Here is a 57,671-nt window from a genome sequence, read left to right as displayed (position 1 = left end):
GGTCCCGGAGAAGGTGGTTTGAGTGGAATTGCCATAGTCATTTTCACCACCATAGTCGTTGCCTCTCTGATACATATTTCCGATGAAAACAACATTCGCGCCCAGCATCGACGCTTCGGCCTTCAGCTTGTCCATCGCCCGGTTCTTGACGTTGTTGATCGACGAGAGAGTCGTCACGCCGGTCGCTTTGCTGAATAGTTCGCCCTTCGGATTCAGTCCGGCGATGTCTTCAGAGTTATAGCTGATATACACCAGTTCGGCATCATCGAGTCCGTTTACGTGTTTGAACGGGCTTTCGAAGGTCTCTTCTCTTCCGCTGCCGTACTCGATTTTAGTCACCTGGTGTTTGCTGACGCTATAGACCGTGGTTTCATTGGGATAGCTGTATTTGATGGTATTAAATCCGACTTCCGTCACCTTGACTTCTTTCGGGCCGTCCAGCAGATAGAGGACATCATTTTTGCTTTGCGCAAAGGACAACATTGATAATGCAAGCGATGCAAGCAGGAGTGACAGTGGCTTATACATTGGGTAGGAATGTGGATTTAGTTTTAGAGACGGAAGTTTAGGGATAAAGTTTTTACTCAAAAAAAAAATCTTGATGTACGGCAAAAAAAAATCCCCCACTCTTTCGAATGGGGGATTTTGCAAAACTATTTCGGATTGGCGAAAGATTTCGTTTAAGCGTCTTTCTTAGCCATTCTTGTTCTTTCGTTCTCATCCAAATATATTTTTCTCATTCGGATGGACTTTGGAGTGATTTCCAGGTATTCATCCTTTTGGATATATTCCATGGATTCTTCCAAAGAGAATTTTTTGGCAGGGATAATTCTCACGTTGTCATCAGAACCAGAAGCTCTCATGTTGGTGAGTTTTTTGCCTTTTTGGATGTTGACTACGATGTCATTGTCACGAGAGTGCTCTCCAACAACCTGACCTGCGTACAAGTCGTCTCCCGGATCTACGAAGAATACACCTCTATCCTGAAGTTTGTCGATTGCATAAGCAGTACAAGGTCCGCCCTCCATCGCAATCATTGATCCGTTGATTCTGCCTGGGATGTTGCCCTTGAAGGGCTCGTAGTCAGAGAATCTATGGTTCATGATTGCCTCACCTTGAGTTGCAGTCAAGACGTTGTTTCTCAACCCGATTAGACCTCTTGAAGGAATTCTGAACTCCAAATGCTGAAGATCGCCTTTTGGCTCCATGATCGTCAATTCGCCTTTCCGCTGGGTGGCAAGTTCGATTACTTTACCCGCGGTCTCCTGTGGCACATCTACTACGAGCAATTCGATTGGTTCGCATTTTACGCCATCGATCTCTTTGAAAATCACCTGTGGCTGACCTACCTGAAGTTCGTAGCCTTCTCTTCTCATCGTCTCGATCAGGATAGACAAGTGAAGAATGCCACGGCCATAGACCAGGAATTTGTCTTCGCTGTCAGTTGATTCAACTCGAAGGGCTAGGTTTTTCTCAGTTTCTTTGAAAAGTCGGTCTCTCAGGTGACGGGAAGTCACGAATTTGCCTTCTTTCCCGAAGAAAGGAGAGTTGTTGATCGTGAAGAGCATATTCATGGTAGGCTCATCGATCGATATTCTTGGAAGCGCCTCCGGAGTGTCCGGATTTGCAATGGTATCTCCGATTTCAAAATCTTCAACGCCCATTACCGCACAGATATCACCGGCTGTAACTTCGGATACTTTCACTCTACCCAAGCCTTCGAAAACCTGCAATTCTTTCACTCGCATTTTTTTGATCACGCCATCAGCTTTGCAAAGAGCGATCTGCTGGTTTTCCGTGATTTTACCTCTTTTTACACGTCCGATAGCGATACGGCCGACGAAGTTGGAGTAATCCAAAGAGGTGATCTGCATCTGAAGCGTACCTTCTTCGATTTTTGGTGCTGGGATGTATTCCAAGATAGCATCCAAAAGCGGGAAGATAGAATCGGTTGGGTTTTTCCAATCCGGACCCATCCAGTTTTGCTTGGCAGAACCGTAAAGGGTGTGGAAATTCAACTGCTCTTCTGTCGCGTCCAGGTTGAACATCAAGTCAAATACTGACTCATGAACTTCGTCCGGGCGACAGTTTTCTTTATCTACTTTATTTACGACTACAATAGGAGTAAGGCCCAAAGCCAATGCTTTGCCCAGTACAAATCGCGTCTGAGGCATCGGTCCTTCAAACGCATCCACTAGGAGAATAACACCATCCGCCATCTTCAATACACGCTCTACTTCACCACCGAAATCGGCGTGACCAGGAGTGTCAATGATGTTGATTTTTGCGTCTTTATAACGAACAGATACGTTTTTTGAAAGGATGGTAATACCTCTTTCACGCTCGAGATCATTGCTGTCTAGGATCAGGTCCTGGAATTGTTGATTCTCTCTGAAGATTTGAGAGGCGTGGATGATCTTGTCCACGAGGGTGGTTTTGCCGTGGTCAACGTGTGCGATGATCGCGATATTCCGAATATTCTGCATGGTTTGCCTTATTGAGGGCGCAAAACTACGAAGAAAATTTCGGAGTAAGGTTATTCCTGTGTGAAGTTTCCGGCTTGAATAGCCGTCCTAAGGCCGTAATACTCACCACAGAGTGTTTGTCGGGCGATGATGGGCAGATGCAAAAAGCGATTATTAATTTCGTCTAATTTTAAATTTTGGCCGGTGGTCACATATTCATTACCTTAAATGAGTTTTTGCGGAATTTAAGACTGGCAGTGTGGCAAATAGTCCAAATAAAATACTTTTAGCTAATTCAAATGATTCCTCGTTGTCGGAAGACCGGGTGCTTTGGGAAAGTGTAAAAAAAGGCAATGAACTGGCATTTTCCTCTCTTTTTAAAAAATTCATAAATCCCCTGTATAACTATGGAATGCACTTTTATGCGGACCGGGACCTGGTCAAAGACTGCATTCAGGAACTGTTTACCTCAATTTGGCTTAAAAAAGAATCCCTTTCGGATGTAACTCAGGTCAAATTTTATCTTTTCAAATCCTTTCGCAATCTGCTTTTTGCGAAGATTTCTGCCAGTAAACAACTGATCCATCCTGATGTATGGGAAGACGACTGCGGAGATGTGGACGACACCCGAGAATCAGCTTGGATCCATGAGGAAGAGACCGTCGAAAATTCCAAACTTTTACAACTAGCCATTCAGGGACTGACCCGGAGACAGCGGGAGGCGGTGATCCTGCGATTTTACAACAATCTGGAAAGCAAGCAAATCGCGGAAGTCATGGGAGTTTCAGTGGAGGCAGTACACAATCTCGTCTCTAAAGCCATTCAACTTCTCAGGGTTAAGTTGAGGCGTTAGCCTCGCTGCAGCTGCTTCTGTCATATTTTTTAAGGATTCGGTTTTTTTTAAAAAAAACTTTCTGAAAAATGATGAGAAGTGAAAGAATGTTCGCTCTTGTGTGTATAACGCAGAATTATAGTGAGCAAATATTCAGATTCAAGTAGCTCTTACTCGATCGAGCAATTTTTGGATGATCCCAATTTCCAGAATTGGGTGTTACGAACAGACCAGTCTCAGGAGGATTTTTGGAGGGACTGGATTTCCCAAAATCCAAATGCGCTCCCCCAAATCAAAGAAGCCCGGAGGATTTTGATTGAGATCAACACCCCGGCCTACCGACTGAAGGATTCGGATATCCAGGGGATCTGGAAAAACATCCAACAGGACATTCAACCCAGGTCGCTTTCGGTCGTGAAAGACTCACTTTTTCATCGGCTTAGGTACACTTGGATGGCAGCTTGCTTTGTGTTGGCCTCGGGTCTGGCTCTGTATTTTTTCTTGGCAAAAGATTCCCAACAGACCATCTACCGAACCGGCTATGGCGAGACGCTGAACATTGTACTTCCGGATAGTTCGACGGTGATGTTGAATTCCAACTCAACGCTGAGCTTCAGTCAGGAATGGGATTCCAATTCCATCCGGGAGGTTTGGATCGATGGTGAGGCATTTTTTGATGTGCAGCATATCGAGACTGATCAGCCTTTCAAAGTCTACCCGGCATCGGGAATAGAGGTGGAAGTTTTGGGTACCCAGTTCAATGTCTATCAAAGGAAGAATCAGACGAAAGTGTTGCTCAGTGAGGGGAATGTGACCATGAGCTTCACCGATCGTCCGAAGAACTCTAAAATCCTAATGAAACCTGGAGATCTGGTGGAGTACGACCAGGAAAAGATTCAGAAGAAACGTGTAGACCCGGTTTCCTATGTCTCTTGGACGAAAAAAGTGCTGCAGTTGGAAAGTACCACCCTCGACGAAATGGTCAGAATGGCCGAGGAAAACTATGGACTGAAAGTCCAGGTGGGTCCTCAGGTGAAGCTGAGCCAAAGTGCTTCCGGGTCTATGCCGCTATCGGATGGAGCATCATTCATGAGGCTCACCGCCAGGATCTTCAATATCCAAATTGAATACCGTGATTCTATTTACTATATGGAATAAAGAGTGCCAATCAATAAAGAGTGCCAATCAAACTACTAGTTAAACCCATCTTAATCTATGAAAAAGCTTTTACTAATGCTCTGTTTGTACGGAGCTGGCATCCAATGGGTGCAGGCCCAGTACAAGGAGGTACTGGCTTCCTCCGGCAAATTCCAGTCCGGGACGAACGCCGTATCCAGTTTTACGCTCAAGGAGGGACTGACCTCCTTGGAAGCTCAATTTGATGTCTCGATTGCCTTCAAGGACGACTTGGTGGCCAAAAAGCAAGTCAGGACCACCAAGAAAAAATTCCAGACGGTGGAGGAAGGCCTCAAGGAAATCTTGAAGGATTCTGGGCTGACGTATGAGAAGGCCGGCAGCGGTTTCTTCGTGATCTATCCAAAAAAGGGTGAGAAGCCGCTGAGCACGGGCCTCGAATCACCGATGACCGCCACCCTGACCAGCCGCTCCAATACAGCCGCGATCAAAGGGCCTGCCGTGTCGAACCGGTCTGACCAATTGCGTCGATACGAAGTCAATGTGACGGGAAAAGTCCTTGACGAAAATGGCAACGGGTTTCCAGGGGTTAACATCCTGGTGAAAGGCACCAGCACGGGCGCGGTGACTAACACCACTGGGGATTTTAGCATCAGCGTCCCAGATGGCAACGCAACCCTCGTCTTTTCTTTCGTAGGCTACATCTCTCAGGAGGAGGCCGTGCAAAGCCGGTCGGTGATCAACGTCACGATGAAGCTGGATCAAAATGATCTGGAAGAGGTCGTGGTCACTGCCTTGGGAATAGAAAAGTCAGGCAAAAGCCTTGGATACGCCACTTCCACGGTCCAGTCGGATGAATTGACGATCAACCGAACTCCCAACGTGATCAATGCCCTGCAGGGCAAAGTCGCCGGTGTGAGTATCTCCGGACTTGGAACCGGCCCAGGCGGGACGTCCAAGATCCGTATTCGCGGTCAGTCTTCCATCTCGGGTCAAAACAGCCCACTCATCGTAGTCAATGGTGTTCCGATTGACAATACAAACTTTGGAACCAATCCTAATAGCAGTGGATCTGAAAGCTCCATCGGGGTGAGAGCTGGGGGAGGAAATACCTCTGATGGTGGCGATGGTCTCTCCAGTATCAATCCGGATGACGTCCAAAGCATGACGATATTAAAAGGCGCTGCCGCTGCGGCACTCTACGGCTCACGTGCCAAAGACGGCGTCATCATGATCACCACCAAGACCAAGAATGACTCCAAAGGAATCGGCGTCACCTACAACCTCAACTACACCAATGAAGCACCGCTCGATTTCACGGACTACCAATATGAATATGGTCAAGGAGAACAGGGAGTAAGGCCGACGACGGCGAACCCTACTTCAGGACAATGGTCTTTTGGAGAGAAATTCCAGCCCGGAATGACGCAGGTACTTTTCAACGGAGTGACAGTCCCCTACGTACCGGTGTATGATCAAATTGGCGACTTCTTCAGGAATGGTCAAAACGTGACCAACTCGGTCACTTTGGCGACTGCGGGCGACAAGGGAGGCATGAGTTTGTCATTTTCTGATCTGAACAGCAAGGGCGTGGTGCCAAACAACACCTTCAATAGAAAAACCATCAATTTGGGTTTTGGCTATGACCTGAGCCCGAAGTTTAGCTTTCGAGGCAACTTTAACTATTCGGTAGAGGAAAACAGCAATCCGCCGAACATCGCCGATCAGGATAACTCTATCCCGACGGCAATGTACGCCATGGCCAATTCGATGCCTTTGAACGTGCTGGATGAAAACAAGTACGATCAGAATGGCAACGAGGCTGTGTATTCAAGATTCCGAAACCGCACCAATCCTTATTTCACCCTCGCTGAACAGTTTCAGAATATCAAGCGAGACCGGATTTTCGGAAACATCGCAGTGAAATACAACATCCTTCCTTGGCTGTTTATCCAAGGCAGAGTTGGTGAAGATTATTGGTCAAGAGATCAGGACTACAACAACTTCCCGACAGGACAAGCCTCACGGGCTCCGGCTCCGGCTGGTTTTGTCAATGGCGTATACACGCAGGAGTCCAGAAGATTCCGTGAGATCAACACGGACTTCTTGCTGAATGCAAATAAGACATTCGGGGATTTTACGGTGAATGCAAACTTTGGTGGCAATCACATGCAGCGACGGTCTGACCGCAACAGTGTGCAGGTGACCGACTTTGTGGTGAGAGATCTTTACACCGTGCAAAATGGCCGCGCCAAAGATCCGATCTACGATATGAGCGAGCGGGCGGTCAATTCCCTGTATGGTTCTGCGGAGGTTTCTTACAAAGACATGCTCTTCCTGACTGGTACCGTAAGAAACGACTGGTTCTCTACCTTGTCCGAAGCCAATAGAAGTATCGTCTATCCGTCTGTCTCGGCGAGCTGGGTATTTACCGAAAACACGGGAAATACCGGTTTGATAAACTTCGGAAAGTTGCGGGTAGCGTATGCGGAAGTAGGAAGTGACGCCGATGTAGGGCCTTATTCCAATGTGCTTTTCTACGGTGTGAATAGCAACTTGCTTGGCGGACAACCGGTCGGTGGGCCAAATGGAACCAATCTTCCCAATCCGGATTTGAGGCCGATGAGAATCGGTGAGACTGAGGTGGGTTTTGAGTTGCGGATGCTCCAAAGCCGAATCACGCTGGACGTAGCGGCCTATCGAAAACTCACAACGGATCAGATTGTCAGTGCGCAGATTTCCGATGCTTCAGGCTTTGTCAATACCTCGATCAACAGCGGACGAAGTGAAAACAAAGGAGTCGAAATGCTCCTGACCCTTGTTCCCTTAGAGACCAAGAATTTCACATGGGAAACCTCCTTCAACGGATCCTACAATATCACAGAAGTGCTGAGCCTCCTCACCGATACTCCGGGAGAGCGGATCACCGTGGGTACGCACGTGTTCAATGGCGAACTCAGACAGATAGTAGGCATGGAGATGGGCCAGGTAGCTGGATTTGGGTTCAGGAGAAATGAGCAAGGTCAAAAGATCTTCGGAGCCAACGGTCTTCCGCTTCGGACGCCGGATTTGGTCAATTTCGGTAGCGCACTGCCCAAGTGGGTCGGAGGTTTTAATAACTCATTCGATTTCAAAGGGGTAAAGCTTTCGTTTTTGATTGACTTCAAGCTGGGCAATATCATGCTCTCCGGCACCAATTTCAATGCGACGAGACACGGTCTGCACAAGATGACCCTCGAAGGACGTGAAGGCGGAGTAGTAGGCGATGGAGTGAACGAAGCAGGGGAGAAAAATACAGCAGTAGCTCCGGTGCAGTCTTATTGGGAAATAGTGAGATCGCAGGCGCTTGTGGAGCCGGTCATCTATGACGGCGGCTATTGGAAACTTAGACAGGTGACGCTGGGCTATGACTTTACCAGATTCCTTCCGGAAAATCAACCCTTCCGCTCAGTCAAACTCAACTTCGTGGCGAATAATGTGCTCATGATCAAGAAGTGGGTAGACAACATCGATCCGGAGTCTTTCGGATATTCTTCCGACAATCTGGTCGGAATGGAATCTGCTGGCTTGCCATCTACACGGGGCTTAGGTTTCAATCTTAATGTTAAATTCTAATCTGAACAGACATGAAAAAGATCATAAACTATCTAATCTTGGTGTCCATTTTGGCCTATTCATCTGCGTGTGACGATGGATTTGACGAACTCAATACCAATAAAGTAAGTGCAACGGCCATTGATCCTGCATTCCAATTGAACAACGCCGCGGTCAACAGCGCCTTCAATACCGGAACCATGATCTATGAGATCGGGGTCGTGCAGCAGGTAATCTCTCCAAACTCCGGCTTGATTGCTGGAGCCAATTACAATCAGGACAATCGCCAAATCACGGATGACAGCTGGCAAGCCTACTATCGGAACGTCATCAAAAACACGAAAGACGTCATCAACCAAGTCAAAGAGGATCCCGCTCGGGCCAATCTCTATCAAATGGCTCGAATCCTTCAGGCAAATGCCTTCATGGTACTTACCGATACCTATGGAACTATCCCATATTTCGAAGGAGGCGAGGGGTATTCTCAGCAGATTTTCTTTCCGGTGTATGATTCTCAGGAGGCAATCTATCAGGATTTGATCAAGGAGCTCACCGAAGCTACCACGGCATTGGATGCGGGGGGTAGGATAGAGGTGGCGGATATTCTTTACGGCGGAAATATTGCGAAGTGGAAGAGCTTTGGCTATTCACTTCTATTGCGTGCGGGCATGAGACTGAGCGAGGTGGATCCTGCCAAAGCTCAGGCAACAGTGCAGGCAGCAGCGCAGGGAGGTGTGATACTTTCCAACGCAGACAACGCCGTAATCCTGCACGATCCGAACTATACCAATCCCATCGGCAACATGCTAAATGCCACCGAGGCATCCAATTTTTACCTGACGGACGTTTTTGTCAAATATCTTCAGGAACACAACGACCCAAGACTCACAGCAATAGCGGTGACGTATGTGGGGGCAAGTTCAGGCCCAGAGCAGGTTCCTGCCAGAGCATCCACTGACCCGGCGATCCAAGTTGGGATGCCTATGGGGAATGACAATGCCGGAGCGGTAAAAGCTGCCGCTGACTTGGGACTTAAGAGTTTTTATGAATTCGCGCAGGTGGATCGACAACGGATGGTGAAAAATACCGCACCGAACTTTCTGGTGACTGCCTCCCAAAATCTCCTACTTCTTGCCGAAGCGAGAATGAGAGGTTGGGTCACTACCCAGACGGTAGAAGGATATTACAATGCCGGGGTACGGGCACATATGGAGCAGCTGTCAGCTTATGGCGCAAGTTCTTCCATCCCTGTCTCGTCCATTGTTGACTACTTGGCAGCCAATCCCCTCGTGGAAGAGAATGCAATGGAGCAGATCGGCGAGCAATACTGGGTGTCTTCCTTCTTAAATGGACCTGAGGCGTTTGCCAACTTCCGAAGAACTGGTTTTCCGGCTTTGACTGCCAATCCCTATACCGGCCGGGAGGTGGACTTTATAAATCGGTTGACCTATCCAAACTCTGAAATATCGGTAAACTCGGAAAATGTAGGGGCAGCAATCTCTGCACAAGGACCCGATAATCTGGCTACGAAAGTCTGGTGGCATAAATAAGGCCGAGCAGCCCGGAAAATCCGGGCTGCTCTTTCCTTTTTTTAAAATTTACGATCTATGAAATCGAGCATGGCGCAAGTGACACCCAGAGCTCTCAACTACGCGAAGATTCTCCCGATCCGCCGCGGCGGACTCGACAGGCTATATGGCCTTTGAAAGACAAATTGTAATCATATGAAAAGAACAATACTAGTCGGCCTATTCTGGCTGACGAGCTGCTTATTTTCCTTTGCGCAGCAAATCTCCAAAGACGAACTGATCTACCTGACCCGAGAATGGACTGGCGAACGATTTGAGGATGGCCGTCCCAAAGTGTCCGACGATTTACTCAGACGGATGCGGCTGGTGACGCATGACGAGGCGTGGGCGGTGATGAAGGGAGCTGGATACTTTTACCAATATGCCGATGGGTGGGAGATCATCAATCCCGACAGCATTCTCATTGGCAGAGCGGTCACGGCGACCTTTATGCCCGGACGGCCCGACATCCATAATGCTATTGATGAACGAGGTAAAAAGGAAGGTAAAAGAGGGCAAAACTCCTGGCCGGTGGATCTCTTAGTCCAAGGCGATGTCTATGTTGCGGATCAGTTTGGGATTCATGTCAATGGACCCACGATCGGTGACAACGTCGGCAATGCCATCTTTGCCAAATCCGGCAACGGAATTGTCTACGACGGCGCCGTCCGCGACATCGCAGGTCTCAAAGAAATCGGCGGATTCACCTCTTACTATACGAGCTATCATCCTTCTCACCACAACCAGCAAGGTAACCTCAACACCATGCTCATCGGCATCAATCAGCCGACTCGGATCCGTCAGGCGACGGTGATGGCCGGAGACGTGGTCTTGGGGAGAGATGGAGGAGTGTCCTTTATTCCGGCCCACTTGGTGGAGAAAGTGGTGATCACCTCAGAGATCGTCCGCCTTCGTGACATGTTTGGTCACGAGCGATTGAGAGAGGGGAAATACACGGCTGGCGAGATTGATACCCGCTGGTCAGAGGAGATCGAGCGGGATTTTTCCCAATGGCTAAATGACCACATCGACGAGCTTCCCGTCTCCCGAGAGCAAATCCAAGACTACTTGAAAAACAGAACCTGGTAACCTAAATCAACGATACCATGAATCCAAAAATAGAAGACAGAAGAGCATTTTTTCAAAAAAGCATAGGACTCACCGGCGCAGCCTTCCTGAGTACTTTCGGAAGTGGCTTGGAAGCCGCAGTGGAGAAAACACCCAAAGCATCCGCACCATCAGATCTCAAGATCACCGACGTGAAGTGTGGCTATGTCCGCGGTGCGGTGTATGTGAAGATTTACACCAATCAGGACGTGTGGGGTTGCGGAGAAGCAGTGGATGCGATCCAAGGAACCTACTACATGGTCAAAAGACTGGGTGATCAGATCAAAGGACAAAGTCCCCTGAATCCCAACCGGCTTGCCGAGCAACTTCGAAAGGGCGCCTTCTTTGGCGGAGCTCAATCCGGCGTTTATGTGGCTGTTTTGACTGCCATTGAGACAGCGCTTTGGGATCTGACCGGAAAGGTATTTGGAGTACCTGTTTACCAGCTTTTGGGAGGGAAATTCCGGGACAAGATCCGCGTCTATTGTGACACGGCCCTCTACACTTCCACCAAACCCACTCCGGATGACTATGCGGCTGCCGCCAAAAATGCAGTAAGTCGAGGCTACAACGCGGTCAAGTTTGACGTGGACGACGCACGTGATCCCAATAAGTATGACCGCTTCAACTGGACTGCAAGTCCTGCTGAGATTGATAGAATGTACAACGCGATCGCGGCGGTGCGAGAAACTGTGGGGCCACATATTGATATCTGTGTGGATATGCACGGGAGATACGATGCGGTCACGGGGATGAAGATGGCGAAAGCTTACGAACCTTTGAACTTGATGTTCTTGGAAGAACCCATCCCTGCGGATAATCCAGAAATGTATAAGTACATCACACAAGAGACGAGCACTCCGATTTGCGCTGGCGAAAATATCTATTTAGCCTATGGATTTACCAAGTTGCTTTCTGATGGAGCACTGAATATTATAATGCCCGATTTGCAAAAAGCCGGTGGACTCGGTGAAGGCCAGCGGATTGCCAATCTCGCCAACTTGTACTACGTGCCATTTTCTCCCCACATGGTCGCTTCGTTCTTAGGCGCTATGGCTTCCTGTCATGTCTGCGCTTCGGTTCCAAATTTCCAGATCATGGAGTGGCAGATCTACATGGACACGGATCCGCTTTGGCAGGATATCGTGACCTACGACGGGCCGAGGACCGAAAACAGTTTTATCACCCTGTCGGAAAAGCCGGGAATTGGCGTCGAAATCAATGAGGAAGGGATGAAGAAACATGCCGTCCCAGGGGTTCCTTTTTTCGAATAAAAGCTTTTGCCAGTCAGCAGTTTTCATTGATCAGTTTGCAGTGTTCTGCAGCGAGTAGTAGGACGTTGTCAGGCTGAGGTAGTCGAAGCCTGAATTGCAAGCAACGTTCAGTTCTAACTTAACCCTTAACCCATTATAGTAAACCAATAACGAATAGTCCAATAACCAATAACCCAAAACTTATGAAACACACCGGATTTTTCCGCTTGCTTACACTTCTCCTGCTCTCTGGCGGGCTGGCAACGCAGGCATTTTCACAAAATGTCGGGGCAAGTCCCGAGTATATCAAAGCGCTGACGGCGGACTGGACGGGGGAGCGATTTCCGGATGGCAGACCCAAAGTCTCAGATGCTATTTTGGAGCGTCTTAAAAACATCTCAATTGAAGAGGCCTGGGGCGTCCTTCGCAACAAGGGCTTCCAAAATCAATACGAAGGAGACTGGCAGATCATGCTGCCGGACGAGGCCATGACAGGCCGCGTGGTCACTGCCCAATACATGCCGCTGAGACCGGATCTGGAGAAGCAGGTGAAAACCCAGGGCGTGGACAAAGAGGGTCGGTCGCCCAAAGGAGGAACCAACTCCTGGCCCATTGATATCCTGACAAATGGCGACGTCTATGTGGCGGACGGCTATGGCAAGATCGCCGACGGGACGCTCATCGGCGACAACCTTGGGAACTCCATCTATGCGAAATCCCAGCGTGGAGTGATCTTCTACGGATCAGTGCGGGATCAGGAAGGGCTGTCTGAGATCGACGGATTCAACGCTTGGATGAAGGGCCAAGATCCATCTTACATTCAGCAGATGATGCTCAGCTCGATCAACACACCGATTCGGGTAGGTCGGGCTACCGTCCTGCCGGGCGATGTGGTTTTGGCGAAAAAATACGGGGTGATTTTTATCCCTGCCTACTTGGTGGAGGAGCTGGTTTTGACTTCTGAAGTGACCGGACTGCGGGATGAGTTTGGACACCTGCGCTTGCGCGAAGGGAAATACCTCGCCGGTGAGATCGACAGTCAGTGGACAGATGCCATCAAAAAGGACTTCCTGGATTGGCTCAACAACTACCCTGGAAAACTTCCCATGAGCAAAGCCGAACTCGACAATTACTTCAAGGAAAGGAATTGGTAGAAGGCTGATCCTTTCTCTTTTTTCAACATAACAAAACCCAAAACAACTATAAAATGAAAAACACATTACAACACCTGATTCAGAAGAATAAGGAGCAGGAGCGAGCTTACGCTGTGCAGCGGCAGGCGGAAATCGATAGCCCATTTACAAAAGATAACAGACGGGATTTTTTGAAGAAAACAGCGCTGGGTGGGCTGAGTCTGACTGCGCTCATGGGCCTCGGGATCGAGGACACGATGGCCGAAACCACCAAGAATGTAAAAAGAGCTTCCGCTCCATCTGATTTGAAGATCACCGATCTGAGATATGCCCACACTGCTGTAATGGGCGGGACGGCGATTCTGAGGATTGATACCAACCAAGGCATTTATGGGTTGGGGGAAGTGCGGGATGGAGCTGATCCCAAGTATGCGCTGATGCTGAAAAGCCGGATTCTAGGCGAAAACCCATGCAACGTGGAGAAGATCTTCAAGATCATCAAGCAGTTTGGAGGTCAGTCCCGCCAAGCCGGAGGAGTCTGCGGAGTGGAAATGGCGCTGTGGGATCTTTGCGGAAAAGCCTACAACGTGCCAGCCTGGCAACTCCTCGGAGGGCGATATCGCGATTCGGTGCGGCTCTATGCCGATACACCCGAGGCCGATTCCCCTGAAGAACAATTGAAGTTGATCAAATTCAGAACAGAAGAGCAGGGATATACCTGGCTGAAGATGGACGTCTCCATTGGAGAAATCATGGATATCCCGGGGTGTATCGTGAATCCTGAGATTTTTAAACTAGGAGGGAGGAGCCAATGGTCTGGTGGGTATAATTCCTATTCAAACACGGCGCATCCATTCACCGGGATTCAGATTACAGAGAAAGGTCTCGACGAACTGGCAAAGATTGTCGATCATGTGCGGGGGATGGTAGGCTATGATATCCCAATATCTACAGATCACTACGGACACTTTGATTTGAACAATTGCATCCGGCTGGGGCAGGCGCTTGATAAATACCGTCTGGCTTGGTTGGAGGATATGGTGCCGTGGCAGATGTGGCAACAGCACAAGACGATCACCGATTCCCTGAACACGCCGACTACGACGGGTGAGGATATTTATCTGCTTCAATACTTCAAAGACCTGATAGACAATCATGCGGTGGATATTATCCATCCGGATTTAGCCTCTTCGGGCGGGCTTTTGGAGACCAAGCGAATTGCGGATTATGCAGAGGAAAAGGGGATCTCGATGGCTATGCACCAAGCAGGAACTCCCGTTTCTTTCATGGCAAATGTTCATTGCGCAGCCGCTTCGCAAAACTTCCTGGCACTCGAGCATCACTCGGTAGATATTCCTTGGTGGGAAGACATGGTCATCATGACCGGTGGAGGCAAGATGATCGACAAAGGCTACGCGCCGGTTCCGCTGGATGCACCGGGCTTAGGCATCGAACTGAATGAGGAGGTGGTCAAAGCTCATCTACACAAATCTGACAACAGCTATTTTGCTCCGACTGATATGTGGAATGAAAAACGTTCTCACGATCGGACTTACAGCTAAGTTCAATCTAATCTCCGTCGGCTGGCGAATGCTTTTCGACGGAGATTTTCTATATTTTACATCACCCAAAATACCTCAGTTTTGAATCCAAAAACCTATTCTTACTTCCTCTACAGTTCTTTTTTTGTTTTGCTTCTCAGTCTCGGAGCGTGGGCAAGTTCCCTTACCGATTGGACAGGCCCGCTTTTGATCTTATTCTTCGTCTTGCTGGGGATCGGAAGTCGGGGCTATGAGTCGCTCAGGGGCTTGACCTATTCGCTGATGATCCTTGCGGCCGTGACCATGGCAATGTTTTACCCTGGGTTTTTCCAAGAGTACAACGGTTACAAATTCACCAATCTGATCACTCCACTGATCCAGGTGATCATGTTCGGGATGGGGACATCGATGAGTATCCGAGACTTCGCCGGGGTTGTGAAGACTCCCCAGGCCGTGCTGATAGGAGTAGGAGCACAGTTTCTGATCATGCCTTTGCTGGGTGTGACCTTGGCTTGGCTCAGTGGCTTGCCGCCTGAGATTGCCGCCGGTCTGATTTTGATCGGAAGCTCTCCGAGCGGCTTGGCCAGTAATGTGATGACCTATCTGGCGAAAGCCAATTTGGCGCTTTCCATCACGCTGACTGCGGTGACCACGATGCTGGCGCCGCTGATGACGCCTTTTTTGATGAAAATGCTGGCAGGACAGTATATCGAGATCGACTTGGTGAAGATGATGTGGGATATCTTCAAGATGATCATCATCCCGATTGGGGCCGGTCTGATCTTCAATAAGATCTTCAGAGGCAAATCTGGCTGGCTGGACAAAGCCATGCCGCTCGTGTCCATGATCGGGATTGGTTTGATTATCGTCGTGATCACAGCAGCTGGGCGGGATGCCTTGTTGGACATTGGATTACTGTTGATTGGCTTGGTTTTGATACACAACTTTTCTGGCTATTCGATCGGGTATTGGTTTGCCAGACTATGTAGAATGAGTGAAAAGGACTGCCGCACCGTAGCCATTGAGGTCGGTATGCAGAACGCCGGATTGGCCTCGGGAATTGCCAAAGAGATGGGCAAGATCGCCACCGTAGGCTTAGCTGCGGCAGTTTTTGGTCCGGTGATGAATATCTCAGGGTCGATCTTGGCTTCTTACTGGCATAAAAGGGAAGTGAAAGAGCGATAATTATTTTTAAAAACGACTACAATAAAAGGAGTATTTAATTAGTTTATAGTGTGACTTTATTTTTATTTTCATGCTATGAATAGATCAACGCTATTTTTCGCTTTCGCATTTTTCGGCTGTGTATCAGGAAGTTTCTCTCAGGAGAAGTTTGCAATCGAGCTATATGGCGGGCCATCCAAGGCACTTTTGAACTATGAAGTTACCCCGAATAACTATAACATATCCCCAAGCAATCAGGTTAGTTGGCATATCGGATCCAGTTTTCTTTGGGGGCTGAAAAACGACTGGCAGTTCAGTGCCCAGCTGGAGTTTTTCAAGCGAGAGCTGGGGACTTATGCCTACTCCAGACAAATAGATACGCTGCAGATTACAGGTTATTCGACCGCGGGGATTCCGCTGATCGCTTTGGGAGTGCGAAAAACCTGGGGAAATCTCTATCTCCAGCCGAGCCTTAGTTTGATGAAAAGTCCTGCGGTTCTGGATATCTATGAAAGTGACAATGAATGGGACGGGATTCCGCTTGGGGTCAGATCCATGTCTGATATTGGAATGGGAATAAGACTGGAAGGCGGCACCAAGATTTATAACCGCAGAGGGAATTATTTTTTCGGAGGTCTGAGATATCAGCAGGGGCTCTGGGTGATGGATCAGATGAATGCGCCCGTCCGATACAATGAACGCATAGAGAATGTACTGTCGGTCAAAAGTAGAGGTTCCTATGTCGGGCTTTTTCTGGGATATGGGATCAATGGCGTGAATATGAAGACTACGATGAGCCGAGCCCCAAAGCGGCTTTACAACGATAATAAATTGCTGAAGCACGAACTTTCCTTGGAAGATGGCTGGTATTTTATGGCGTATGGGGGCCTGAGAAGTAGGGAGAATCCACTTTCTAACGACTATGGGTATTCCAATTCCAGCAGCCAGTTTCAGACTGTTTTGGGTTATTATCGGAATGGGTTTTCTCTGGAATCAGGCTTCGGGAATTTTACCTACAACGCCAACTATCAAATCGACTTCGAGGGAATAGAAGCGGTGATTATGAGCTGGGAGCCTTACAATATGCCTGTGATCCCACTTACTATCAAGTACCAAATCGCGCTTAATGATCGAAACTCGTTAAGAATCGGGCCCAGTCTCAGTACGTATTTTATGCTAAAAGATCAGAGCAATTCCTGGTTTACTTCATCTGGCAAGGGAGGTGCAATTATCTACGGAAAGGAATTTGAATACACCAGCGAAGCATATTCAGATAGAGAACTCACGCATGGCAGGTTTGCTTTCAATGCCGGGGTTCTGGTTGAGATGAGTGTTTTCAACTCCAGTTTGCTGACTTTTAAGCTTTCCAAAAACTTTGCGTCCCCTGATTTGGTGAAGATCCATGCAAACTACGTGGTCAACGGGACGCCGATCTCAGTCGAAAGCACTGGCAGCATCAATGGCTTTGCGATTGATCTGGGGTATAAAATTCCCATCAAAGTACTGAACAGAAAGCTGAAATTGGCGGCAAAGACTGCTGAGTAATTTTGTTGAAAATACGGGTATGATAGGTCTAGCATACTGGATTGCAAATCCCGAACATCCCTATAACCCCGACTTAAAAATCCGATCCATCAGCACCCATTTCTCCCCCGGTTTAGCCCATGGAATCGGCTGCTGAAATCCCAAATCAACTCCTCCCATTTTCAATGACCGGGTTTGCGGAGTCCTGCTCGGCTTTTCTCTCAAAGGTAAATTCGTCGACCGTCTCCAAGATCATAAACATCCGGTTGCCGGTAAGGAAGATTTCTATATTCAGAATCACAAAGTCGATGTCATGCGGGAGACTTTGTGAATGTTAATTTCCAAGTGGAATCATTTTGTCAACTTTGGTCTTTCTCAGTCACCATGATCCAATATTCTTCTACGCTATTGGCTCGCCGAAAAAAAGACTTTAGAATTGCAATTCCGAATATTGTTCCAACGACAAACATTGCCAAGTTCCAATACCAGATAATTGGTTTTTCATTAGGCTCTAGTAGAATAACATTTTTGTCCAGTTTCAATAAATCTGTTTCAATAGCTTTGAAATCATCTTCACTCAAATTTTCTAAGCCTGATTTTACGAGTCCATTCACGGAGGCACTGTCGATTGGAAGACAATCGCCAGAAGTGAGACAATCTCGAGTTTGGTTATTCAGCCTAACCAATACTTTGACCTTTATCGGTTCATCGTTATAATGTTTTTCAGCTTGTTTGCTACTCATCAAAGGATATATAATATCCACAGCCGAGAATTGGTTTTCCTGAAAATAAATGAAATCTTCTTTGTACGGAATGCCATTGATGATGTCAATGTTTCTTTCGTTAACCATACTCAGTTGTTCAAGTTGAGAGATGTCGAAGGTCTTGGTGTCACTGTGAAAAAGGTTGATGATGAGACCGTCAAATCCTTTCCAGGAAAGAAAAATAAATAAACCTCCAAAAACTATTTTGTTGAGTATTGTTTTCATTTTGGGTGAATTAACTTGAAAACGAAATTAACCTTCGATATGGGGAAAGCAAATATTTGAACTAATTAATGTTTTATTTTATTTTAATGCATTTCACCTCTGAGGAATAGATCACAATCCAGACTTAAAAATCCGATCCATCAACACCCATTTCTCCCCCGGTTTGGCCCAGGGAATTGGCTGCTGAAAGCCCCACATCAGCTCCTCCCATTTGGCGATGATGGGGTTGGCTCCGTCCTGCTCCGCTTTTTTCTCGAAGGTAAACTCATCCACTGTCTCCAAGATCATAAACATCCGGTTGCCGGTGCGAAAGATCTCGATGTTCAGAATCCCGCAGTCGATGTCGTGCTGGGTGACCTGTGGCCAAGCCGCGCCGGGAGCGTGGTGTTGCTCATAGATGCGAATGGATTCGGGATCGTCGATCAGGTCAAGGGTGAGGCAGAAGCGTTGCATGGAATTAAGATTTTTGTCAGTTGTAAGGTGGTAAAGTTCAAAAGTTGTAAGGTTGGCCCTCACTTCGGCGTTCGAAATTCAGCACCTGCCCGCCGCAGGCTGGTTCGATGTTCGATATTTTTATAAGTTGAAAATGGTAAGGATGGAAGGTGGTAAAGTCCCCAGAGTCCGGAGCCTCAATTCTATTCAGCCCCTCGTAAATCGTTTCTCGTAAATCAAATTATCTAAAATACTTGCGGAACTCCCTAATCGTCTGCTCCGCCGCAGCTTCCGGATTCGGGTAGGGAAACGCTTCCGCTGAGACATAACCTGAATAGCCGATCTCCTTCAGCGCTTCCGCGATTGGCGTCATGTCAGTATGACCCAAACCCATTGGACGGCGATTAGAATCCGCGAAATGTACGTGCCCAATGTGCTTTCCATAATCCAAAACGGCTTGAGCCAGATTTTCCTCCTCGATATTCATGTGGAAAAGATCTGCCAATACTTTTACGTTTCTGGTCTTCAGGTAGGGCTGAAAGTTGTCAAAGGCGAAAACGTAATTGAATCCTGAAGTTTCATACCGATTCAGTGGCTCGACCAACAGGAACACTCCTTCTTCTTTGGCTTGTTCACCTAAGATATCTAACCCTTCGCAAAAGTGCTGAAATCCATGCTCTAATCTTGGGCCCGTACCCAATCCAAAGCTTCCCTGCATGGAGCCGATGATCGCCGGAGCACCAAACTTTGCACCAAAGGAAATCATGTCTGAGATAAAGGAAATGGCCTTTTTCCGGATTTCCGGATCGGGATCAGTCAGGGTCAAGCCATGGAGCACTTTTCCCGCCCCGGTACCCACGGCTGCGACTAACAGCCCATAGTGATCCAGCCTTTGGCGCAGGTGTTCGATATCCAGGTCATTTCCTGAGCGTGTAAAGAGTTCTACCCCGTCAAAGCCTAGTTCAGCAGCTTTTCGCAGGCTTCCCTCTAAGTCATGCCAGTAGATCCAAGGCCCAGAGCTCATGGTGTCAACCAAATTGATGGTGACGGCAGATCGGATCATAGCTTATCTGTCAAAGTCAATCATAATCTTGATGATGCCCTGGGGATTTTCCGACCAGGATTTTAGAGTTTCGGGCCCTTCGTCGATGGAAATGACCTTTGAAATGACATCCTCAACGGGGAATTTTCCGGCTTCCAGATAGGAGATTACCTCTGGGAAATCCACTTTTCCCACACAGTTTCTTGATCCCAGGATTTCGATTTCCTTTTGGACAAAAAGTGAGGTATTGAACTCCACTGCGGCCTTCGCATAGCCGATACACACCACCCTGCCGAGAAAGGCAACTTCCTCTACCGCACTTCGATAAGTCATCGGGCTGCCCACGGCTTCAATGATCACATCCGGCCCATCGCCATTGGTGAGCGCTTGCAAGGTTTCATGCAGGTCAACCTTGGAAGGATTGATGGTATGGGCGACGCCGATCTTGCGGGCGATTTCCAGCTTGGAGTCATCCAAATCGATCGCGATTACCGTAGCGTTTCGGTTGACCGCAGAGGCGACGGCACCCAGTCCGACGATCCCGCAGCCGATCACGGCGACGCAGTCTTCTGCAGTGACTCTTCCCCGGCTGACGGCATGAAATCCTACCGTCAAGGGTTCTGCCAAGGCCAATTCGCGTAGGTTGAGTTTTTTGGAAATAAAGAGATCTTTCCAAGGCGCGCAAATGTATCTGGTCATGGCGCCGGGACGACGAACTCCCATGGTTTTGTTGGTTTTACAGGCATTGGGACGACCTTTTCGGCAAGCCACGCAGGTACCGCAAGCCAAGTAGGGGTAAAGCGTGACCTTGTCGCCAATTTGGATGGTGCCCGGCACATCGGTGCCATAGCCAAGGACTGTAGCTCCGACCTCATGCCCCAGAATGTTTGGGTATTCCTGAAGTGGAAAGAGGCCTTTGAAGCCATTCATGTCTCCGCCGCAAAACCCCACCATGCCTACTTCCAGGAGGACTTCTCCGGCTTTCGGTGATGGCTTTTCGATTTCGCGGACTTCTGATTTTCCGACTTCGGTAAGAAAAAGTGCTTTCATGAGTTCATAATTTATTTTCAATGGCCACATGGAATCTCGCATGGCTGATAATCATCCCAGTTTGTGACGTTTGATTCATGCTCGATTTCATCTATTTACGAATTACGATTTACGAAATACGAGGGCAAGCGTGGAGTGATCTCTAACCCAAATCTGCCCTATTTCTACTTATTATGTCTTGGTTAGATCCAAGTAGTACCCAATGCATCTTGATACTTGCGTCTTGATACTTGATACTAAAATCTTGCTACTAAATATTGTTCTCCTCTTTTCCTTCAAACCACATCCTGTTTTTGACCGGAGCGACGAGGGATTCGATCTTCTGCAATAATTCCACGGGGATTTCAAAGTCGACGGCGGCAACGTTTTGCTTGACCACATCGAGTTCGCACATGCCCACAAGGGTCGTGGCGATCCTTGGATGATCCATCGCGTAGCGCAAAGCCACATCGCTCAGCCTTACCCCAAAGGTTTTACAAAGCCCTAGCAACACAGGCTGCAAGGCCTTGACTTCGTCTGGAGAGCGATGCCAGGGTGGCAGGTTTCCATCGGAAAGAATCCGCTGCATCAGCGGAGCGGCATTCATCAAGCCAAAGCCCATCTCGGCAGAGAGTGGAACGAGTTCATCATTGATCTCGTCCTCCAGCAAGTTGTAATGTCCCCAGGAAAGGACGGTGTCTGTGTTGGTTTCCCTTGTGATCTGAGCCAGGTATCGAACCGGCAAACCTGTGATCCCCCAAAATCGCGCCTTGCCGGAAGCTACCACCTCCTGAATCGCCGGCACTGCTTCCTCAAGGATGATTTGTTTGTCCACAAACTCGATGTCATGTAACTGAAAAAGATCGAGGTAATCGGTCTTTAGCCGAGCGAGGGATTCGTCGATGCTTTGGAGTATTTTCTTTCTGGAGAAATCGAAGTCCTGCAGGTCGTAGCGTCCGCATTTGCTTGCCAGGATGATGTCTTTTCGCTTGCCTTCCAATGCTTTTCCCAATCGGGATTCTGCCAGTGTCAAGCCGTAAAAAGGGGAGACGTCGAAGAAATTGACACCATGGTCCAAGGCGTAACGGACGGTCGCAATTGCCTCGCTTTCGTCGACAGGGTCAAATACATTTCCCATCGGAGACGCTCCAAAGCCAAGAATTGAGACTTCGAGGCCGGTTTTTCCAAGTGTCCGGTATTGCATAGGTGAGGTAGGTAAATTGGGTCTTTGAGCTTAAGAAGCCAAGATAAAAGAATTTTGAGAAGTCTATGTCCTGATGTAAGCGATTGAAAGGGTGTGAAAAGCTGCGAAAAAAGCCAGTTGGTTTCACTTTACAGATTGTTCCCATTAAGGATCGTTCCGTCTTTCACCGTCTTGAGGTAGGTGATGGTCTTGCCGTCTTCGCCGACTTCGACTACCCGATAGCTTGGAAAAGGATTTCCCCAGCTGCCTCCAAAATGGCCTGACCAGAGAAAGGGCTTTTTCTTATATAGCATGATCCCGTCCACGTCGTGGTCGTGCCCATGAAAAGTGGCCTTTACATTAGGATAGCTGGCGATCAGATCCAAGATCTCCTGACAGGGGATGCCGTGCCGTGTCCAGTCGTTTTGGGAGATGTGGACAAAAAGGAAGACATGGGAGAGGTCTTTGAATTTTTCCAGTTCGGTATTCAGAAATCCTGCATCGACGCATAGGTATTTCCCTTCTTCATTGGAAGAGCTGGCCAATATCACTCCATACTGTTCTTTGCTGACCAAACTAAAATTGTCCGGCCGCCCCCAGATCTGCTCCCAGACTGCATCCGAAACTCGGTCATGATTGCCTCTGGTGGTGTAGTAGGGTACTTTTAGCGCGTCATATACCTTCTTCACCTCGGGCATCCACTTGGGTTCGTCGTGGATCAGATCTCCGTTGAAAACCACAAAATCGACGTTTTCCTCCTTGTTGATGGCTTCGAGCAGCTGTCGATGGGAGCCCTCAAAATCAGTCTCGGGCTGGCCAAAGTGTCCGTCGGAGGCAGTGATGAACTTGAGACGGGTGGCTTTTGGGAAGTCCATTTTCCCGTAGGAAATAAAAGGCAGGATCATGATTGAAGAGCCGAGTAGGCTGATTTTTTGGAGAAAAGGACGTCGGTGCATGGGGTTAAATTAGGGAATAGACATCAAAAAAAGTAAGAGAGATCGGTCAGAATCCAAAGATGGTCCTGTGACTACCAACGTCCAAGGCGTGAAAAGAGAGTTCCAACTCAAATAGGATCACAAATTCTCACTGGGAATTCGTCGTTGAAGCCCTTTTAGTGAGGTTTGTTCCGCTCCGAAAATTCCGGATTCCCAATTCTTTCCAGATTTGCTCCCTATTTTTGAGCTGATGAAAATTCTGCTGATCGAAGATGAGGCCGAACTGGCCGATGCAATCCAAAAGAGTCTTGAAAAGGAACTTTATCTGGTGGAGCATGCCTCAGAATTTGACTCCGCGATGGAGAAGATCTCCCTCTACGAATACGACTGCATCCTGCTGGACGTCATGTTGCCCGGAGGAAGTGGCTTGGAGCTCTTGGAAGTGCTGAAGAAAACCAAAGTCGAGGGCAATGTGATCATCATCTCCGCAAAAGATTCGCTGGATGACAAGCTGATCGGTCTGGGACTGGGTGCGGATGACTACCTGACGAAGCCATTCCACATCGCGGAGCTCAATGCCCGGATCAAGGCTGTTTTTCGCAGAAAAAATCTAAACGGCTCCAATCAGATCCTGACCGGAAATACCGCATTGGATCTCACGGAGCGGGAGTTTAAAGTGGACGGCGAGTTGCTGGACTTGAATCGGAAGGAGTTTGATATTCTCAACTATTTCCTGGTCAACAAGAATCGCCTGATCACCAAAAATGCCCTCGCCGAGCACGTCTGGGGCGATGCGATCGACCAGGCGGACAATTTTGACTTCATCTACTATCAGATCAAAAACCTCCGCAAAAAACTGCAATCGTCAAAAGCCGAGATCGAAATCCAGTCGATCTACGGAGTGGGCTATAAACTGACCGAACTGTGAAGCTCCTCAATCAGTCCATCAAATACCTCTCTGTCTCGATCTTCTTGATTGTGACGGTCTGGTCGGCGATTTTTTACTTCAATATGCTCGACGAGATCCACGACAGCATCGATGACGGCTTGGAAAACTACAAGCAACTGATCATCAAGCGAACGGAAGACGACTCAACGATCTTGCAAAAGACCGACTACGAAGAGGGGAACTATACCCTTCATCAGATTGCACCGGACGAGGCACTTTCCATGCGGGACTACTTCACGGATACGCTGCTCTACATGCAAAACGAAAACGATCTGGAGCCCGTGCGCATGCTGACGACCGCCTTCAGACACGACGGCGACTACTATCAGTTGACCGTGTTCAACTCCACCGTGGAGGAGGATGACCTGATCGAGGACCTGCTGTACTCCATCATTTGGCTGTACTTGATCCTGGTGGTCAGCATCGTGTTGATCAACAATGTGGTGCTTCAGCGACTTTGGAAGCCGTTTTATACCCTGCTGGGAGATTTGAAAACCTTTCGTCTGGACAAGGAGAGTCCGGCACTGGAGGTCAAAAGCCAAACCAAGGAGTTCATGGAGCTGGAAAGCGCGGTCAATTCGCTGATCTCAAATGCCCGTGAGACCTATTCTAATCAGAAAAAGTTTACCGAAAATGCGTCTCATGAGCTCCAGACCCCACTTGCGGTCATCACAGCGAAGCTTGAGCTGCTGTTGGAAAGAGAAAGTCTGCAATCGGAAAGTGCCGAAACGGTAGGGCAGATTTTACAGACCATCCAGCGCCTGACCCGGCTGAACAAGTCGCTTCTGCTGCTGACCAAGATCGAAAACAGACAGTTTTCTGAGAATAAATCGATCACGATCAATCATGTCATCGATCAGGCGATTGCTGATTTGGAGGATTTCGCCAGTTTTCGTGGCGTGGAGATTTCGGTGGAGAAATCTGCCGATCTCAGTTTGCAGATGGATGAGAGTTTGGCTTCCATCCTGGTCAGCAACCTGCTTCGGAACGCTATTTTTCACAACATCCCCGGCGGGAAAGTCTGGGTGGAGGTTGGCAAAAACTCCATTCAGATCCGCAATACCGGCAAGGACAAGGCCCTGGATGCTTCGCGGATTTTTGACCGGTTCCAAAAAGAAACAACCGACAATTCCAGCACAGGCCTCGGGCTGGCGATCGTGCAGGCGATCTGCAAGCTTTACGGGTTTGAGATCCTGTACAGATTTGACGGGCAGCATTGTTTTAAGGTGAATTTTCAGTATTGAGAAATCAAGAACTGGGTTATTGTTTTTTCTCCGAAAGAATAGTCGTCAAATTGCTGATGAGTAGTTTGTGTTGAGCAGATCGCAGCGATCAGCAATTACGATTCGGAAAATTTTTGATTTACAAAGATAAATGACGGCTGCTGACCTCTGAAGCAGGTTCGGGCTGACGTATTTTTGTTGCCTTGAAATCAAATCCCACATTGGTAGATATTTAGAGCCATCCGACGATTGGATGAGTTGAATAACCAATTTTTCTTTTTCCACGGACAGTATGAAAATAAATTTCACGGTCCTGCCGATTCCCAATTGTTTCCAGATTCCCCCTTTTTCTTTGAGACAAATCTTATAAAACCAGATCTCTATGAAAAAGTACATCGCATCTTTCGCAACAACTCTTTTGCTCACGGCAACGGCTGTCTTTGGTCAGGATATTCTTCCGAGCCAAGTGCCTTCGGTGATAGCAAACAGTTTCTCCAAAGAATTCCCAAAAGCCTCCGACATCGAGTGGGAGATCGACGGGCAAAACTATCGGGTAGAATTTGAAATTGGCTGGTCTACCGATCACGAGGTCTGGTACGATGCCGCTGGCAACAAGCTCCGACACGAGGAGGAGATCAGCAAAGGAGACCTTCCCAAAGCTGTGACAGCTAAGATAAGCACAGACTTCCCCGGTCTTAGAATCGACGGGATCGAGAAAATCACCCAGGGAAGCCAAGTCAGCTACGCAGTCGATCTGGAAAACTTCTCGGAAGAATGGAAGGTGATTCTCTCCGACACAGGGGAAGTCCTTCACAAAACCAGAGACTGATTTCTGCCAAGCTCTTTTCTCCATCTTCACCTCGATTCCGATGAATACTCTCAAAAGCCTAAGACTACTCGTATTGCTGCTGTTGTTTTCCGTCTCTTTTACGCAAGCGCAACAGGACCAAAAACCCGAAGAAAAGCCCTCCAAGGGCTGGTTTGACAAGATCCATCTTGGCGGGTACATGCAGGTTCGCTACAACGGTCTCCTTCAGACCAATCCAAATCTAGGATGTGCGCAATGCGATGAGTCTTGGGGAGGTGAGGAGAATTCACTTTCGCTGAGACGGCTTCGCTTCAAGATCTATGGGCAGATTCATCCACGCGTGTTTTTCTATTTCCAGCCGGATTTCTCAAAGTCGGTAGGGGAGTCGCATCACGTGGGCCGCTTGAAGGATGCATACTTTGACCTGGGGTTGGATCGGGACAATGAATTTCGCCTGAGAATCGGACAAAGCAAGGTGCCTTTTGGTTATGAAAATCTGCAGTCCAGCAGCCAGCGTCTACCGCTGGACCGGGACGATGCATTGAATAGTGGCCTGAAAGATGAGCGGGACTTAGGCGTGTTTTTCTATTGGGCAAACAAGGAAAAACGAAACCTCATGAACGAGCTCAAGCGGGACGGGATGAAGCACTCCGGCGATTTTGGGGTCTTTGCATTGGGTTTTTACAACGGGCAGACGGCCAATCATCCGGATAAAAACGGTGAATTCCACGTGGTGACGCGGTTTTCGCTGCCAATAGCGGTGGGCAGTCAGGTGATCGAGCCGGGCGTCCAGGCCTATCGCGGCAAGTATGTCGTGGATAAAATCAGCCCTGAACTCGCCTCGGATTTGGGACATGAATACTTGGATCAGCGTGCGGCGGTGTCGTTTGTGCTCTATCCCAAACCTTTCGGGATTCAGGCAGAATACATGGTGGGGCAAGGGCCGGAGTTTAGTCATGAAACCCAGAAAATCGAGGTGCAAAATCTGAACGGCGGCTATGTGACATTCTCCTACATCGCCGGGGATTTCATTCCGTTTTCCCGTCTGCAGTATTATGACGGAGGCAAAAAACATGAGTTGGATGCACGCAGCTACACCGTGAAAGAGCTGGAGCTTGGTGTGGAATGGCAGCCCATCAAGGCTTTTGAGCTGGTGGCGATGTACACGTTTTCGAATCGCCGCTACGAGGATTTCCAGTTGCAACACAACAGGCAGGAGGGAAGTCTGTTGCGGATACAAGCGCAGTTGAATTTTTGATTTGGGCTCTGGGAAGAGAATGGAAAGAAAAAGTGGGGAGAATAATTGGCCAAATTGGGTTGTTTTTTCCACAGCATCGACAAGTGAGAAGTATGAATGGCCGGGCTTTTCACCACAAACATGAAAGTAACTTGGATTAAAAAGTGCGGATCCGAGCTCGGGTTTTTCTCCCACGCGAGTCGAAATAGGTATTTTTTTTTGAGGCGTGTCCCGTTGTTCGGAGTCGAAATGTCCTAGAAAACTCTGATTTGGCGTTTTTCTGAAATGACGTCCGTCGAAGGCGGATTTGTGGATAATACACTCAGCCCAAACTTTTCCATAGAGGATGATGAAAAGCTGGTTTTTATGGACTGCGGCTGGCCTACGATGGCTTAGTTTCTGCAATTGAATGACTCCTAAGGGAAAGACTGCCAAATCATCGATGCAATGACTTTCAAATCATGGAGTGCTTTTGTCAGCAATTCGGCGAAAACCGGCATACACCGTCCAAGGACACTAACTACTACCTAACTATAAAAACGATTAGCTATGAAAACTGTAACCCAAGGGCGTGACCTGTCTATCCCTATCAATTACTTCAATCTATCCTATGACGATCTGGGCGAGGGCGATCTGCCGATTATCTTTTTGCACGGCTTTCCCTTTGACAAGTCCATGTGGCAGGAGCAGCTCGAAGCCTTAGCGCCCTCATACCGGGTAATCGCCTGCGATATCCGGGGATTTGGCAAATCAAGAGATGAGGTCACTTCATTCAGTATTGACTTGTTTTCGATCGACTTGGCCCGTTTCATGAACGCGCTCGGCATCAAGAAGGCGATCATCTGCGGGCTGTCGATGGGCGGATACATTGCACTTAATTTCCAGAAAAAATACCCCGAACTCGTGGAAGCGCTGATTCTGTGTGATACGCAATGCATCAGCGATCCCAAAGATGTGAAGGAGGGAAGATTGCTTGAGATCAATGACATCGAAGAAAATGGGCCGGCGAAGTTCAATGAGAAATTCATCAGAAAAGTCTTCTACGAAGATTCCTTGACGCAGAAGAAGGAAGTGGTTGAGGAGCTGAAAAAAGTCGTGGATGCCAACTCCACCCATATCATAGCAGAAGGGCTGAGGGCACTTTCCGCCCGTACCGAAACCTGCTCGAGCCTGTCCGATATCCCGGTGCCGACCTTGATCATCTGTGGTAGGGAAGATCAGGTGACTCCGCTGGCGCAGTCAGAATTTATGCATCGGGCCACGGAGAACTCATACTTTCGGGTGATTGACAAGGCTGGCCACGTCTCCAACTTGGAGCAGCCAGAGATATTCAACCAACATCTGAAGGACTTTTTGGCCAAAGTCACCGACATGGAAGAAGAAAACAGAGTGCAGGAAAGAAGCTGGTTTTAAGAACCTCGAACTCGAACCATCACTACCACCACCTTAGTGACCAAATGCCTCTGGGGACCAAAATTCCCGGAGGTGTTTTTAACATCCCGCGGGATTGACATTCATTGGAATACTGACTTAAAACAAATAAGCTATGAAACATGATATTGATAAACATGAAGTTGCGCATGGGTTGGCCCGAATCACCCATTTTGCAGAAGGTATTACGTCCTTAATGGCCGGTTCGTATGTCTTGTCACTGGCCGTGCTAAAAAACAACGTGGCGCTCAGAGTGGCGCTGGGGGTCGCTGGAGGATATTTGGTATTGAGGAGCGGCAGTAAGCTACGCGCGAGCAGTTTTCGCGAGGATATTTTGTAGGCAACTATATCGCTTGCAAAACAAAGAACCCCCGGCATTTCCCCGGGGGTTCTTTGTTTTTGACGTCAGTTCAATCTGTCGTTTGCAAGGCGCATATCTACTCGGAATGACCTGCCGCCTTGTCTCGGTTCCTAATCCTCCTCCTCGTCCGCGTTGCTATACGAGTTGTTTTCTTCGTCTTCTGCGCCAATGCGTTCCTGCTCATCGTCGAGTTCGCTGCCGGGGACATCCAGTTCATCGCCCGAGAAATCGGCTCGTCTGGTTCTCTCCAGAAGTTGCTCATCGTCGCCACCGTCATCCCGGAGGTTGTCGTCTTTTGGCCCAAGCGCTTCCAGATCCTCTTTGGTTACCCGCGATTCACGGACGAGTTCTTCAGTGGACTTTTTGTTGATGTCGCGGGGGTTATTTGGTTGATTCGTTTCCATGATTTCTTTGATTTGGTTACCTGAAAAGAAAAGCAATCGGAATGCCCTTGTCGTTGATCCTGTCTGGGCGAGAATCCAAAACCAGTTTGGGACCCCGGAGGGTGTTTTTTTTGGAGAGAATATTAGAAAAATAGCTGAATCGATCCCGCGTTCGGGTTTTGCTGCTGAGGATGGAAATACCCATCTTGGGTAGGATGCTGGAGCAAATTAGTTGCCCTCCGTGGGAAGGTAAAGGATATTTTCGTCCGCGTCCCGGATCAGGTCATAGCCGCGGATTGATCCAATCTTGACAAATTCATCCAACTGAACGAGCAATGCATCCTGAGTCAGTGGATCGAGATTCGTTAGCGCAACCGCCTCTGACTTTGGCAGCGAAGCGGAGTCAGCCTCACCCACTAGACTCATCGAAAGAAATCCTCTCAGTCCGTCAGCAGTGTGGATTTGATACCAGTCGCGGGTAGCGGCAAGTATGAAAACAGGTGTCTGGTCAGTGAGCTGCGTGACAACGTCAGCGCGGGTGGACGGTGCGCCTCTGAGATTAGCTTTGGGTGCCGTCACTGTCATGACCCGGTCTAGTTCCCGCGGAGTAAGCTCAGGGGCAGTGTCAAAATCGTTTTCGATTGCGGGAAAAGGATTGATTGCGCCGTTTTGATAGATGCCGAAATGCAGATGTGGAGCGGTAGTTCTCGCGTTGCCCGTATTGCCGACCAGCCCTAGGGTATCCCCGGGTGCTACACGTTGGAGGCTGCTGACGAGCTGGCTGTCCAGATGTGCAAAGTAGAGATGCCAATTGCGTTCACCGTCGCGCACCCAAACCTGTTTTCCCCCAAGTCCTTGGTCCCTGACTGAGGTGACCACGCCCGCTACCGGAGCCAACACAGGGGTGCCACGGGGAGCGAAAATGTCCACGCCTTCATGCGACCGCCGCCCGCCATCACGGACATCGCCCCATATACTCTGGATTGCGCGGCTGTTTCTGCCCTGAACCGGAAACACTGCATAGGTAGCCGTTCCCTGGACCCGAACTTGAAAATTCCCCTCTCCGAGCAATTCGGGCTGAATTCGCAGGATGTAGTTACCTGCCTTATCCGCTTCAAAGGTCACAGAGTCTTCCCGCGCAGCAAAGGACTCGAGCTCCTTCCAATCTGGCCCGGCCAGTAGGTCGACGATCAGTTCGCTGCTGTCCCGCGCCTGCCAATCTACCCAAATGTTGACAGAAGCACCCTGATCGAGTTGGATCTTCCAAGCGTTGGCCTCGATACTTTTTGCCAAAAAATTCCCCTGGATCGCGACGGGGATTTCTAATACAGCAGCGTTTAAGACGGCTTTTGAGGCGCTGTTTTGCCATTCTGTACCGATCTTGGTGTCGGCAATTCCGGAGGTTTTGAGTGTGTGCAAATATTGGGTTCGAGCGGAGCTTGATTTGAAGATCCGCAGCGATTGGTTGTTGCAGGAGGCGAGGAGGATGCAAAGCAAAAGAGCCGTTATACCTATAGAATTGAAGTTTTTCATGGAGGACGTTTCTTTCGTTTTGGGTGGAACTAATGCACTCTCACCGCCTGATCCGTTTCCAGCCATTCCTTTTCTTCACATACAGCGCACGTGTCTTCTTTCACGGGATTCTGCGTATGTCCGCAATGTGTACAGGCGTAATCTTTGTCTTGGTAAAACTCCGTCGCCGGGTAATCATAGACCCTTGGTAAAATAGGCAGGCCGGGAATGACTTGGTCATCGGGAAAATAGAAGACGCTCAGCTCCCCAGAAGTCTCCAAATAGGCGCCTCTTACCTGTCCGAGGTGGGACACGCTGTGCTGACGTAGCTGTGCAAACAACTCATCATAGCCCAAAGCCTCTTTTCGAAACGCTTCGTAGATTATTTTGCCGTCTTCGACCAGTTTGACAGGCTTGCCTTCTACGTACTCCTCTATTTTTTCAAATCTTCCTGTGAGAAAGGTGATGCCTTTGTATAGGCTGATTACCACGATAAGCACCACAGTGGCTGGAAGTAAACCGACCTCCTGATAAAACATCGGGTCGCCCACCGCCGATCCCAAAGAGATAAAGATGGCAAGTTCAAAGACTGACAGTTGTTTGATGCCTCGTTTGCCGGAAATCCGGAGGATGATCAGCACCATCAAAAACATGACCGCCGATCGCAGCAGCACTTCCAGCAAAAAAGAATACGGGATTTCGCCGCCGATCAGTAAGCGTTTCAAATCAAAAAGCTCGAATTCCGGAGCCTGTTCCATAGCAGATCTTTAAAAATCAATCTTGAAATGATGGCGCCTCCTCGCAGCTGTGGTTTCCTACATCCCGCTAGTCCGGGATTTATCTTGGGTCTACTGTCTAGGCGTGACTTGTATATCAGCCACTATGTGAAAGTAAAACTGGGTTCCACTGCCGGTCGCTGGAGGCATCATCATTTGTTTCATGAGGATCAATCCTCTGATTTTATCTTGCCGTTTTCGTCAAAGACCACGGTTTTGGTTTCTTTATTTGGTGCCGAGAAAGTCACTTCAAAGTAGTTTTGGTTGTTTTCGACGAACTTTCTCGTGCTGACGATGGATGCTGTCGAGAGCGCAGGGTCTGCTTCGATCACGTTGATTACAGGGGAAGGAAGGGGTACGGAATCCATCTGTTCGACCGCGCCATCCAGGAGAGTCCCGTCTCGCTTGACCATCGACGTGTCGTCTTCATGCAATTCCCCGCTTATCTCATTTTGAGCTTCTATGCTCTCCTCGGTAGTCGAGTCTTTCTTTTCGCCGCACGCCGTAAGGAGCATCACAAACATGGCGGGGTAGATCACAAGCTGAGTTTTCATGGTTGAGTTGGTTTTCGAGATAAAGACTCTCTCTGACCTTCCTTTAGTTCAAAATCCTGCCAATTCATCCTCAACTTCCGACATCAAAACTGCCGGGTCGGCTCTTCGCTGTTTGATTCCGGAGAAAATGCGAAGACAGTTTGCCTTTTTTAGAGGATTTAGTGGGGTTTTTTCCTCGATTGTGATGGGTTTTCCGCTTCGAAAGCTGCAATTTTTACACAGACGAGGCTTGTCTTTAGGAAGCCTCAGGGATTGATTACAGTCGGGGAAGGCCTTTGATAAATCCACATTCTGATCAATTATTTCCTCAGAATGGGGATGTCAAAAACAGACGAAACTTCCATTGGGTAGAGGATCTGTTTCATGCGGCTTGGGTATGTCATTTGAAAGAAGATGGTCTCGAATTGGAATTTAGACAAAACAGCGAGCGCTATGGGAGTCAAGTTGCTGAAGGATTTTAAGGAGTTTGCGGTAAAAGGAAATATGATCGATATCGCTATCGGTGTGATCATCGGGTCGGCGTTTAACAAAGTGGTGGATGTCTTGGTCAAAGAGATATTTCTTCCTCCTTTATCCTTTCTCACCGACGGAATCAATCTGGAAAATAAGCGGATCATCCTGCGCCATGCCGCTACTGAGCCGGGCATCACCCGACCGGAAGAGATTGCAATTGGGTACGGTAAGTTGATCGAAGCGAGCGTGGATTTTTTGATTATCGGTTTTACCGTTTTCATGATTGTCAGGCTGATGCATACCATCCGTAAGAGGGCTAATGATCCGAATGACACCAGCGTCGCTACGCCAAAAGATATCGAATTGCTCAGCAAGATGACCACGCTCATGGAGCGGCAGGTCGAGCTGCTCGAAGGGCAAAAGCAGCGGGGAGGAAAGCCGTCATGACAGCCAACGACTATCCCTCAGCAATTCGACGCCCTTACGGAGATTATTGTTTTGACCTGAGTCCACGCGATCGCTTTTTAAAATCCACCACAACATGCGAGTGAGAACCTTTGAATCATTTTGGCTCGTGAAAAACGGGATTTTGTACAGCTATCCTTCCTTGCAGACCGATCTGAAGACGGAAATCCTGGTAATCGGTGGAGGAATCACCGGCGCGCTGATCAGCCATGCCTTGATGGATGCGGGCTACGAAGTGATGCTAATCGACAAGCGGGATATCGCAATGGGGAGTAGCTCAGCCACGACCAGCATGCTGCAGTATGAGATCGATACGCCGCTGTACGGGCTGAGTGAGATGATCGGGGAGGAGTCGGCAGCTAGCTGCTATCGGGCGGGGATCGACGCAATTTTGGACTTGAAAAAGTTGGTTGAAGAGCATCAGATCGACTGTGGCTTTCAGATGAAAAGCAGCCTCTTCTTCGCCCACAGCAAGAAAGCCGCCGGTTGGCTGAGGGATGAGTTTCAGATCCGGGACAAGCATCGGCTCGGGGTGCGATGGCTTGAGGCTGATGAAGTCCAGAGCAGATACGGATTGATCAGTCATGGTGCGATCTGGTCTGAGACGGCGGCAAGTGTGGATGCCTACAAGCTGGCGCACGAACTCATCCAACTGAATGTGAAGCGCGGAATGAAGGTCTATGACCAGACAGGCATGACCCAGCTCGATACTTCTGGGACGGAGCCTAGGGTAATCTTGGAAACAGGGCATACGATCACCGCTGGGAAGGTTGTCTGCTGCACAGGTTTTGAGAGCACCAAGATGCTGAAGGAACATGTTGCTGATCTTTTCTATACCTATGTCACCATCAGTGAGGAGGGGATACAATTGAGTGAGCATATCCAAAATACGCTGCTATGGAATACTGCCGATCCCTATCTGTATATGCGGACAACTGACGATGGCCGGTTTCTGGTAGGTGGAGAGGATTCGTCGTTTAACCTCCAATTTTTCCAGCAAAGTATCAAAGAACGAAAGGCAGATAAGCTGGCTAGGAAAATGGCGAAAATCCTCCCGGGGATCGAATTTGTGGAGGATTTCACCTGGGGAGGCACCTTTGGGACAACCAAAGATGGACTGCCCTACATTGGTAAAAGCCCGGAATACGAGAACACCCTTTTCGTGTTGGGATTTGGGGGCAACGGGATTACTTTTTCGGCGCAGGGCATGAAGATGATCGTGGCGATGCTTCAGGGGGAAAAGCATCCGTTGGAGAGCTTGTATCGGTTTGGGAGGTAGGTAGTTTTTTAGAATGTCTTTCTTTTTCCCACAGATTTCCACAGAGAAAAACACAGATTTTCGCAGATTCCTTGTTTCCGTTTTAGCGGTAATTCCCCTTTTTCATTCTTGTTCTTGTCTGCCTGGCCGAGGCTGGCAGACAGCTCCGTTTCGATAACTCTACCGTAAAGGTTTTGCAAGGACGTCCGTTAGTCTGCTTCGGCCAAGGCTGGATTTGGAAAAAGAAACGCGAGTTCTTCTTCACATCGTGAGGCTTTTTGCTCTTTGCCCGCTCTCGGACAACTCTGTCCGATTCTAAAGTCCTGAAATGCAGGAAATCATCCAATTCATTCTCCTGATAGGGATTTGCTATTCGGTATGGATTTGGAGCTCAACGCGGGAGTTTTTGTCCCTTCCCGCCCTTTTCCCAAAAGCCAAACCCGATGTTTAAAAACTATTTCACCTCGCTCTGGAGACACATTTCCAAAAACAAGGTTTTTACATTCATCAATGTGGCAGGACTTGCCATCGGGATGCTGGCCTGTATCCTGATCAGCCAGTTTGTCCTTCACGAACTGAGCTACGATGACTTTTTGGACAAAAAGGACCGGATCTTCCGTCTCCAGCAGGATCGGTTTGACAAGGGGGAACTGTCTACCCAATGGGCGTCGGGAGCAGCGGGAATCGGGCCTGATCTGAAGTCAAACTTTTCTGAGGTGAAGGCTTACACGCGCCTATCCAACCAAGGTGCTACGATGTCGACCGGAGACACCTTCTTCAGAGAAGAGGACCTGTATTTCGCGTCAGAGGATTTTTTCGAGATATTCTCTATCCCCCTGATTGAAGGGACAGACTCGCTGGTGCTGAAGGAGCCCTTTAAGATTGTCCTTTCTCAATCCATGGCCAGAAAATATTTTGGCAGTGAAGATCCGATCGGGAAAACGCTGAAAGCCAACGGAAGAACCGACTATGAAGTGTCGGGCGTCTTCGAAGATCTGCCGATCAACACCCACATGAAGATCGATGCTTTGATTTCGTTCGTCAGCTTGGAAAAGCTTCAGAATGACCCCATCCTATCCTGGAATTGGGATGGATTCATGACTTACATCCTGCTGGAGGATCAGGTCGACGCCAAGGCATTTGAGGCTAAGCTCCCGGATTTTGTCCAAACCCAAAAGGGCGAGGAGCTGAAAAAATACAACGCGGGGATTGCCTTTCACCTGCAGCCGGTGCAGGATATTCATCTGGATTCAGACTACATCATGGAGTTTAAGGCTAATGGAAACCGGCAGGCGGTCTATTTCCTGTCCGTCGTCGCCATCCTCATCATGATCATCGCCTGGATCAATTACATCAATCTGTCCACTGCCAAATCAGTCGAACGCGCGCGGGAAGTAGGCGTGCGCAAGGTCATGGGCGGCTATCAGTCACAGCTCATTCAGCAGTTCCTGACCGAGTCCCTGTTTCTAAATCTGATGGCCGTACTCTTAGCTGCCGCGGTTGCGATGGTGCTTACGCCTTGGTTTAGCGAGTTGACGGGACGCGAACTAGGCTATCAACTTTTCATGCAGCCGGTCTTTTGGCTGGTTTTATTGGCCCTGATTGTGTCAGGAGCCCTGATGTCCGGGATTTATCCGGCATTTGTGCTGTCCTCATTCCGTCCGGTGGAGGTTTTGAAAGGGAAATTCAAAAACACAGACAAAGGAATATTCCTCCGAAAAGGAATGGTCATCGCCCAATTTGTAGCTTCCATCACGCTGATGGTGGGGACGTTTACCGTCTTTCTCCAGCTGAGATACATGCAAAACCAGGAGCTCGGCGTCAACATCGAACAGACCGTGGTTCTTCAGGCGCCCAGCGTCACGGACTCTACCTACAAGCAAAAATATCAGGTCTTCAAACAGCGGATATCGGACTATGCCGAGGTGGTCTCGGTGACTGCCTCGACGACTGTGCCGGGAGGTCAGCCCAACTGGAACGCAGGAGGAATCCGAAGACTCAGTCAGGGAGAAGACGAACAAAACCAGTATCGGGTGATCATGACCGACGGCTCGTTCAATAAGAGCTTTGGATTGGAGATGGTCGCGGGTCGGGAGTTTTCGGATGATGTAGCCAATGAATGGAAAAACGTCGTTCTGAATGAATCAGCGACCCGTCTGATGGGATTTGCTACAGTAGAGGAAGCGATCAATGACCAGATCTTCTTCTGGGGAGATACATTCAATATTGTGGGCGTGATGAAAGATTACCATCAAGAATCGCTCAAAAAGTCTTTTGACGCGCTGATCTTTCGCTACGACGAGTCTCCGAACGGATTCTACTCAGTTAAGGTACAGACATCCCAGATTAAAGATTTGATGGCAACGTTTGAAGCGGACTGGAAGGATGTCTTTCCGGGCAATCCGTTCGAATACTTTTTCCTTGATGAGCACTACAATCAGCAGTACAAGGCTGATCAGCAATTCGGGGCGATCTTCACGATCTTCTCGGGCTTGGCGATCTTTATCGCGACCCTTGGCTTGTTTGGTTTGTCCTCGCTGACGGCCATTCAGCGTACCAAGGAGATCGGGATCCGCAAGGTGCTGGGCGCTTCCCTGTTTGGTTTACTCCGTCTGATCAGCAAAGATTTTATTGTGTTGGTGGGCATCGCCATCCTTCTGTCACTTCCGCTTTCGATCTGGATCATGAACTCTTGGCTGCAGGATTTTGCCTCACGGATCTCGTTGTCTTGGTGGATTTTTGCCGTCCCTAGCGTGATGGTAGTAGTCATCACCATCCTCACGGTGAGTATTCACACGATCAAGGTCGCCATGATTAATCCGGTCAGCTCGCTGAACTATGAGTGAGAAAGGGGCACTGACTTAAAAGTTGAAGATGCCGAGAGACGAGAAGTACACTTTGTGTTGGAGTTCCTTTGGAAGCGGGAGTCGTGAAGCAGTTTTACCAGATTTCACTACTCCGGTTTTCGTGGGGGATAAGCTTTACTTTTCGGGTAGACTTGGTATTTTAGACTATGATAGAGGAAGCTTTGGTCAGCAGACAGATTGCGAGACTGGCGATAGTCTCGCTGTCGTTGTTCTTTATCTCCGCCAATGCTTTTTCTCAGGATGTCGCCGATTTCTTGGAGGTCAAAAAATGGAATAACAGCGCGGTGGTTTTGGCGATTTTTACCCCGGACAATTCCTTCCTCCTGCCGGTGGCCTACATCAACTACAGGCGCTGGCATATTGAGCCGCGGTACAACTACGAAGACATGCAGACCTTCTCGACCTTCGTAGGGTACAATTTCACGGGCGGCAAAAAGTTGAAATACCTGCTCACTCCCATGATAGGCGGAGTCGTGGGCCAAACTGACGGTATTGCACCGGGATTTGAGGTGGATCTTGGTTTGGGCAGATTTGGATTCTATACGGAGATGGAATATGTATTTGATCTCCACGTTTCGGAGAATTCCTATTTTTACGCATGGTCGCAGCTCAAATTTTATATCACCAAATGGATGGCGGTGAGCTTGGTGGGCGGACGAAACCGCGTGTACCAAAACGGCCTGGAAGTCCAAAGGGGAGTGGCGCTGGGTTTTTCAAAGGGGAAAAACACGCTGACAGGCTACTATTACAACCCCTTCACTCCCGAAAACTATGGTTCGATAGGTTTTTTCAGGAAGTTTTGATCTTCGGATCTTGTTGGGAAGCAACGGCTAAGTCTAGGATTGTAGATTTGACAGAGCCGGTTGGCATTTTTCGCTTTTGTTCATTATGGCGAAAATCCTTCCGCTAGAAAATGCAAATTGCAGGCCTCGACTATCCGATATGAATTCCAATACCTCTCCAATCGGCATCTTTGACAGCGGCTTTGGCGGCCTCACTGTTTTCAAAGAAATAGAAAAGCTTTTGCCCCAATACGATTACCTCTATCTGGGGGACAATGCCCGCGCACCCTATGGACCCCGCAGCTTTGAGACGGTCTATCACTATACAAGGGAGGCGGTCCAATGGTTTTTTGACCAGGGATGTCCGCTGGTCCTCTTGGCTTGCAATACAGCCAGCGCCAAGGCCCTAAAGAACATTCAGCAGCTGGATTTGCCGAAGATGGCAGATCCTACCCGCCGGGTTTTAGGAGTTATCCGCCCCACCACCGAAGTGCTGGGACAGTTTACCCAAACCGGTAAAGTAGGCGTTCTGGGCACGAGCGGAACAGTCAGATCCAATTCCTACCCCATCGAGATGGAAAAATATTGGCCGGATGTGGAGGTATTCCAGCAGGCCTGCCCACTCTGGGTGCCGCTGATCGAAAGCAACGAGCATGAGGGCGATGGCGCGGATTATTTTGTCAAAAAGTATCTGGACCAACTGTTTGCCCAAGAAAAGGGAATAGACACGCTCTTGCTCGGATGCACGCATTATCCACTCCTGCTTCCCAAACTGAAACAGCATATCCCTGCTCATGTGACGCTGGTAGCTCAGGGCGAAATTGTGGCCAAGAGTCTGGTTGACTACCTGGATCGGCATCCCGAGATGGAAGCCCGGCTCAGCAAGGGAGGAGACCATCGGTTTTGTACCACCGACGATCCGCTGGGTTTTCGAAAGCAGGCTGAGGTGATTCTGGGACGGGAGATCAAAGCGGCTGGGGTTCATCTGTGAAGCTTGACGCGGTCTGGACCTGCCTTGCCACTTTTTCGGGGATTTTCTCCAGTCCCGTCGCCTTCCGTGTATTTCCTCCGAAATTTTAGAGTCAAAACCGCTATCATCGGCCCTTGAATAATTTTAACCCAGATAGAAGATGAAGAATAAGTTCATCCTGGCCGCCGCTCTGGCTGCTACCATCTCCGTATCCCAGGCTCAGGACAAACTCAAAGCCATGCCGGGATACGAACAATACCAAAAAATGGCGCCGCAGATCTATACTGCGGTGAAATCCGGTGCTCTTTCGGCCAAATGGAATGCCGAGGGAACCTCGTTTGAATATGCCCAGGACGGGAAACTCTTCCGCTACGATATCAAGTCCAAGTCGGTGACCGAGCTTGGTGATGCTCCCAAGCCAGAACCCAGACGACGAACCGGGCCTGCCCGAGGTCGGCAGTTTGACTCCACAGAATCTCCTGATGGGTCCTTGAAGGCTTTCACCAAAGATCGAAACATGTACCTCAGCAATCCTGACGGCACAAATGTCATTGCTTTGACCAGCGATGGCAATGAAGAAAATCAGGTGAAATACGGCATCGCTACCTGGGTGTACGGAGAGGAACTCGGCCAAAACACCGCCATGTGGTGGTCTCCCGACAGCAAGAAGATTGCTTTCTACAAGTTTGTAGAGAAGGATGTCAAGAAATACTTCGTGCTGCTGGATCAGCTGAGCCTTTACGATTCATTGGAGATCGAAGCCTATCCAAAAGTAGGAGAGCCCAATCTCCCCGTGGATCTGATGGTCTATGATCTCGAAACCAAGAAGCTGACGCAGTTTGATATTCGGGATGGAAAGCCGTTTAGTGACGGCGGCTTGGGTACTTATATCTACGACATCTCTTGGACACCTGACGGCAAAGAGCTACTGTATCACAGCACCAACAGACTTCAAAATATCCTCGAGCTCCGCGCTGCCAATCCTGAAACCGGGAAAAGCAGGACGATCATCCACGAGGAATGGTTTCCGAGCTGGGTCGAAAATTCTCCCGAGATGAAGTCACTGGATAACGGCACGCAGTTTATCTGGGCCTCCGAGCGCTCCGGCTTCAACAACTATTACTTGTATAACTTTGACGGGACACTGGTCAGCACCCTCACCAAGCATCCCTTTGAAGTCGCCAACATCGTGAAGGTCGATGAGAAAAATCAGACGCTTTACTACCTAGCCAGAAGCGGTGACAACCACATGAAGATGCAGCTCCATCGCGTGAAATTCGACGGCAGCAAGGACGTTCGTCTGACGGATCCGACACTGAATCACACGGTGTCTATCTCTCCGGATGGCAAGTATTTCGTGGATGTAGCGCAAGCGCATGACGTTGCTCCATTTACCAATCTGATCGATGCCAAAGGCAAAATAGTCGCCGAACTCGCCAAAAGCGACATGAGCAAGTTTGAGTCTTTGGGCTTGAAAAAAGCGGAAATGTTCACCTTCACTTCCAAAGACGGCGTCACGCAGTTGCATGGACTGATCCATTTTCCTTCGGATTTTGATCCAAGCAAAAAGTATCCCGTGATACTCAGCAACTATGGTGGGCCTGCTACGAATGCGTTTCGGGAGACTTTTGTAAATCCCGATCCATTGACTGAATACGGATTTTTGGTGCTGAATATCGACGGCAGAAATGTAAAGGGTCGGGGCAAAGTGCTGCTCGACCAGTTGTATGGCAACCTAGGATTGGTGGAGATGGATGATTTTGCCGAAGGGGTGAAATCACTTCATAGCCGTACGTATTTTGACAAGGAGCGAGTCGGTGTCTATGGCACATCCTATGGAGGAACGACCGCAGCGACGATGCTGCTGAGATTCCCCGAGCTGTTCCATGCCGCAGTCGCCAACTCGTCGGTGACTGACTGGAGAAACTACGACAATATCTACACGGAGCGCTTTATGGGTACCTTGGAGACCAATCTGGAGGGCTACAACCGATTCAGCTTGATGAACATGGCTGACAAACTGGAAGGTGAATTGCTAATCTTCTTTGGCACTGCCGACAACAACGTCCACCCATCCAACTCCCTGCAATTGATCAATGCATTTCAGAAAGCAGGCAAAAGCATCGAGGTGCAGATCGCTCCCGACGGCGGCCACACAGCCCTGAACCGGGATCGTATGATGGAGTTTTTCATTACCCATTTGATCACTGACTTTAAGAAAGTCGTGAGGTAACGAAGAGACAAAAAGCGAAAGAATCAATGCATAGACCCCGGCCCAAACCGGGGTCTTTTTAATTGTAGCTTCTCAAAAGTCTCTAGGCCTTATAGCTTTTGTAAACCAACAGTGCAGCGGCCAGGTCTTCAATAGCCAGTCCGGCAGATTTGAAAAGCGTCACCTCGTCTGTAGAGGTTCTTCCGGGCTGGATGTCCTTGACCAATTCGACGATGTCAGCTCGGACATCACTTGCTGTGAGAATACCGTCAGCGATTGGCAGAGCAAGTTCTCCGGTTTCATGAAGTGCTCCGGCACGTGAATCTACAAAGATCGAGCTCTTGCGAATGGCGTCATCGTCGGTTTCGCGGGTGTCCGGTTTGTGGGAACCGATCATATCGAGGTGCGTTCCGGGCTTTACCCATTCTCCTTTGATGATTGGAGTCTTAGAAAGTGTAGCAGACGAGATAAGATCCGCATTTCGCGCTGAATCTTCGAGATCTGTGACGGCTTCGACAACAATTCCCTGATTCTTCAAATCAGCTACGAATTCATTCATCTTGGTGTTATTACGCATCCACACGCTTACTTTCTTAAAGTTTCTGACCGCCAGATGAGCCTGAATCAGATGCTTGGCTACAGATCCGCCGCCGACTATGAGCAGGTTTTCTGAGTCTTCTCTCGATAAGTAAGAGGAGGCAAGTGCCGAGGTGCAGGCCGTTCGTCGGGAGGTCAGCTCGGTGGCATTCATCATGGCCAGCGGCTGTCCTGTCTTAGAGTCGCTGAGGATGTATTGCGCAAAGATTGAGGGCATGTTTCGACTGGCATTTGCCGGCGCGACCGTGACCTGCTTCATCCCCATGTACTCGCTATTCCACACCGGCATCAGGATCAGGGTGTTGTCATCTCCCTCCGGCGTTTTGTAAAAATGATGATGCCTCACCGGCATGGTGTAGTCAGATTGAAAAATCTCACGAAGCGCTTCAATCAGTTTTTTATAGTCCAGATGTTCACTGATTTTCTCGTCAGGGATGATAAGCATGGGGATGTAAAGGTTTGTTCAAGTCTCCAAAGTTGGGGATTTTCCACAATAAGCGCCCTGATAAAAAGGTTTGACCAGGATATGAGGATGCGGTTAACGAGCAGACCAAGAATTCTCTGAACCACGAAAACAGAAGAGAGTGGACTGCGTCGAGGGCTGCAAAATCACAGGCAATCCGCTACTTCCCGCTGCCTTTTTCAAAGTATTTACTGAGAAAGGCGCATTTATGAGCACTTTTGTAAGATAGTCGAAGCCGACATAAAGTCAATAACCTAAATACGAGTAACAGTACATGCGGGAAATTTTACTAAACCAACGATACACCAGTGCCGGAGAGCCTGAGCTGGGAGTGGGTGTGGTCACAGAAGTCAGCAAGGGAAAGGTGCGGATCTCATTTCCTTCATCGGATGAAGTGAGGCTGTATTCAATAGAGAGTGCTCCCTTGCTCCGGACGGTCTTCAAACCCGGGCACACGATCGTAGATCAGCAGGGACAATCCTTGGTGATCGAGGAGGTTAAACTCGAACGTGGCTTGTATCTGTATTATGGCGACGACAGAGCGCTAAGTGAGGCTGAGCTTGGGGACGTGTCAACTTCGCATACGGTCGAAGATCGGCTGTTTGCTGGAGACGTGGATTCGCCCGAACTGTTTGCCCTGCGTCGGGAAACCCTGGATTACAATTATCAACGGCGAATATCTCCAGTCCATGGATTTGTTGGAGGGAAAGTCGACCTGATCCCGCATCAACTGTACATCGCTCACGAGGTGAGTTCGCGGTTTGCTCCACGTGTGCTGCTTTCCGATCAGGTTGGATTGGGTAAAACCATCGAGGCCTGCCTGATTCTGCACCGCTTGCTGGTGACCGGCAGGATCACACGGGCGCTGATTATTGTGCCGGAATCCCTGATTCACCAGTGGTTTGTGGAGGTCTTGCGCAGATTCAATCTGTGGTTCAATATTTTCGATGAAAAACGTTCTGCCTCCCTCGAAAAAGGCGCGCCGCAGGGAAATCCTTTCCTTGATGACCAGTTGGTGATCTGTAGCATTGAGTTTCTGGCAGGTTCTGCAAAACGAACCCAACAGGCCGTTTCTGCCGGTTGGGACATGCTAGTGGTGGACGAAGCGCATCACCTCGAATGGTCCGTGGAGGAAGCAGGTCCGGAGTACAGCATCGTGGACCTGCTGAGTAGGGTCACAAAAGGCCTGTTGCTCCTGACTGCTACCCCGGAGCAATTGGGGGTGGAAAGTCACTTTGCGCGCCTTCGCTTACTTGACCCCAATCGGTATGCTGATTTCGACGATTTTGTCAAAGAATCAGAAGGCAACAAAGACATTGCTGCGATTGTTGAAAAACTGTCGGCAGGCAAAGGCTTGACAGCGAAGGAAAAGATACTGTTGGAGTCGATTTTTTCCAAAGAAAGAATCGCCCTGCTTGCCAATAAGGATGAGCAAGCGACCCACAACTTGATCGAAGATCTGCTCGATCAGCACGGCCCGGGAAGAGTGCTTTTTAGAAATACCCGATTGGCGATGAGCGGGTTTCCAAAGCGGATAGCCCAGCTGATCCCGCTTCGGGACGAGGAAGATCAAAGCCTATGGATCGAGCGTCTGCGGAATGAGTTCTCGGATGATATGAATGGCTCCTCTGAATCTAGGAGCGCCCAGGAATTTTGGTTTGACGAAGATCCGCGGGTAAAGTGGCTGCTGGGGAAGATGGAGGAATTGGAGCCTGCGAAGATCTTGCTGATCTGCACGTCCAAGGAAAAAGTGCTGGCTCTGGAGTCGGCCATAAGTAAGTTTCCCGAGATCACTGCGAGTGTTTTTCACGAAGATCTCACGCTGGTACAGCGGGATCGTAACGCAGCTTGGTTTGCTGAGCCAGACGGAGCGCAGATCCTTCTCTGCTCAGAGATTGGGAGTGAAGGACGGAACTTTCAATTCGCCCATCACCTCGTCTTGTTTGACATGCCTTTCCATCCCGAACTGCTGGAGCAGCGGATCGGCAGACTTGACAGGATAGGCCAGAAAAAGGACATCACGATCTTCATTCCCTATCTCGTCGGCAGCCCTCAGGAGCTCTTGGTCCGATGGTTTCATGAAGGTATCAATGCATTCAATGCCAACCTGGAAGGAGGAGATATGATCTCCAAGCTTTTCAGCAATAGGTTGCTTACAATTGCCAAAAACGAATCGTTTGAAGCTGCCGAAACCGAATTGGAAGCCTTGATCGCCGAGACAGCTGACTACCAAAAAGTACTGAAGAAAAATCTGGCCGAAGGGCGTGACAGTATGCTGGAGATGAATTCATTCCGTCCGAAAGTTGCGGAGAGGTTGATCCAGCAAATCCGGCAGGAGGACAATGATCCTGCGCTGGAGACGTACCTGACCAAAGTGTTTCGGCATTTTGACATCGAGATGGAAGACCTAGCGCCCCGAACGTACCTGTTGCACCCGGCGTCATTTAGCGCTTCCGTATTTCCGGCGATTCCGAGAGAGGGAGTGCAGGTCACCTTTGACAGACAGCGCGCACTCAGCAGGGAGGATGTAGGCTTCCTTACTTGGGATCATCCTATGGCAACCGGAGCCATCGACAAGGTGCTAAGCTCGACCCTCGGCACGGCCAGCTGCGGACTGATTCGGAAGAGCGGTAAGCCCGGACTGGTGCTGGAATTGATTTTCGTGCTTGAAACGTCCGGAAAGCAACGGATGGCCATCGATCGATTCCTTCCCCATACCCCGCTGCGGGTGGTCGTTGACCATACCGGAGACGATGTGACAGAAAGCTTTTCCGTAGCAATGCTCAACAAAAGCGTCGTGCCCGGCAAGATAGATGCCCTCTTGGAAAGCAACCTATTCGTGGAAACCATGCTGCCCGATATGATTGCATCCGCCACGGAGATTGCGGAGGAAATGGGAGAAAATGAGATTGAGAAAGGCTTGGCTCGGATGAGACGTACCCTGGATCATGAGATCAACCGGCTCAGCGCCCTTCAGAAAAAGAACAAAGACATTCGGGTCGACGAAATCCAGGCAGCGATCGCAGAGAGAAATACCTTGTCCGCCCTTATAAAAAGAGCCAGAGTACGACTGGATGCGGTGCAGGTGATCAGGAGGGAGTAGGAAGACGGTTGCCGGTGTCGGGCCCTTAGACCACCAACAGCTTCCGGACACCGGGCTGTTCGGGGTGTAGTCAAAATACCTGTAATAAGCTCGGGTAATGAGTCTGTCGAAGTATAAATTTGGCCACTGACTCTTTGCTGAAATTCCTAAAAGAAAAACAAATCCTTTTACGAGGGAACGCGTTTCTATCAACAATTTGAAGTTTTGCCCAACGGTAGCATTTCAGAAATTCGTTACTTTTGCGGCATCTAATCACCTCCCATGTTTCTCGATATTCTTATCTCCATCCTGTGGAGCATTTCCCCTTTCGGAGAAGCGAAAGTTGGCATCCCTTACGCGATCCTAAATGGTGTAAATATATACTTAGCGTTCGCGCTTTGTTTTGTCGCCAACGTACTGATATTCCCGATCATGTCGTTTTTCTTAGAGGTAGTGAACCGCTATTTCATGAAGTGGTATCACTACAAGAAGGCAGCGATCTTTGTCGGGCGTAGAGCCAAAGCCGGCGCGGGCAAAAATGTGGAAAAATACGGTTTTTGGGGACTCATGATCTTTGTGCTGATTCCGCTTCCAGGGACAGGAGTGTACGCTGGTACCATTGCAGGATACCTTTTTGGGCTGGACAGAAAAAAGGCCTTCCTGGCGAATACTATCGGGATTTTCTTCTCATGCGTCATCGTGTGGGTGACCACGGTACTGGCCACGGGCGGTTTTAACTAACCTGCAAGCAAGTCATGTATATGCCCTTGGTATGGCTGATTCCGACAGCTATCGCGGCCCTATGAACTTCAAAACCGAAAGAAGATGGCCTACGCCTAGCGATCGCTTTTGAGTTTTTTAATCTGAATATACGCTATTCTGCCAGTTGACGAATCTTCCAGTGATCTTGGGCCTACTTGCGGAAGGCATGCTGGAAGACCGAAGAAAACAGGGTTTAGTGTTTTTTTGGGCTTAAGACTCACCAGTAAGAAACTGCTTAAGCTAGTTATGGAGAATCCTCAAGAAAGCCGAATGGAGTGGCTAAAGATGATTTTTGAATACCACGCGAAATTCAACAAGCGATTCGGCGAGCTACAATTCTGGACCCATGACAATCATGCAATCGAGCTTAATAGGCTCGAATTGATCGAAAGTCGAATGAAGTACATCCATGAAAATCCGGTTCGGGCTGGAATTGTTGAAAAGGAAGATGACTATTTGTATTCGAGCGCCAGGAACTATTCAGGGTTAAAAGGATTGGTTGAGGTAGATTATTGGTAGCAGCGGAGCTAGGCGTAGTTTGCAACTACGCCTTCCTATTCCAACGAATTTGCAATTCGATTTTAATCACGGGACAGCTGTTTAGTATCATTTCCGATTACAAATCGGTTTGAATATCAGGGTGTAGTTACAAACTACACCCAGTCCAGCGCCATTGTGAGCTGCAGAAGTGAAAGAAAGTAGACTACGTCTAGAGGGGTTGGAACACGGCCGTGTACTTATTGTTTCTCATTGCGTTTTGGCTGCCCCGGGCTAGAGCTGTTTTCCTCAAGAATCGTTTCCAGTTTCGCAGCCCGCTTTGGGTCGCCCACCCACTGGTATAGCTGAGCGGCCTTTTCACCCGCTTTCTTCACAAACCCGGTCTTGTCTTTTGTGGAAAGCCAGCCAATAAATCTCCTCATAAACTTGATATAAGGAGCCATCAGCAAAGAAGCCAGAGCGACAAACAGCCAGCCAAGCGGTATGAAGGGTATAACCATGAATACAAGGCCGGCTATAAAAATAAGAAGTGCGACAGCGGGGATGATGAATTTTCTCACTTCGGTAAGAACGAACGACTACAGGTGAAAGATTAGGGTCTTAGGGGTAAATAATTGAGATTTCGGCAACAATGTCTGTCCATTTCAGGACGGATATAGTTCAGCTACTCCACCAATTTTCACTTAAGTATCAACTACATTGACCGAGTAAAAAATAGAGCAATACAAAGACAAGTATTGTTCCCACGCACCCACCACCCAATTTCTTTGCGCCGTATCCGGCAAGCAGACCTCTGAAAATATTGTTCATCGTATGTTATTTAGATTGTTTGATATAGTATGACAGCGGTCTGCAAGATTGAAGTTTATTGGTCTTCGATCTTGCCACCGCTTCTTCTTTGTGTTTGCAACAAAGACAAACCCTATACCACCAAAAAAATCCACCAATTCGGCTCAAAAAGGATGAATTGGAATTTTCTTGAGAACCTTTTTCTACAGAATGTAGATCACAGCATGGAGACGGCGGGGACAAGGCGAAACACGGTCCTTCACGTCTAACCCGCGGGCTGGGTATGAGACCCGTATGTACGGTGTGTGAGAGGCGCATCTCTGCAACCTAGTGGTTGGCCAGGCCGTCCATTCGATTGGGAATATATACTCCTTATTTATGTCATTCCGTTTCCAACTTTCCTGACTGCTTTTCAAAGCAATTTATTTTAGGCTTTCTAATCCAAATGTGGCAAGTGTGTCTGCTATTGGTAAAGTTTTTTGCCCAAGTTCTGTCAAAGTATATTCAACTCTGGGAGGGATCTCGGGATATGCCTTTTTAGCTACAAATTTATGCTCTACCAAAAAATTGAGTTCTTGGATCAACACTTTTTCACTGATTCCGGGTATTGCTCTTTTTAGTTCTCCATATCTTATTACTCTTTCATTGATTTGAAATAAGATTAACAGTGTCCACTTACCACCTAAAAGAGCTAGTGAACGTCTTACGGGGCAATTTTCGTCCGATGTGAGAATATTTTTTTGATTTCTTTTCATTTGATAATCAATATTTCTAACCGACAGGTAGGTACCCTACAACAAGGTATGTACTTGTACAAAGGTAAGCTTGTCTGCACCTTTGTACAAGCAGCTTCATTAAAAGGGGAAATCTATGGGCAAAGCATTGATAATAATAGACATTCAAAATGATTATTTTGAAGGTGGAGCAATGGAATTGGTGGGTTCTCTTGAGGCAAGTGAAAACGCCAAACTTGTTTTGACTAAATTCAGAGATGAAGACTTGCCGATCGTTCACATTCAGCATCTTTCTGTGGCACCGGGTTCTACCTTCTTTTTACCGGAAACTAAGGGGCAAGAAATTCACGGGAATGTAGAACCCCAGGCTGGAGAAAAGGTAATTGTAAAATATTACCCAAACAGCTTTAGAGAAACAGAGCTTTTGGATTACTTAAAATCTCAGAACGTTACCGAGCTGGTATTTTTAGGGATGATGACCCATATGTGCGTTGATGCTACTGTGAGAGCGGCAAAAGACCTTGAGTTTGACTGCACCGTAATCGGTGATGCTTGCGCCACCAGAGATTTGGAAATTGACGGCGAAATGGTGAAAGCAGCAGATGCTCACAACGCGTTTTTAAGTGCTTTATCTTTCTTTTATGCCAATGTAAAAAGCACCAAAGATTTTCTTAATAATTAACAAACGACCATTTAAAATAAAAACAATGACAGCTATAGAAGTGGTAACGGCTTATTCAGTAGCCCTTTCACATGGAGATATTCCTACCGCATTTTCACATTTTAGTCCAGATGCAAGATGGCACCAGCCAGGCAGCCATCAGTTTGCAGGAACAAAAACAGGTCTTGAAGCAATTGGCAAGATGCTTGGCGATATGATGGGTGCGACACAAGGTTCATTGGTTATTAATCCTACCGGAGCCTTGATGGCAAACGGAAATCTAGTTTCTTTCCCAGTCCGTTTCACTGGGAAAAATGGCGACAAAACAATTGACATGAATGGTGTTGATTTGTTCGAAGTCGTCGATGGGAAAATTATTCAGGTTTGGCTCTTTTCCGAAGACCAAGGTGCCGAAGATGTATTTTGGAACTAATTTTTAGTCAAAATTTTAATATATCAAAAGAGAGGTTATTCTGATTAGAATAGTCTCTCTTTTGCTTATTGTTGGTTACGCCTAAGGGCTCAAAACTTGTTGTAGTGGGATTAGCGTCAAACCACACTCAATGGGGGAGTGGAGAGTAGAAAGGCCCCGGCTGGTTGAGCAATGACTGGCCGTGTGTCTGCCCGTCTCGATATTCCTCGCGCGGCTCAGTTGCTTGAGTGCAGGCCCAGCTTGTTTCCTTCTGTGTCAATAAACAGTGCAAAATATCCCATCTCCGGGCTGATTTTGGTTTTTGCCAAGATTACCTGTCCGCCATTTTGTTCTACTTTGTCAAGCATGGGTTGCAGGTCGTCACCTGCATTCAGATAGAGCACCGCTCCGTCGGTTGTCGGTTTGTAGTCGGTGCCTTTTACCAAAACGACGTTTACTGTTCCGTTTTCGTTTGGCAAGACTCCCATCTGATTGCCGTCCATCTCCATCTCTTCAATGGCAAGGCCTAAGATGGTCTGGTAGAATGTGACCGCTCTCGCAAAGTCGGCTGTGGGGATTTCTACGATTGAGATTAAGTTGTTCATGGGAATTGATTTTTGTGTTTGACTGTCTTCGGATTTTTCTTGTTGGGCTTTTGTGTCAGTGCAAGCCGAGAGAGCGATTGCGATCAGCATTGCCAGGATAGTTCGTTGCATAGGATGGCGTTTGATGCAAATCTGGCATCGGATCACATGCTGAAATAGTAAAAATGCGACAGGTTAGTCTTTTGAATAAAAAATAGAAGACAGTCGCATCTGTTCGTCTGACAAGAACTCCCTGGGCGTGATGCCTGTGAATTCCCTGAAGTCTTTGATGAAGTGATTTTGGTCGTAGTACTCACTTTCGTAGGCGATTTCGGTAAAGGTCTCCGTCTTTTGGTTGAGCATCAGTTTCAAGGCAGTCTGCAATCGGATCATCTTGCCTAGTTGTTTCGGGCTGACGCCGATTTGTTTCAAAAAATTCCGTTCGAGCTGTCTTCGTTTTGATGGATCTTCCTTTAGAATTGCATTGATGGGCACACTTCCGCTCGTCGCCATCAGCGCGTCCACAGTTGATTTTACAATAGCGTCAATGGTGGTTTTTTCGTTGAGCTTGTTCAGCAGAAAAGCTTCGATGAGCTCGATCCTTTCTTGCGTGTCTGCCGCATGAATGATTTTTTGCTCTAGGTCATTGGCAGCGGTCCGTTCGAGAAGGTCTGCAAATGGAGTTTCCTTGTTTTCTAGGTTTTTAAGAGTTGTTGGGATAAAGTTGGCTAGGCCATACGGGTAAAAACGGGTTGCAAAACAGTGGACATATCCGACAGGCTGAATCGTAAACGGCTCGGTAATCTGCCCCACCACGATTGCTCTGGGCTGGATGATAAACTCGTCTTCGGAAGTGTATCGCTTAATGTCATCGCCCAATATGAATATCAATTCCATGCAGCCGTCCGGGATGATCCGCTGCTTTTCGGAACTGTATTCGGCAGGAACCTCCAAAGTCCAAAAACACTTCACCAGCGAATTCAAGTAGGCATTCGGTTGGTACGTCTGATAGTTCATTTGTGAGATTGGGTTTGTCTGGTGGAGAAGTAATCTCCGTATAATCTTGTGAAATAGAGGGTAAAAGCCCTCAGATATTTGGAGGATTCTCAAAAACTGGCGAACTTAAAAATTCCCAACCCCCGGTTCTGCATCCGAAATTAAACTTCTTTTTGCCATGTTTAAAAATTCGAGAGCTTTCAGCAGTTACTCAGTCGATGATATTGTTGCAGCCAAATCCTTCTATCAGGAGATTCTGGGATTGGATGTAGAGGAAGATGAAATGGGTTTCTTGTCCATTCGTCTTACGGGTGGCGGGGAAGTTATCCTCTACCCCAGGCCAAATCACCTTCCTGCTACCTTCACTGTGCTCAATTTTCCTGTCGACGATATCGGCAAGGCTGTGGACGAATTGATATCGAAAGGGGTCACCTTCGAGCAATATTCCGGTGAGATCAAAACGGATGAAAAGGGGATCTGCCGAGAAGGAGGAGGGCCGTTAATTGCCTGGTTCAAGGATCTGGCGGGAAATATCCTGTCAGTACTTCAGGAAGTTTAGCCGGCATTTTCTGTTTTTCGGAGTGGGAGACATTGTATTGATGGTAAGCTCTACCCCGCCAAGTCCCCATAATCATCTGAATACGTCGGAGTTTACGATTTCGACTTCTTTTTCCTAACTATTAGACATCGACGAAGTATTCGAAACTAGAATAGGAGGATGCATTCAGTGCCTATTCAGGCATATCTTCTCCGACTCTTCTTCGACTTTTCTTCGAGTCATCTTCGACTCTTGTTCGACTTAGGAGCCGAAGATGATACGGCGCAAAGGTGACCCTCAGTCAGCCGTAATATGGAGATGGTATGGGACGCCGATTACTTATGTCTATTTCAATTAAAGGTTTTTATAGGGAAAGTATCTGGACTTTCGGGATTGGAATCGGTGGTTTTTAGAACGCAGAGCTTGAAATCGATTAAGTGAAGAAAATGGGCGGATAAATTATTCCGGATTTCGGGTCGTTAGTGTTCGGTAATCGACATGATTGCGAACTCCGTCATTCTTCGTCCCGAAAAGACGGTCAATTTCCCAGATTCCTTGTCAGAGTCGGAGAATTGGAATAATTTAGTTTTAGGAGCAAGGTAAAAAAGTCCTATTTTTCCAGCAGCAAATCACGAAGACCATGAACGAAAAGATCCACCACGGCCGGAATATCAAGCGCTTCAGAGAGATGATGGGCATCAAGCAGGAGGCCCTGGCGCACGAACTTGGTGCTGACTGGTCTCAGAAGAAGATCAGCCTGCTGGAGCAAAAGGAAGAAGTGGAGGAGGAGCTGCTGAGGCAGGTAGGTGAGATTCTACGGATTCCGGTGGAAGCTTTTCAGAATTTTGACGAAGAGCAGGCGATTAATATCATTTCAAGTACGATCAATAATCATGATCAAAGTGCTTTTGTCCAATACAATCCTGTTTATAATGTTAATCCCTTAGAAAAGATTATCCAGCTCCACGAGGAAAAAATTGCCCTCTATGAGCGAATGCTAAAGGAAAAGGATGAGATGATGGCCAGATTGGAAAAGTTGCTGAATAAGTAAGATTTTAAAGCTTTTTCATAACAGCCTCAATGAAGCCTAGTAAGACGAATTTGCAATTCGATTTCCGATTACAAATCGGTCTGGATATTAGGGTGTAGTTACAAACTACACCCAGTCCCAACGCTAATCTGACTACGCCGAGAAGGGTAATTACAGCGTTAAGACTATTGATCTGACACACCTAGACGGGTATGCCAACAAAGAATGAAATATCGATTTGATTATCATCAAATTTTGAAATTAATACAGGTATCGGATACTTTTTCTTGCTTAACCAGGCCCTTCCCGACCAATGATCAGAAACTATATCGGCCCTATCGAGTGATTTTATTACTCCTTCACCATGATCATCCTCTCCATAATGATTAGCTAATAAATCTACTAATTTAAATATATAATCTAGCTTATAAGTGTGTTCTTTTTCAAGGTTGATGATAAACGTAAAATTGCATGTTTCCATTGAATTTTCGAATCTTACCATCTCTATAGTATCAAAATGAGGATCTCCAATAAGTAAAGAAATGAATTTTAAACTAATGTTACCTTCTTTTGAAATACTATATTCCTTTGGTGCGAAATCATTACTTACACTATAACTGATTGAATGATTCAAGTAGTTTTCTAATAAATTTTTTGTGTATTTATATTGGTTATTTTCCACTTTATTTTAGTTCTGTTCCGAGGTGTTTCCTTCTTCCTTTATCTGTAAAGTTTAAATATTCCTGATCATTGATTTTTTCAATTTTAATCATCTCATGATCTAATAGGTTTTGAATAAAAGAATTAGGTATTCCGTCTAGTTTAAAATTTCCTTTTTGTAATTCACTATTTACTAAGTCCAAAGAGCCTGAAAGATGTTCTTGATCATTATTAAGGGTCATTTCAGTGATTTCTTTCAAGCTATTTTTTAATCTAGAATTCTCATCTTTTAGTATTTTGTATTCAGGTTCAATAGCAACCAAACTAGTTAGTCTGTTTCTCATTTCTTCATTATCTTTTATATACTTTTCATTAGATTTTTGTAGATTATCGATTTTGTTGTTTAGATCCTCTAGCTCCAATTTGCCAGCTTTCGCATTTTCAAGCTGAAAACTTTTTGAAGCAATTGAAAGTTCTCCATCCAGCCTTGCTCCCTTTAAAACAAACGTAGATTGTATTCTTTTCTTGGTTGGTACGTTTGTTAGGTAGTCAAGTCCATTATTTAAGTAAGGTAAGGAGGATGAATAGATATAGGATATCAAAAGTGGAAAGAAAAATACATTCCAAAATGAAAACATTTCGTTAGCTTCAATTTGTTCTATAGTGTACTCGATGGACTTATTTGATGCCAAAATCATGACTACTGGCTTCCAATTCCAAAATAGAAAAGTAATTAGGAAAGGTCCAAAAACTCTATTTTTAATTCTGTCCCCAACTGTCTGGAAAAATTCTTTTAAAAATTCAGTCATATACTTTTAATTATTTCTTTCTAGAATTAATTAGTATTCCATTTCTTGTCTGTGCAGCTCGCTTGACAACCCATTCAGGGCTCCATCCGCTTTTATTTGGGAAAATAAATTCACCGTCATAGAAGGCTCCGTTAATTCTATTGTAAAAATCAAAAGCCAATTCAGTAAGAGATTCCAATTGCTTCCAAGACAACGGAATCTTTTTTTCGGTTTTTGCTTCCTGGCCATTTTTATTGATTCTTTTTCCATGAGCAAAAAAATTATTCCTTAAGTCCATTAGGACTTCAATCTCACCTTTGAATATCTCTAACATAAATCGGAGTTCGGTAATCAGTTCTTTTTTCTTCGTCTGATCAGAGATTTTATTCCTGTTCAGCTCATTCACTTCAGGCAAAGGCGTAGAGTCCAATCTATTGATAAATTTCTGAAAACTATAGCTCTCATTTCCCGAATTAGAAAAAAGCTTTGCAAGCTGAATTATAAGAATAAACCTCATCTGAACAAAATAATGTCTAAAGAAGCCGTGCTTTTTGACCCAATCTTCATTTTCCGTAGAAGGTGTACCTAGATATTTGGCGTTATGAATTGACACCTGTACGTCAAATAATATTTGAAGAACTTCATCTTTGTATTCCTCGATTTCTTTTAAAGTCATGGCTACGCTTTAAAATTTGAAAAATGTTCGTCCTTTTCAAAGTCTGCATCCGAACCCGATTTCAATTTTGAATTTGAAGAATTGCTTTTGTCCTTGTAAAAGGATACCCTGTCTATTTTTCCAGCAGAATCCTTCTTTACATCTTCTTCATGGTCAGAGGAAATTGCAAGTAAAGTTTTTTCACTTAAGGCTTTATATTTTTCCCATTGGGGCTTATCCTCAAAAGCTATGGTCAACCTGTCTTTAAATTGTGTATCGTTATACGCGAGTTGCATGCATTCTCGATTAAAAGCCATCCGTTCGCCTTTTTCGTTTCTGATTATACCGTAAGGCATATCGATCCTGAATAAGTTGTTTAGCATTGTTTTCTTTGGGTACGGTTAATTTTTTGTTGTTTCGATAAAACCATCTATATTTTTTTGTTCGGAACTATAGATATGATTTGCCATTTTTTTTCATCCACAATATCCCAACTTATCGCTTCCTAGACAACATGCGACGTACTAGGTAATTACTTAAAAAAGTCCAGAAATAACTGCCTTCTTTCTAAAAACCTAGGTCAAGATATTCTAAATTTTGAACAAAAAAAATCCCTCAGATTTCTCTAAGGGATTTTTTGATTTGAGGTTTTAGAATCTATTGTTTGAAACCAATCTTATTTCGGGGTTCCTTAATCTTTCAATGTTTCAATTCGCCACGGCGAACAGGTTCTTCCAATTTTTCAATCAGAGGAAATATCAAATACTGAACGTCGAAAATCGAATGCCGAAGTTTAGGAGTTCTCCTCCACCCATTCCCTCGCATTTACAAAAGCCTCCATCCAAGGCGTAAAGTCGTCCTCTCTGTCTGCCGGATAGTGTGCCCAGTTCCAAGGCTTCAGGCTTCGCTCGATGTGCGGCATGATCGCCAGGTGACGGCCGTCTACTGAGACGATGCCTGCCGTGGCATGGTCCGAACCGTTTGGAGAAGATTATCAAATATATCCAGTTAATCAACTGAATAGACCAAGCCAACTTTATCAACGATACTTAATTTGCCGAGTTGATTAACTACCCAAGTGTCTGATGATACTTTTTCTAGAGATTTAAACACTCGGTTTTCTCCTTGCTTAGTCATACTCATTCTATGCGTAAATGAAGTTCCATCTGGAAACGATTCTGTTTTGAAATAGTCATTTCCCTTTTTAAATATCCTGACACTTCCGCCACCATATATGGTAGGTGTTTTCCAAGATCCAATTTCAATTTTTTTGGAATCTCCTATATCGGCTGAAGTATTGGTTTCTTCTGTAGGCGGTGCGGATATCCTTCTTGCATTCTGAGCACTATCAAGAAATATTTGTGCTTTGCCTGCAACTATGTATAAGCTATCTGCTTCGTGTCTATTTTTACTATTTGCTGGAATTTCGTCTAAGATTGATTGCGATCGCTTGAAATCGGCGGTAAGCATTGCTCCTTTTGCTCTTTTAATTTCTTTTTCATGGGATGGCATTTCTTTTTCATCAGATGGCGCACAGGAACTCAAAAAGGTAACTATTGAAAGTGCTATGAAAAGTTTCATGCTTTTATGTTTGGTTTTATTAATGTCAGCTTCTTAGCTTAGTAAGGAGGGTCGAATTGCTTAAATAGCGATTTAAGAAAGCCCAAATTTCAATTAGAAGTGATCTTAAGATAAGACTAAATCTTTAACCAAAAAAAATCCCCCAGATTTCTCTAAGGGATTTTTGGTGATTTGAAGCTTTGGCAGGCTAAGTACAAATGTTCGAAATCTTGATTCGAAATCAGAGACATTTGAGTCCTAACTTGCGCTTGAAGTTCATGTCATTCTCTGAAATAGGTTGACCGTTTTAAAGCCAAGAAAGAAATGCTAAAAACGGGAAAAAGGATCAATTCACGTCGTGAATTTTCAGAAGGATTCAAACGTAAATTGGTTGATGATTTTGAAAAGGGTGTGATGTCGGTACTCCAGATGGAGCGGCAGTACGGAATTTCAAACAAATCTATTTACAAGTGGATCTATAAGTATTCTACCTACAACGAGAAAAACATCTGTATCGTGGAGATGAAAGACAGCCAAACCCATCGGGTAAAAGAACTGGAAGAAAAGGTCAAGGAGTTGGAACGGGCCGTTGGCCAGAAGCAGATAATGATTGATTATCTGGAGAAGATGATTGATCTGGCAAAGGACACTTATTCCATCGATGTCAAAAAAAACTCCAACACCCCACACTCTGGTGGTTCCAATCCAACAGACAAGTCATGAGCTATTCCCTTAATGAACTCTACCGAACTGTAGGAGTAAGCAAACAGTCGGTTCAGCAGGCTAAAAATCGGCAGGAATCCTTTGACCGGGAGTTGTCTGAACTGATTGTATTGGCCAACCAGCTCAAAGCAGAGCATCCCGGGTGTGGGGTTGAAAAGATGTACTATGCGCTAAGACCGCACTTCATGGGAAGGGACAAGTTCTGTGAGCTTTTTCTGGAGCTGGGCTATGGGGTCAATCGGGTGAAGAATTACCATCGGACCACCTTCAGTGGAGCGCTATACTATCCTAATCTAATTGAAGGGATGTGTGTCACCAGGCCTTTTCAGGTGATCCAGAGTGATATCACTTACTTTCAACTTAAAGGCGATCATTATTACTTGGTGTTTATCATAGATGTGTACACTAGATTGATCGTCGGGTACGCCGTGAGCGATCACCTGCGCACAGAAGCGAATATCAGGGCATTGAAGAAGGCTTTGGGGATCATGAACTGTACTCCTTGGGATACTATCCATCATTCAGACCGGGGATCGCAGTATGGGAGTCATGCCTATACCCAGTTGTTGTCCGGCCAAAAGATTCATATCAGTATGGGATTAGTCGCTTGGGAAAACCCCTATGCAGAACGGATCAATGGCATTATCAAGAATGAATACCTGAAACGATGGGCAATCCGTGACTTCAAAGAGCTAAAGAGAAAAGTGGCCAAGGCGGTCAGCCATTACAACGAAAAACGGCTCCATCGGGCGTTTAATATGAACTACACCCCCATGGAGTTTTACCAAAAACTGATAGATTTACCTACCCAAGAAAGACCGACGGTGAATATTTATACCGAAGGAAGACAAAACTTCTTAGGGACATCGAGCCCCTTCGAAGTTTACCCAAGAGAAGAACCTCTGGCTCATAATTGTCCGATGGAATTAAATAAATGTTGAACCAAACGGTCAACCATATTTAGGGAAGTACA

Annotated in this window: 53 protein-coding genes and 1 pseudogene (1 of these 54 running past the window's edge); 31 read left to right on the top strand and 23 right to left on the bottom strand. The window is 47.3% G+C overall.

Translation table 11 applies throughout. The features are described from left to right. On the bottom strand, nucleotides 1–528 hold the 5' portion of the coding sequence (locus tag G459_RS28005; protein ID WP_245588211.1) for a hypothetical protein. Its footprint begins 366 nt before the window's first position; 528 of the gene's 894 nt are visible here — the first part of the coding sequence; its start codon is at nucleotides 526–528; its stop codon lies beyond the left edge, outside the window. Between the two features lie 152 nt (nucleotides 529–680). Beyond that, on the bottom strand, nucleotides 681–2,486 hold the full coding sequence (typA, locus tag G459_RS0119930; RefSeq protein ID WP_026969218.1) for a translational GTPase TypA: 1,806 nt from the start codon (nucleotides 2,484–2,486) through the stop codon (nucleotides 681–683). A 289-nt stretch (nucleotides 2,487–2,775) separates the two neighbouring features. Between typA and G459_RS0119925 the strand changes: the two genes are divergently transcribed. The 10 genes from G459_RS0119925 to G459_RS0119880 all read left to right on the top strand — a co-directional run bounded on the left by G459_RS0119925 (nucleotide 2,776) and on the right by G459_RS0119880 (nucleotide 17,336). Then, complete coding sequence (locus G459_RS0119925; RefSeq protein WP_026969217.1) at nucleotides 2,776–3,318, top strand: RNA polymerase sigma factor; 543 nt, start codon at nucleotides 2,776–2,778, stop codon at nucleotides 3,316–3,318. Nucleotides 3,319–3,438: 120 nt separating this feature from the next. Next, nucleotides 3,439–4,455 carry a FecR family protein gene (locus G459_RS29130; RefSeq protein WP_026969216.1) on the top strand — a complete coding sequence of 339 codons (1,017 nt, stop codon included), beginning with the start codon at nucleotides 3,439–3,441 and terminating at the stop codon, nucleotides 4,453–4,455. A gap of 57 nt (nucleotides 4,456–4,512) precedes the next feature. Continuing rightward, on the top strand, nucleotides 4,513–8,046 hold the full coding sequence (locus tag G459_RS0119915; protein WP_245588210.1) for a SusC/RagA family TonB-linked outer membrane protein: 3,534 nt from the start codon (nucleotides 4,513–4,515) through the stop codon (nucleotides 8,044–8,046). A gap of 11 nt (nucleotides 8,047–8,057) precedes the next feature. Next, entirely contained in the window at nucleotides 8,058–9,575 is a 1,518-nt protein-coding gene (locus tag G459_RS0119910) for a SusD/RagB family nutrient-binding outer membrane lipoprotein (RefSeq protein ID WP_026969214.1), read from the top strand. A gap of 174 nt (nucleotides 9,576–9,749) precedes the next feature. After that, the gene (locus tag G459_RS0119905) at nucleotides 9,750–10,682 is read left to right on the top strand and encodes an RraA family protein (protein ID WP_026969213.1); all 933 of its coding nucleotides are present in this window, start codon (nucleotides 9,750–9,752) and stop codon (nucleotides 10,680–10,682) included. 17 nt (nucleotides 10,683–10,699) lie between these two features. Next, nucleotides 10,700–11,974 carry a mandelate racemase/muconate lactonizing enzyme family protein gene (locus G459_RS0119900; protein WP_026969212.1) on the top strand — a complete coding sequence of 425 codons (1,275 nt, stop codon included), beginning with the start codon at nucleotides 10,700–10,702 and terminating at the stop codon, nucleotides 11,972–11,974. 182 nt (nucleotides 11,975–12,156) lie between these two features. Continuing rightward, on the top strand, nucleotides 12,157–13,107 hold the full coding sequence (locus G459_RS0119895) for an RraA family protein (RefSeq protein WP_245588209.1): 951 nt from the start codon (nucleotides 12,157–12,159) through the stop codon (nucleotides 13,105–13,107). 53 nt (nucleotides 13,108–13,160) lie between these two features. After that, a complete protein-coding gene (locus G459_RS0119890; protein ID WP_026969210.1) occupies nucleotides 13,161–14,648 on the top strand; it encodes a mandelate racemase/muconate lactonizing enzyme family protein in 1,488 nt (495 codons plus the stop codon). An 81-nt stretch (nucleotides 14,649–14,729) separates the two neighbouring features. Further along, nucleotides 14,730–15,812, top strand: a complete 1,083-nt coding sequence (locus G459_RS27995; protein ID WP_035456488.1) for a bile acid:sodium symporter family protein — start codon at nucleotides 14,730–14,732, stop codon at nucleotides 15,810–15,812. Between the two features lie 75 nt (nucleotides 15,813–15,887). Continuing rightward, the gene (locus tag G459_RS0119880; RefSeq protein WP_026969209.1) at nucleotides 15,888–17,336 is read left to right on the top strand and encodes a hypothetical protein; all 1,449 of its coding nucleotides are present in this window, start codon (nucleotides 15,888–15,890) and stop codon (nucleotides 17,334–17,336) included. Between the two features lie 338 nt (nucleotides 17,337–17,674). On the opposite strand, the gene G459_RS0119870 is transcribed toward G459_RS0119880, so the two are convergent. The 6 genes from G459_RS0119870 to G459_RS0119845 all read right to left on the bottom strand — a co-directional run bounded on the left by G459_RS0119870 (nucleotide 17,675) and on the right by G459_RS0119845 (nucleotide 22,946). Beyond that, nucleotides 17,675–18,304 (bottom strand): hypothetical protein, encoded by a 630-nt coding sequence (locus tag G459_RS0119870; protein WP_026969208.1) that lies wholly within the window; start codon nucleotides 18,302–18,304, stop codon nucleotides 17,675–17,677. A 111-nt stretch (nucleotides 18,305–18,415) separates the two neighbouring features. Continuing rightward, nucleotides 18,416–18,757 carry an L-rhamnose mutarotase gene (locus G459_RS0119865; protein WP_026969207.1) on the bottom strand — a complete coding sequence of 114 codons (342 nt, stop codon included), beginning with the start codon at nucleotides 18,755–18,757 and terminating at the stop codon, nucleotides 18,416–18,418. A 220-nt stretch (nucleotides 18,758–18,977) separates the two neighbouring features. Beyond that, nucleotides 18,978–19,799 carry a sugar phosphate isomerase/epimerase family protein gene (locus tag G459_RS0119860; RefSeq protein ID WP_035456486.1) on the bottom strand — a complete coding sequence of 274 codons (822 nt, stop codon included), beginning with the start codon at nucleotides 19,797–19,799 and terminating at the stop codon, nucleotides 18,978–18,980. A 3-nt stretch (nucleotides 19,800–19,802) separates the two neighbouring features. Continuing rightward, the gene (locus G459_RS0119855) at nucleotides 19,803–20,828 is read right to left on the bottom strand and encodes a zinc-binding alcohol dehydrogenase family protein (protein ID WP_026969205.1); all 1,026 of its coding nucleotides are present in this window, start codon (nucleotides 20,826–20,828) and stop codon (nucleotides 19,803–19,805) included. Nucleotides 20,829–21,078: 250 nt separating this feature from the next. Then, nucleotides 21,079–22,011: an aldo/keto reductase gene (locus tag G459_RS0119850; protein WP_026969204.1), complete on the bottom strand. Its 933-nt coding sequence runs from the start codon at nucleotides 22,009–22,011 to the stop codon at nucleotides 21,079–21,081. A gap of 128 nt (nucleotides 22,012–22,139) precedes the next feature. Next, nucleotides 22,140–22,946: a metallophosphoesterase family protein gene (locus G459_RS0119845; protein ID WP_026969203.1), complete on the bottom strand. Its 807-nt coding sequence runs from the start codon at nucleotides 22,944–22,946 to the stop codon at nucleotides 22,140–22,142. A 229-nt stretch (nucleotides 22,947–23,175) separates the two neighbouring features. On the opposite strand from G459_RS0119845, the gene G459_RS0119840 reads away from it, so the two are divergent. From G459_RS0119840 to G459_RS0119805, 6 genes are all read left to right on the top strand, one after another. Then, nucleotides 23,176–23,853, top strand: a complete 678-nt coding sequence (locus G459_RS0119840) for a response regulator transcription factor (protein ID WP_026969202.1) — start codon at nucleotides 23,176–23,178, stop codon at nucleotides 23,851–23,853. Beyond that, nucleotides 23,850–25,118 carry a sensor histidine kinase gene (locus tag G459_RS0119835; protein ID WP_026969201.1) on the top strand — a complete coding sequence of 423 codons (1,269 nt, stop codon included), beginning with the start codon at nucleotides 23,850–23,852 and terminating at the stop codon, nucleotides 25,116–25,118. The genes G459_RS0119840 and G459_RS0119835 overlap by 4 nt, the downstream gene beginning before the upstream one ends. A gap of 361 nt (nucleotides 25,119–25,479) precedes the next feature. Continuing rightward, a complete protein-coding gene (locus G459_RS0119830; protein WP_026969200.1) occupies nucleotides 25,480–25,926 on the top strand; it encodes a PepSY-like domain-containing protein in 447 nt (148 codons plus the stop codon). 40 nt (nucleotides 25,927–25,966) lie between these two features. Continuing rightward, nucleotides 25,967–27,163, top strand: a complete 1,197-nt coding sequence (locus G459_RS0119825; RefSeq protein ID WP_026969199.1) for a porin — start codon at nucleotides 25,967–25,969, stop codon at nucleotides 27,161–27,163. Nucleotides 27,164–27,691: 528 nt separating this feature from the next. Next, the gene (locus tag G459_RS0119810; protein ID WP_026969198.1) at nucleotides 27,692–28,555 is read left to right on the top strand and encodes an alpha/beta fold hydrolase; all 864 of its coding nucleotides are present in this window, start codon (nucleotides 27,692–27,694) and stop codon (nucleotides 28,553–28,555) included. A gap of 133 nt (nucleotides 28,556–28,688) precedes the next feature. Next, entirely contained in the window at nucleotides 28,689–28,913 is a 225-nt protein-coding gene (locus G459_RS0119805; protein ID WP_026969197.1) for a hypothetical protein, read from the top strand. A gap of 131 nt (nucleotides 28,914–29,044) precedes the next feature. Here G459_RS0119805 and G459_RS0119800 read toward each other — a convergent pair whose 3' ends face one another. The 4 genes from G459_RS0119800 to G459_RS0119780 form a co-directional block, all read right to left on the bottom strand. Beyond that, nucleotides 29,045–29,338: a hypothetical protein gene (locus G459_RS0119800; RefSeq protein WP_084454597.1), complete on the bottom strand. Its 294-nt coding sequence runs from the start codon at nucleotides 29,336–29,338 to the stop codon at nucleotides 29,045–29,047. 207 nt (nucleotides 29,339–29,545) lie between these two features. Further along, on the bottom strand, nucleotides 29,546–30,850 hold the full coding sequence (locus G459_RS0119790) for a M23 family metallopeptidase (protein ID WP_026969195.1): 1,305 nt from the start codon (nucleotides 30,848–30,850) through the stop codon (nucleotides 29,546–29,548). A 29-nt stretch (nucleotides 30,851–30,879) separates the two neighbouring features. Beyond that, complete coding sequence (locus G459_RS0119785) at nucleotides 30,880–31,587, bottom strand: DUF421 domain-containing protein (RefSeq protein ID WP_026969194.1); 708 nt, start codon at nucleotides 31,585–31,587, stop codon at nucleotides 30,880–30,882. 188 nt (nucleotides 31,588–31,775) lie between these two features. Continuing rightward, nucleotides 31,776–32,159 (bottom strand): hypothetical protein, encoded by a 384-nt coding sequence (locus G459_RS0119780; protein WP_026969193.1) that lies wholly within the window; start codon nucleotides 32,157–32,159, stop codon nucleotides 31,776–31,778. Between the two features lie 432 nt (nucleotides 32,160–32,591). On the opposite strand from G459_RS0119780, the gene mscL reads away from it, so the two are divergent. The 6 genes from mscL (at nucleotide 32,592) to G459_RS0119740 (ending at nucleotide 41,187) form a co-directional block, all read left to right on the top strand. Further along, on the top strand, nucleotides 32,592–33,059 hold the full coding sequence (gene mscL, locus G459_RS0119770) for a large conductance mechanosensitive channel protein MscL (protein ID WP_026969191.1): 468 nt from the start codon (nucleotides 32,592–32,594) through the stop codon (nucleotides 33,057–33,059). Between the two features lie 94 nt (nucleotides 33,060–33,153). Further along, nucleotides 33,154–34,356, top strand: a complete 1,203-nt coding sequence (locus tag G459_RS0119760; RefSeq protein ID WP_026969190.1) for an NAD(P)/FAD-dependent oxidoreductase — start codon at nucleotides 33,154–33,156, stop codon at nucleotides 34,354–34,356. A gap of 422 nt (nucleotides 34,357–34,778) precedes the next feature. Further along, the gene (locus G459_RS0119755; protein ID WP_026969189.1) at nucleotides 34,779–37,181 is read left to right on the top strand and encodes an ABC transporter permease; all 2,403 of its coding nucleotides are present in this window, start codon (nucleotides 34,779–34,781) and stop codon (nucleotides 37,179–37,181) included. 167 nt (nucleotides 37,182–37,348) lie between these two features. Next, complete coding sequence (locus G459_RS29125; RefSeq protein ID WP_051315326.1) at nucleotides 37,349–38,005, top strand: hypothetical protein; 657 nt, start codon at nucleotides 37,349–37,351, stop codon at nucleotides 38,003–38,005. A gap of 139 nt (nucleotides 38,006–38,144) precedes the next feature. Next, nucleotides 38,145–38,975: a glutamate racemase gene (gene murI / locus G459_RS0119745; protein WP_026969188.1), complete on the top strand. Its 831-nt coding sequence runs from the start codon at nucleotides 38,145–38,147 to the stop codon at nucleotides 38,973–38,975. A gap of 139 nt (nucleotides 38,976–39,114) precedes the next feature. Next, nucleotides 39,115–41,187 carry a S9 family peptidase gene (locus G459_RS0119740; RefSeq protein ID WP_026969187.1) on the top strand — a complete coding sequence of 691 codons (2,073 nt, stop codon included), beginning with the start codon at nucleotides 39,115–39,117 and terminating at the stop codon, nucleotides 41,185–41,187. Between the two features lie 82 nt (nucleotides 41,188–41,269). Here G459_RS0119740 and lhpI read toward each other — a convergent pair whose 3' ends face one another. Further along, on the bottom strand, nucleotides 41,270–42,208 hold the full coding sequence (gene lhpI / locus G459_RS0119735) for a bifunctional Delta(1)-pyrroline-2-carboxylate/Delta(1)-piperideine-2-carboxylate reductase (protein ID WP_026969186.1): 939 nt from the start codon (nucleotides 42,206–42,208) through the stop codon (nucleotides 41,270–41,272). 292 nt (nucleotides 42,209–42,500) lie between these two features. Between lhpI and rapA the strand changes: the two genes are divergently transcribed. The 3 genes from rapA (at nucleotide 42,501) to G459_RS27985 (ending at nucleotide 46,589) form a co-directional block, all read left to right on the top strand. Continuing rightward, nucleotides 42,501–45,329, top strand: a complete 2,829-nt coding sequence (gene rapA, locus G459_RS0119730) for an RNA polymerase-associated protein RapA (RefSeq protein ID WP_026969185.1) — start codon at nucleotides 42,501–42,503, stop codon at nucleotides 45,327–45,329. Nucleotides 45,330–45,590: 261 nt separating this feature from the next. Beyond that, nucleotides 45,591–46,049 carry a COG2426 family protein gene (locus G459_RS0119725; protein ID WP_026969184.1) on the top strand — a complete coding sequence of 153 codons (459 nt, stop codon included), beginning with the start codon at nucleotides 45,591–45,593 and terminating at the stop codon, nucleotides 46,047–46,049. Nucleotides 46,050–46,316: 267 nt separating this feature from the next. Next, complete coding sequence (locus G459_RS27985) at nucleotides 46,317–46,589, top strand: hypothetical protein (RefSeq protein WP_211234410.1); 273 nt, start codon at nucleotides 46,317–46,319, stop codon at nucleotides 46,587–46,589. A gap of 218 nt (nucleotides 46,590–46,807) precedes the next feature. Here G459_RS27985 and G459_RS0119710 read toward each other — a convergent pair whose 3' ends face one another. Together G459_RS0119710 and G459_RS0119700 are read right to left on the bottom strand one after the other, a co-directional pair. Further along, complete coding sequence (locus G459_RS0119710) at nucleotides 46,808–47,128, bottom strand: hypothetical protein (RefSeq protein ID WP_035456483.1); 321 nt, start codon at nucleotides 47,126–47,128, stop codon at nucleotides 46,808–46,810. Between the two features lie 651 nt (nucleotides 47,129–47,779). Then, nucleotides 47,780–48,112 carry a winged helix-turn-helix transcriptional regulator gene (locus G459_RS0119700; RefSeq protein WP_026969181.1) on the bottom strand — a complete coding sequence of 111 codons (333 nt, stop codon included), beginning with the start codon at nucleotides 48,110–48,112 and terminating at the stop codon, nucleotides 47,780–47,782. 115 nt (nucleotides 48,113–48,227) lie between these two features. Here G459_RS0119700 and G459_RS0119695 point away from each other — a divergent pair, with 115 nt between their 5' ends. Beyond that, nucleotides 48,228–48,773, top strand: a complete 546-nt coding sequence (locus G459_RS0119695; RefSeq protein ID WP_026969180.1) for a cysteine hydrolase family protein — start codon at nucleotides 48,228–48,230, stop codon at nucleotides 48,771–48,773. Between the two features lie 25 nt (nucleotides 48,774–48,798). Then, nucleotides 48,799–49,185 (top strand): nuclear transport factor 2 family protein, encoded by a 387-nt coding sequence (locus G459_RS0119690; RefSeq protein WP_026969179.1) that lies wholly within the window; start codon nucleotides 48,799–48,801, stop codon nucleotides 49,183–49,185. Between the two features lie 215 nt (nucleotides 49,186–49,400). Here the strand turns inward: G459_RS0119690 and G459_RS0119685 are convergent, their stop codons facing one another. After that, on the bottom strand, nucleotides 49,401–49,769 hold the full coding sequence (locus tag G459_RS0119685; RefSeq protein ID WP_157373390.1) for a VOC family protein: 369 nt from the start codon (nucleotides 49,767–49,769) through the stop codon (nucleotides 49,401–49,403). A gap of 174 nt (nucleotides 49,770–49,943) precedes the next feature. Further along, on the bottom strand, nucleotides 49,944–50,765 hold the full coding sequence (locus G459_RS0119680) for an AraC family transcriptional regulator (protein WP_026969177.1): 822 nt from the start codon (nucleotides 50,763–50,765) through the stop codon (nucleotides 49,944–49,946). Nucleotides 50,766–50,922: 157 nt separating this feature from the next. Between G459_RS0119680 and G459_RS0119675 the strand changes: the two genes are divergently transcribed. After that, nucleotides 50,923–51,303, top strand: a complete 381-nt coding sequence (locus tag G459_RS0119675; protein WP_026969176.1) for a VOC family protein — start codon at nucleotides 50,923–50,925, stop codon at nucleotides 51,301–51,303. 619 nt (nucleotides 51,304–51,922) lie between these two features. Next, a complete protein-coding gene (locus G459_RS0119670; protein WP_026969175.1) occupies nucleotides 51,923–52,333 on the top strand; it encodes a helix-turn-helix domain-containing protein in 411 nt (136 codons plus the stop codon). A gap of 181 nt (nucleotides 52,334–52,514) precedes the next feature. Here the strand turns inward: G459_RS0119670 and G459_RS29945 are convergent, their stop codons facing one another. The 6 genes and pseudogenes from G459_RS29945 to G459_RS0119645 all read right to left on the bottom strand — a co-directional run bounded on the left by G459_RS29945 (nucleotide 52,515) and on the right by G459_RS0119645 (nucleotide 55,996). Beyond that, complete coding sequence (locus tag G459_RS29945) at nucleotides 52,515–52,994, bottom strand: hypothetical protein (protein ID WP_157373389.1); 480 nt, start codon at nucleotides 52,992–52,994, stop codon at nucleotides 52,515–52,517. Between the two features lies 1 nt (nucleotide 52,995). After that, entirely contained in the window at nucleotides 52,996–53,781 is a 786-nt protein-coding gene (locus tag G459_RS0119660) for a hypothetical protein (RefSeq protein WP_026969173.1), read from the bottom strand. Between the two features lie 10 nt (nucleotides 53,782–53,791). Further along, nucleotides 53,792–54,436, bottom strand: coding sequence for an AbiU2 domain-containing protein (locus tag G459_RS0119655; protein ID WP_026969172.1), 645 nt, complete (start codon nucleotides 54,434–54,436; stop codon nucleotides 53,792–53,794). 2 nt (nucleotides 54,437–54,438) lie between these two features. Beyond that, nucleotides 54,439–54,798 carry a hypothetical protein gene (locus G459_RS0119650; protein WP_157373388.1) on the bottom strand — a complete coding sequence of 120 codons (360 nt, stop codon included), beginning with the start codon at nucleotides 54,796–54,798 and terminating at the stop codon, nucleotides 54,439–54,441. A 410-nt stretch (nucleotides 54,799–55,208) separates the two neighbouring features. Further along, nucleotides 55,209–55,403: pseudogene (locus G459_RS29505) on the bottom strand (phosphoribosylformylglycinamidine synthase subunit PurQ); the annotation flags it as partial. 20 nt (nucleotides 55,404–55,423) lie between these two features. After that, nucleotides 55,424–55,996 carry a hypothetical protein gene (locus tag G459_RS0119645; RefSeq protein ID WP_157373387.1) on the bottom strand — a complete coding sequence of 191 codons (573 nt, stop codon included), beginning with the start codon at nucleotides 55,994–55,996 and terminating at the stop codon, nucleotides 55,424–55,426. Between the two features lie 303 nt (nucleotides 55,997–56,299). On the opposite strand from G459_RS0119645, the gene G459_RS0119640 reads away from it, so the two are divergent. After that, entirely contained in the window at nucleotides 56,300–56,698 is a 399-nt protein-coding gene (locus tag G459_RS0119640; protein ID WP_026967570.1) for a transposase, read from the top strand. Continuing rightward, nucleotides 56,695–57,639 carry an IS3 family transposase gene (locus tag G459_RS27980; RefSeq protein ID WP_084454453.1) on the top strand — a complete coding sequence of 315 codons (945 nt, stop codon included), beginning with the start codon at nucleotides 56,695–56,697 and terminating at the stop codon, nucleotides 57,637–57,639. The genes G459_RS0119640 and G459_RS27980 overlap by 4 nt, the downstream gene beginning before the upstream one ends. Nucleotides 57,640–57,671: the final 32 nt, after the last annotated feature.

The sequence above is a fragment of the Algoriphagus terrigena DSM 22685 genome, assembly GCF_000429445.1.
Taxonomy (GTDB): domain Bacteria; phylum Bacteroidota; class Bacteroidia; order Cytophagales; family Cyclobacteriaceae; genus Algoriphagus; species Algoriphagus terrigena.
This window is presented reverse-complemented; position numbering and strand designations above follow the sequence as displayed.

Bases quoted from the DNA above. Each gene is read 5' to 3' on its own strand.
- typA (WP_026969218.1), bottom strand. From the start codon at position 2,486: ATGCAGAATATTCGGAATATCGCGATCATCGCACACGTTGACCACGGC.
- G459_RS0119915 (WP_245588210.1), top strand. From the start codon at position 4,513: ATGAAAAAGCTTTTACTAATGCTCTGTTTGTACGGAGCTGGCATCCAA.
- G459_RS0119910 (WP_026969214.1), top strand. From the start codon at position 8,058: ATGAAAAAGATCATAAACTATCTAATCTTGGTGTCCATTTTGGCCTAT.
- G459_RS0119905 (WP_026969213.1), top strand. From the start codon at position 9,750: ATGAAAAGAACAATACTAGTCGGCCTATTCTGGCTGACGAGCTGCTTA.
- G459_RS0119900 (WP_026969212.1), top strand. From the start codon at position 10,700: ATGAATCCAAAAATAGAAGACAGAAGAGCATTTTTTCAAAAAAGCATA.
- G459_RS0119895 (WP_245588209.1), top strand. From the start codon at position 12,157: ATGAAACACACCGGATTTTTCCGCTTGCTTACACTTCTCCTGCTCTCT.
- G459_RS0119890 (WP_026969210.1), top strand. From the start codon at position 13,161: ATGAAAAACACATTACAACACCTGATTCAGAAGAATAAGGAGCAGGAG.
- G459_RS0119880 (WP_026969209.1), top strand. From the start codon at position 15,888: ATGAATAGATCAACGCTATTTTTCGCTTTCGCATTTTTCGGCTGTGTA.
- G459_RS0119870 (WP_026969208.1), bottom strand. From the start codon at position 18,304: ATGAAAACAATACTCAACAAAATAGTTTTTGGAGGTTTATTTATTTTT.
- G459_RS0119865 (WP_026969207.1), bottom strand. From the start codon at position 18,757: ATGCAACGCTTCTGCCTCACCCTTGACCTGATCGACGATCCCGAATCC.
- G459_RS0119860 (WP_035456486.1), bottom strand. From the start codon at position 19,799: ATGATCCGATCTGCCGTCACCATCAATTTGGTTGACACCATGAGCTCT.
- G459_RS0119855 (WP_026969205.1), bottom strand. From the start codon at position 20,828: ATGAAAGCACTTTTTCTTACCGAAGTCGGAAAATCAGAAGTCCGCGAA.
- G459_RS0119850 (WP_026969204.1), bottom strand. From the start codon at position 22,011: ATGCAATACCGGACACTTGGAAAAACCGGCCTCGAAGTCTCAATTCTT.
- G459_RS0119845 (WP_026969203.1), bottom strand. From the start codon at position 22,946: ATGCACCGACGTCCTTTTCTCCAAAAAATCAGCCTACTCGGCTCTTCA.
- G459_RS0119840 (WP_026969202.1), top strand. From the start codon at position 23,176: ATGAAAATTCTGCTGATCGAAGATGAGGCCGAACTGGCCGATGCAATC.
- G459_RS0119830 (WP_026969200.1), top strand. From the start codon at position 25,480: ATGAAAAAGTACATCGCATCTTTCGCAACAACTCTTTTGCTCACGGCA.
- G459_RS0119825 (WP_026969199.1), top strand. From the start codon at position 25,967: ATGAATACTCTCAAAAGCCTAAGACTACTCGTATTGCTGCTGTTGTTT.
- G459_RS0119810 (WP_026969198.1), top strand. From the start codon at position 27,692: ATGAAAACTGTAACCCAAGGGCGTGACCTGTCTATCCCTATCAATTAC.
- G459_RS0119805 (WP_026969197.1), top strand. From the start codon at position 28,689: ATGAAACATGATATTGATAAACATGAAGTTGCGCATGGGTTGGCCCGA.
- G459_RS0119800 (WP_084454597.1), bottom strand. From the start codon at position 29,338: ATGGAAACGAATCAACCAAATAACCCCCGCGACATCAACAAAAAGTCC.
- G459_RS0119790 (WP_026969195.1), bottom strand. From the start codon at position 30,850: ATGAAAAACTTCAATTCTATAGGTATAACGGCTCTTTTGCTTTGCATC.
- G459_RS0119785 (WP_026969194.1), bottom strand. From the start codon at position 31,587: ATGGAACAGGCTCCGGAATTCGAGCTTTTTGATTTGAAACGCTTACTG.
- G459_RS0119780 (WP_026969193.1), bottom strand. From the start codon at position 32,159: ATGAAAACTCAGCTTGTGATCTACCCCGCCATGTTTGTGATGCTCCTT.
- mscL (WP_026969191.1), top strand. From the start codon at position 32,592: ATGGGAGTCAAGTTGCTGAAGGATTTTAAGGAGTTTGCGGTAAAAGGA.
- G459_RS0119760 (WP_026969190.1), top strand. From the start codon at position 33,154: ATGCGAGTGAGAACCTTTGAATCATTTTGGCTCGTGAAAAACGGGATT.
- G459_RS0119755 (WP_026969189.1), top strand. From the start codon at position 34,779: ATGTTTAAAAACTATTTCACCTCGCTCTGGAGACACATTTCCAAAAAC.
- G459_RS29125 (WP_051315326.1), top strand. From the start codon at position 37,349: ATGATAGAGGAAGCTTTGGTCAGCAGACAGATTGCGAGACTGGCGATA.
- murI (WP_026969188.1), top strand. From the start codon at position 38,145: ATGAATTCCAATACCTCTCCAATCGGCATCTTTGACAGCGGCTTTGGC.
- G459_RS0119740 (WP_026969187.1), top strand. From the start codon at position 39,115: ATGAAGAATAAGTTCATCCTGGCCGCCGCTCTGGCTGCTACCATCTCC.
- lhpI (WP_026969186.1), bottom strand. From the start codon at position 42,208: ATGCTTATCATCCCTGACGAGAAAATCAGTGAACATCTGGACTATAAA.
- rapA (WP_026969185.1), top strand. From the start codon at position 42,501: ATGCGGGAAATTTTACTAAACCAACGATACACCAGTGCCGGAGAGCCT.
- G459_RS0119725 (WP_026969184.1), top strand. From the start codon at position 45,591: ATGTTTCTCGATATTCTTATCTCCATCCTGTGGAGCATTTCCCCTTTC.
- G459_RS27985 (WP_211234410.1), top strand. From the start codon at position 46,317: ATGGAGAATCCTCAAGAAAGCCGAATGGAGTGGCTAAAGATGATTTTT.
- G459_RS0119700 (WP_026969181.1), bottom strand. From the start codon at position 48,112: ATGAAAAGAAATCAAAAAAATATTCTCACATCGGACGAAAATTGCCCC.
- G459_RS0119695 (WP_026969180.1), top strand. From the start codon at position 48,228: ATGGGCAAAGCATTGATAATAATAGACATTCAAAATGATTATTTTGAA.
- G459_RS0119690 (WP_026969179.1), top strand. From the start codon at position 48,799: ATGACAGCTATAGAAGTGGTAACGGCTTATTCAGTAGCCCTTTCACAT.
- G459_RS0119685 (WP_157373390.1), bottom strand. From the start codon at position 49,769: ATGAACAACTTAATCTCAATCGTAGAAATCCCCACAGCCGACTTTGCG.
- G459_RS0119680 (WP_026969177.1), bottom strand. From the start codon at position 50,765: ATGAACTATCAGACGTACCAACCGAATGCCTACTTGAATTCGCTGGTG.
- G459_RS0119675 (WP_026969176.1), top strand. From the start codon at position 50,923: ATGTTTAAAAATTCGAGAGCTTTCAGCAGTTACTCAGTCGATGATATT.
- G459_RS0119670 (WP_026969175.1), top strand. From the start codon at position 51,923: ATGAACGAAAAGATCCACCACGGCCGGAATATCAAGCGCTTCAGAGAG.
- G459_RS0119660 (WP_026969173.1), bottom strand. From the start codon at position 53,781: ATGACTGAATTTTTAAAAGAATTTTTCCAGACAGTTGGGGACAGAATT.
- G459_RS0119655 (WP_026969172.1), bottom strand. From the start codon at position 54,436: ATGACTTTAAAAGAAATCGAGGAATACAAAGATGAAGTTCTTCAAATA.
- G459_RS0119650 (WP_157373388.1), bottom strand. From the start codon at position 54,798: ATGCTAAACAACTTATTCAGGATCGATATGCCTTACGGTATAATCAGA.
- G459_RS0119645 (WP_157373387.1), bottom strand. From the start codon at position 55,996: ATGAAACTTTTCATAGCACTTTCAATAGTTACCTTTTTGAGTTCCTGT.
- G459_RS0119640 (WP_026967570.1), top strand. From the start codon at position 56,300: ATGCTAAAAACGGGAAAAAGGATCAATTCACGTCGTGAATTTTCAGAA.
- G459_RS27980 (WP_084454453.1), top strand. From the start codon at position 56,695: ATGAGCTATTCCCTTAATGAACTCTACCGAACTGTAGGAGTAAGCAAA.